This is a genomic window from Stutzerimonas nosocomialis, from assembly GCF_005876855.1.
In the GTDB taxonomy this organism is placed as follows: Bacteria; Pseudomonadota; Gammaproteobacteria; order Pseudomonadales; family Pseudomonadaceae; genus Stutzerimonas; species Stutzerimonas nosocomialis.
The window spans coordinates 172,108-217,231 of sequence record NZ_QLAE01000003.1; the positions used below are offsets into that span (position 1 = coordinate 172,108).

43 protein-coding genes (1 of these 43 cut by a window edge) are annotated in these 45,124 nt (G+C 65.6%); 32 read left to right on the forward strand and 11 right to left on the reverse strand.

Translation table 11 applies throughout. The features are described 5' to 3' along the window. The 4 genes from DN824_RS02920 to DN824_RS02935 form a co-directional block, all read left to right on the forward strand. Positions 1-232, forward strand: partial view of a type VI secretion system Vgr family protein gene (locus DN824_RS02920; RefSeq protein WP_138406900.1) — the end only. Its footprint begins 1,859 nt before the window's first position; 232 of the gene's 2,091 nt are visible here — the last part of the coding sequence; the start codon falls outside the window, past its left edge; its stop codon occupies positions 230-232. Then, a complete protein-coding gene (locus DN824_RS02925; protein WP_138406901.1) occupies positions 229-3,531 on the forward strand; it encodes a hypothetical protein in 3,303 nt (1,100 codons plus the stop codon). Before DN824_RS02920 ends, DN824_RS02925 begins: the two co-directional genes overlap by 4 nt. Before the next feature lie 550 nt (positions 3,532-4,081). Further along, entirely contained in the window at positions 4,082-4,720 is a 639-nt protein-coding gene (locus DN824_RS22845; RefSeq protein WP_138406946.1) for a hypothetical protein, read from the forward strand. A gap of 652 nt (positions 4,721-5,372) precedes the next feature. Next, positions 5,373-5,579, forward strand: a complete 207-nt coding sequence (locus DN824_RS02935) for a hypothetical protein (RefSeq protein WP_138406902.1) — start codon at positions 5,373-5,375, stop codon at positions 5,577-5,579. Positions 5,580-5,669: 90 nt separating this feature from the next. Here DN824_RS02935 and DN824_RS02940 read toward each other — a convergent pair whose 3' ends face one another. Further along, entirely contained in the window at positions 5,670-6,386 is a 717-nt protein-coding gene (locus tag DN824_RS02940; protein ID WP_138406903.1) for a UTRA domain-containing protein, read from the reverse strand. A gap of 342 nt (positions 6,387-6,728) precedes the next feature. On the opposite strand from DN824_RS02940, the gene DN824_RS02945 reads away from it, so the two are divergent. From DN824_RS02945 to DN824_RS02975, 7 genes are all read left to right on the forward strand, one after another. Next, the gene (locus DN824_RS02945; RefSeq protein WP_138406904.1) at positions 6,729-7,787 is read left to right on the forward strand and encodes an ABC transporter substrate-binding protein; all 1,059 of its coding nucleotides are present in this window, start codon (positions 6,729-6,731) and stop codon (positions 7,785-7,787) included. 58 nt (positions 7,788-7,845) lie between these two features. Beyond that, positions 7,846-8,649, forward strand: a complete 804-nt coding sequence (locus tag DN824_RS02950; RefSeq protein WP_138406905.1) for an alkaline phosphatase family protein — start codon at positions 7,846-7,848, stop codon at positions 8,647-8,649. Further along, on the forward strand, positions 8,646-9,554 hold the full coding sequence (locus DN824_RS02955; RefSeq protein WP_138406906.1) for an ABC transporter permease: 909 nt from the start codon (positions 8,646-8,648) through the stop codon (positions 9,552-9,554). The genes DN824_RS02950 and DN824_RS02955 overlap by 4 nt, the downstream gene beginning before the upstream one ends. Continuing rightward, on the forward strand, positions 9,541-10,329 hold the full coding sequence (locus DN824_RS02960; protein WP_138406907.1) for an ABC transporter permease: 789 nt from the start codon (positions 9,541-9,543) through the stop codon (positions 10,327-10,329). The genes DN824_RS02955 and DN824_RS02960 overlap by 14 nt, the downstream gene beginning before the upstream one ends. Positions 10,330-10,348: 19 nt before the next feature. Next, a complete protein-coding gene (locus DN824_RS02965) occupies positions 10,349-11,338 on the forward strand; it encodes an ABC transporter ATP-binding protein (RefSeq protein ID WP_138406908.1) in 990 nt (329 codons plus the stop codon). Next, the gene (locus DN824_RS02970) at positions 11,338-11,991 is read left to right on the forward strand and encodes an HAD family hydrolase (RefSeq protein ID WP_138406909.1); all 654 of its coding nucleotides are present in this window, start codon (positions 11,338-11,340) and stop codon (positions 11,989-11,991) included. Before DN824_RS02965 ends, DN824_RS02970 begins: the two co-directional genes overlap by 1 nt. Before the next feature lie 140 nt (positions 11,992-12,131). Continuing rightward, the gene (locus DN824_RS02975) at positions 12,132-13,922 is read left to right on the forward strand and encodes an SLC13 family permease (protein WP_138406910.1); all 1,791 of its coding nucleotides are present in this window, start codon (positions 12,132-12,134) and stop codon (positions 13,920-13,922) included. Between the two features lie 16 nt (positions 13,923-13,938). Here the strand turns inward: DN824_RS02975 and ptrC are convergent, their stop codons facing one another. Together ptrC and DN824_RS22455 are read right to left on the reverse strand one after the other, a co-directional pair. Further along, positions 13,939-14,136: a type III secretion system co-regulatory protein PtrC gene (gene ptrC / locus DN824_RS02980; RefSeq protein ID WP_138406911.1), complete on the reverse strand. Its 198-nt coding sequence runs from the start codon at positions 14,134-14,136 to the stop codon at positions 13,939-13,941. Then, positions 14,133-14,300, reverse strand: a complete 168-nt coding sequence (locus DN824_RS22455) for a hypothetical protein (RefSeq protein ID WP_158295325.1) — start codon at positions 14,298-14,300, stop codon at positions 14,133-14,135. Before DN824_RS22455 ends, ptrC begins: the two co-directional genes overlap by 4 nt. 182 nt (positions 14,301-14,482) lie before the next feature. Between DN824_RS22455 and trxC the strand changes: the two genes are divergently transcribed. The 20 genes from trxC (at position 14,483) to DN824_RS03080 (ending at position 31,656) form a co-directional block, all read left to right on the forward strand. Beyond that, positions 14,483-14,917 carry a thioredoxin TrxC gene (gene trxC / locus DN824_RS02985; RefSeq protein ID WP_138406912.1) on the forward strand — a complete coding sequence of 145 codons (435 nt, stop codon included), beginning with the start codon at positions 14,483-14,485 and terminating at the stop codon, positions 14,915-14,917. Positions 14,918-15,140: 223 nt separating this feature from the next. Beyond that, entirely contained in the window at positions 15,141-15,890 is a 750-nt protein-coding gene (locus DN824_RS02990; protein WP_138406913.1) for a beta-ketoacyl synthase chain length factor, read from the forward strand. Next, positions 15,866-16,675 (forward strand): lysophospholipid acyltransferase family protein, encoded by an 810-nt coding sequence (locus DN824_RS02995; protein ID WP_138406914.1) that lies wholly within the window; start codon positions 15,866-15,868, stop codon positions 16,673-16,675. Before DN824_RS02990 ends, DN824_RS02995 begins: the two co-directional genes overlap by 25 nt. Then, positions 16,656-16,919: a phosphopantetheine-binding protein gene (locus tag DN824_RS03000; RefSeq protein WP_138406915.1), complete on the forward strand. Its 264-nt coding sequence runs from the start codon at positions 16,656-16,658 to the stop codon at positions 16,917-16,919. The genes DN824_RS02995 and DN824_RS03000 overlap by 20 nt, the downstream gene beginning before the upstream one ends. 13 nt (positions 16,920-16,932) lie before the next feature. Further along, a complete protein-coding gene (locus DN824_RS03005; protein ID WP_138406916.1) occupies positions 16,933-17,190 on the forward strand; it encodes an acyl carrier protein in 258 nt (85 codons plus the stop codon). An 88-nt stretch (positions 17,191-17,278) separates the two neighbouring features. After that, entirely contained in the window at positions 17,279-17,824 is a 546-nt protein-coding gene (locus tag DN824_RS03010) for a COG4648 family protein (RefSeq protein WP_174236463.1), read from the forward strand. Then, positions 17,821-19,500, forward strand: a complete 1,680-nt coding sequence (locus DN824_RS03015) for an ApeI family dehydratase (RefSeq protein WP_138406918.1) — start codon at positions 17,821-17,823, stop codon at positions 19,498-19,500. The genes DN824_RS03010 and DN824_RS03015 overlap by 4 nt, the downstream gene beginning before the upstream one ends. A gap of 41 nt (positions 19,501-19,541) precedes the next feature. Beyond that, positions 19,542-20,333: a glycosyltransferase family 2 protein gene (locus DN824_RS03020; protein WP_138406947.1), complete on the forward strand. Its 792-nt coding sequence runs from the start codon at positions 19,542-19,544 to the stop codon at positions 20,331-20,333. Continuing rightward, positions 20,333-21,268, forward strand: coding sequence for an LpxL/LpxP family acyltransferase (locus DN824_RS03025; protein ID WP_138406919.1), 936 nt, complete (start codon positions 20,333-20,335; stop codon positions 21,266-21,268). The genes DN824_RS03020 and DN824_RS03025 overlap by 1 nt, the downstream gene beginning before the upstream one ends. Further along, entirely contained in the window at positions 21,255-22,790 is a 1,536-nt protein-coding gene (locus DN824_RS03030) for an HAL/PAL/TAL family ammonia-lyase (protein WP_138406920.1), read from the forward strand. The genes DN824_RS03025 and DN824_RS03030 overlap by 14 nt, the downstream gene beginning before the upstream one ends. Further along, a complete protein-coding gene (locus tag DN824_RS03035) occupies positions 22,783-23,211 on the forward strand; it encodes an acyl-CoA thioesterase (protein WP_138406921.1) in 429 nt (142 codons plus the stop codon). Before DN824_RS03030 ends, DN824_RS03035 begins: the two co-directional genes overlap by 8 nt. After that, entirely contained in the window at positions 23,205-23,828 is a 624-nt protein-coding gene (locus DN824_RS03040) for an outer membrane lipoprotein carrier protein LolA (RefSeq protein WP_241666487.1), read from the forward strand. Before DN824_RS03035 ends, DN824_RS03040 begins: the two co-directional genes overlap by 7 nt. Continuing rightward, complete coding sequence (locus tag DN824_RS03045; RefSeq protein WP_138406922.1) at positions 23,812-26,151, forward strand: MMPL family transporter; 2,340 nt, start codon at positions 23,812-23,814, stop codon at positions 26,149-26,151. Before DN824_RS03040 ends, DN824_RS03045 begins: the two co-directional genes overlap by 17 nt. A 124-nt stretch (positions 26,152-26,275) precedes the next feature. After that, positions 26,276-26,830, forward strand: a complete 555-nt coding sequence (locus DN824_RS03050) for a DUF3261 domain-containing protein (protein ID WP_241666488.1) — start codon at positions 26,276-26,278, stop codon at positions 26,828-26,830. Continuing rightward, positions 26,827-28,026: a beta-ketoacyl-[acyl-carrier-protein] synthase family protein gene (locus tag DN824_RS03055; RefSeq protein WP_138406923.1), complete on the forward strand. Its 1,200-nt coding sequence runs from the start codon at positions 26,827-26,829 to the stop codon at positions 28,024-28,026. The genes DN824_RS03050 and DN824_RS03055 overlap by 4 nt, the downstream gene beginning before the upstream one ends. Beyond that, positions 28,023-28,478 carry a hotdog family protein gene (locus tag DN824_RS03060; protein ID WP_138406924.1) on the forward strand — a complete coding sequence of 152 codons (456 nt, stop codon included), beginning with the start codon at positions 28,023-28,025 and terminating at the stop codon, positions 28,476-28,478. The genes DN824_RS03055 and DN824_RS03060 overlap by 4 nt, the downstream gene beginning before the upstream one ends. Then, positions 28,471-29,199, forward strand: a complete 729-nt coding sequence (fabG, locus tag DN824_RS03065) for a 3-oxoacyl-ACP reductase FabG (protein WP_138406925.1) — start codon at positions 28,471-28,473, stop codon at positions 29,197-29,199. The genes DN824_RS03060 and fabG overlap by 8 nt, the downstream gene beginning before the upstream one ends. Next, a complete protein-coding gene (locus DN824_RS03070; RefSeq protein ID WP_138406926.1) occupies positions 29,199-30,431 on the forward strand; it encodes a beta-ketoacyl-ACP synthase in 1,233 nt (410 codons plus the stop codon). Before fabG ends, DN824_RS03070 begins: the two co-directional genes overlap by 1 nt. 22 nt (positions 30,432-30,453) lie before the next feature. After that, complete coding sequence (locus tag DN824_RS03075) at positions 30,454-31,260, forward strand: hypothetical protein (RefSeq protein WP_138406927.1); 807 nt, start codon at positions 30,454-30,456, stop codon at positions 31,258-31,260. Between the two features lie 99 nt (positions 31,261-31,359). Further along, positions 31,360-31,656 (forward strand): hypothetical protein, encoded by a 297-nt coding sequence (locus tag DN824_RS03080; RefSeq protein ID WP_138406928.1) that lies wholly within the window; start codon positions 31,360-31,362, stop codon positions 31,654-31,656. 31 nt (positions 31,657-31,687) lie between these two features. Here the strand turns inward: DN824_RS03080 and hemE are convergent, their stop codons facing one another. The 5 genes from hemE to DN824_RS03105 form a co-directional block, all read right to left on the reverse strand. Continuing rightward, on the reverse strand, positions 31,688-32,755 hold the full coding sequence (hemE, locus tag DN824_RS03085; RefSeq protein WP_138406929.1) for a uroporphyrinogen decarboxylase: 1,068 nt from the start codon (positions 32,753-32,755) through the stop codon (positions 31,688-31,690). 105 nt (positions 32,756-32,860) lie between these two features. Then, positions 32,861-33,301: a cyanase gene (gene cynS, locus DN824_RS03090; RefSeq protein ID WP_138406930.1), complete on the reverse strand. Its 441-nt coding sequence runs from the start codon at positions 33,299-33,301 to the stop codon at positions 32,861-32,863. Further along, on the reverse strand, positions 33,294-34,202 hold the full coding sequence (locus DN824_RS03095; RefSeq protein ID WP_138406931.1) for an ABC transporter ATP-binding protein: 909 nt from the start codon (positions 34,200-34,202) through the stop codon (positions 33,294-33,296). The genes cynS and DN824_RS03095 overlap by 8 nt, the downstream gene beginning before the upstream one ends. Positions 34,203-34,206: 4 nt before the next feature. Continuing rightward, positions 34,207-35,043: a nitrate ABC transporter permease gene (gene ntrB, locus DN824_RS03100; RefSeq protein ID WP_138406932.1), complete on the reverse strand. Its 837-nt coding sequence runs from the start codon at positions 35,041-35,043 to the stop codon at positions 34,207-34,209. Then, positions 35,043-36,410, reverse strand: a complete 1,368-nt coding sequence (locus DN824_RS03105) for a CmpA/NrtA family ABC transporter substrate-binding protein (protein ID WP_138406933.1) — start codon at positions 36,408-36,410, stop codon at positions 35,043-35,045. Before DN824_RS03105 ends, ntrB begins: the two co-directional genes overlap by 1 nt. Positions 36,411-36,679: 269 nt before the next feature. Here DN824_RS03105 and DN824_RS03110 point away from each other — a divergent pair, with 269 nt between their 5' ends. Then, positions 36,680-38,611 (forward strand): sigma 54-interacting transcriptional regulator, encoded by a 1,932-nt coding sequence (locus DN824_RS03110; protein ID WP_138406934.1) that lies wholly within the window; start codon positions 36,680-36,682, stop codon positions 38,609-38,611. On the opposite strand, the gene DN824_RS03115 is transcribed toward DN824_RS03110, so the two are convergent. From DN824_RS03115 to DN824_RS03125, 3 genes are all read right to left on the reverse strand, one after another. After that, the gene (locus DN824_RS03115) at positions 38,596-40,014 is read right to left on the reverse strand and encodes an FAD-dependent oxidoreductase (RefSeq protein WP_138406935.1); all 1,419 of its coding nucleotides are present in this window, start codon (positions 40,012-40,014) and stop codon (positions 38,596-38,598) included. The genes DN824_RS03110 and DN824_RS03115 overlap by 16 nt on opposite strands. 96 nt (positions 40,015-40,110) lie before the next feature. Then, positions 40,111-44,559: a glutamate synthase large subunit gene (gltB, locus tag DN824_RS03120; protein WP_138406936.1), complete on the reverse strand. Its 4,449-nt coding sequence runs from the start codon at positions 44,557-44,559 to the stop codon at positions 40,111-40,113. 178 nt (positions 44,560-44,737) lie between these two features. Beyond that, the coding region (locus tag DN824_RS03125) for an SPOR domain-containing protein (protein ID WP_174236464.1) at positions 44,738-45,124 on the reverse strand (387 nt) is incomplete at its 5' end.

A 45,124-nucleotide genomic window follows, 5' to 3' on the forward strand; every position in this document is an offset into this window, starting at 1 on the left:
CTCGGGTGGAAGTCTGGGGAACGGGTCGGGCGCGGCGCCCATCTCCCCGACATTGCCCAAGCCTGCCGATACCGCACCAGTAGGCGAGAAAACCGGCACTGCCAATCTCAACCAGTTGCCGGCTCCAACTGAAAAAGGGGCCACGGGGCCGCAACAATTGATCGTGGACGTCTGGGGTGACCCAGAACAAGGCGGGCAGGTTGAACTGCTCGACCCAGAGGAGGACGCATGAGCGAGTTGAAGGATCAACCTATCGAGCAAGGTGTTCGCAAGCGCACCCAATACGAAGATGCTCAGCGTAAGCGGCTCGTGCTGAATATCGAGCGAGAGGACGGTGGCAGGCTCACTCTGCCCATCGCTGTGGATATGCGCAGCCACGACGAAGAAGAGAACATCCAACAGAACACCTTCCTGGCCATCATGCCGCTGGCCAGGCTGCCGGGCCATAATGCCTATAACGAAGCGCCTCGCGGAGCACTACCACGCCCTGGTCGCATATACGTATTTCAGAATGGCAAGCTTTGGCGTGAAGTCTTGTGCGACGGCAAAGGCAATATGCAGGATGTCGACCTCGCCCATTGGCGCAAGCAGGCCGATAACGGAGCTGCTGCCGATGACCGGCCATCGGTGGGCAAGCAGCAGCAGGTGGTACTGATTCCCATCCTTGTGCAAGGGCAATCCGTCGCCAACAACTACCTGTTGGCATACAGCGAAAAACCCTGGACTTGGGAATATATCCGCTGGCTCGAAGAGGATCAGAATCGCGTCAAGTGCCGCGCCCAGATCGTCGCTTTCGCCTGGTCGGCGGCCGTCGTGGGGGCGAGCCAATGGCGGCCAACACAGACCATGCCGGCTGTGGTAATCAGCGCTCAGACCGACGGCTTTCGAGCGCGTGATTTGAGCATCGAAAGCCTGCTGAGCGATCCCGCCCTGTTCACTCCCAGCCTCAGCAGCATCCCCTCGAACGAAATGAGCAGCCGCATGCAGCTACGCCTGGAAGAGCTGGCGGCCGCGACCCAAGCGCCACAGCCACTGCCACTGCCAACCGTGGAAGCCGGCACGGATGTGCTGGCCGAACGCAATATGCGTACTTATCCGAGACTGGTGGGGTTGATGCTCGATGACCCACTGTTCGCACTCAGACATGCCTGTGCCCAGGCGCGCCTGGCAGAGTCCTATCTGCTTACCCTCAATGCGCTGGTGCCGCATCGGGCGAATGGACAATATGCCCACGCGCTATACAGTTCAGTGCTGCAAGCCCCCCGAAGCCCCTTGGGCAAGTTCAAGAAACATTTGAATCTCGAACAACTACGGGACACGGTCTTCGAAGGCGAGCGCAAATTGGCCCGCGATCATCTCGCCTCGCAACTCCAGCGCTTGGTCAGCCTGCTATCAGACGTGCCGCTGGCGGCGCTTTTGTGGGATTGGCAATACACCCATGATGAGCGCCTGCTGGAGCCCTATCAGCTACTCAGCGACATATTCAACACGCTCGGGAAACTGCCCGAACACATCGACGCCTTATCCCAGGCAAGCGCCAGCAACCCCTTGCAAGGCTCTATCTTCCAACTGAGCGAGCGACTCCTGAGCGGTCGTCATCCTCTCACCATGCACTTCCTGGCACAGCAGGATGGCAGCCTGCCCGAAGCGGTAACGCGCCTGATCGCTCTGGCCTCGAAAAAACGTGACCCGGACTCGAACCTCATGGGCGTGAGCAGTCTGCTGCATGTTGCCAATATCGATCCCCAAGACACGGACAAAGGGCTGGTCTACAAGAACCTGCACGCGCTGATCGGCGACTTTATGGATACGTTCTCCGTGGCGGTGCTGACCCAGGTTCAGCGACTGCATGCAGCCGATGTCACGGTGGCCATCCATTTCAACCGACTGTTCGGCCCAACACTCGGCGTCCTTGATAAGCTTTCGCCTAGCTGGCGCGGCGTGCAACTGGTAACCAATTCCCAAGCCCAGGCAGCGAACCTGAGAATCATCGGTATCCAGGGTGAAGGGCTGAGTAACGGGCTGACCACTTCAGAGCGCGTAGCGCTGACTCGCAAGAACTATCTATTCGCCAATGTCACGAACGCCGACAAGCAGGTCGTAGCCTCCACCAGCCCTCGCCAGGTGGGCCAGGGGCTACCCAATTATGGTCCTGGCGTTATCTTCGCGGCGCCAGCCGACCATCCTGAGGTCGTCAAATACAGTGCCTGGCGACATGCCGTCGCCAGCAAGATGGACACGGTCGCTCAGTCTCCCTCACTACCTGTGGTTGCTGTGGCCTGTGCCTTATATAACCTGAGTGCGCAGATTGAGGGGATGAGGGCCTTGAAAAGCGAAGCGGGGGATGGGGAGGATCGCTACCGTGCTGGATACCTATCCGCAGCCGCAGATCTTGTGGTTGCTTCAGGAAATCTGTCCAAACTTATTCTTGGTGGTGAAAACCAACTCGTAACTGCTCTAAACAAACCTCGCTTCAATGTCTCCAAACTCTCAACCCGCTGGGCCATGAACTTGGCAGAACAAACGGGCAGCCCGCGCTTACCAATGCTGCGTGCGCTTTCGGGTGGCGCCATGCTTTTTACGACAGCGATTACCGTCTGGGACGCCAAGCGCGCCTGGCACCAGGGCGACCGCGATGCCGCGCTGGCCTATGGCGTGGCAGCGGCAGGCGGAGCAGCCTGGACGGCCTACGCCTTAGGCATGTGTATCAACCCAGTGGTGTTGGTGGCCGGCGCAGTGCTCTTTATCGGCGGCAGCATAGTGGCCGGCTGGCTGGTCGACAGTGATATCGAGGCGTTGCTGAAGAATGGGCCGTTTGGCAAGGATCATGGCCAGACCGGCATGCTCGATAAGGTATTCGGCGACGACCAGCGCTTTGCCCACCTCAGCGATCCGAAGACTGCCTACCAGCAACTGATCGGTATTCTCGGCAGACCCATGATCCAGGCCAGCCGCCTGAGTGATTGGCTCGACCAGGCACCACCCAGCGTGCGCTCTGCTCTTGACACCATCAACAGGCAACGGCCGCCCCTGTACAATGTTCTAGAATGCCGCCGCGTATCCGCACAGCCCTTCGAGCGTGACGACTGGGTAGTACGCATCCATTCGCCGCTGCTGGGCATGTTCGATGCTCAACATTTTCAGTTCTACGCCAGGGAAGAGGTGGCCACCCTCCCCTTCACCGGCGTCTTCAACGTAGAGCACCCAGAACGCCGCCCTATCGACGAACCCAAATTGTCGGCGTACCCGCTGGACAATACTTCTGTGCTCTACATTCTGCCCAAACAATTCCCGGTCATGACGCAAACGCCCCTGCAGCGCCATGCTCAGCGGGTTACCCAACGCCTCAAGGTCTTTGGCCAGTTCCGCCTGGCCAAGCAGGCAGACCGTACCGACGGACTGATACTGCCGCAGCCGAGTCCCAAAACCTGGCAATCTTATCGAGCGGCTTTTGCCCTACCGCCAAAGCCGGACACCCAAACGGACGAAGCGCCTTACTGGCAGATCGAAACCCTGGAATTCAAGGTATGACATGACGACGGAGATCTACGGCCCTGCGGCCTATCGTGGCAGTGCACTACCTGCACTGCCAGCCTCCATTCGCGACAGGCAGGGCTTGTTCGACACAGCCCTGAAATGGGGGCATTACGCCAATCTGGACTCGATAGCCGAGATCGAAGGTCAGTTGATGAGCGAAGCCCATCTGGCCTACGAGCGACAAACAAAGGAGAAACGTAAACAACAAATTTACTGCGATGCTGAGCGTTGGAGTTTTGAAAATAGTGGCAAGTTACTACACTTCTTATTCCTATCAAAAATAATGTGTGTATTTTTTTTCTTCTTGCCATGGACGCTAAAGCTGGCAAATATTTATGATAGCGATTTTCTAGTAACAACATTTGGGCTTGCAATAATGATATTGAGCCTATTTATTTATGGCTCTTCAAAACCTTGGGCAGCTTATATCCTGGGGGCGGTATTAGGAATACTAACTGCAGGAACCATAGCCTGGAATCAAGGCACATTCTGGGGCTACTGGAGTGAACAAACCGCCTTCTGGTTTGGCGCCATTCTACTTTTCATGGCCGTTATCGGCGTTGAATTGCTGATCGGCCTCTATTCCCTGATCTATACCCACGACGGCAGCGGATTCAATCGACGCGACGGCATGGTGCGGATCGGCAGACGTTTCCGCCCCCCCTTCGTTGCGCCCTTCTACGAATTCGACCCCGTAATGCAATTGCAGGTCACCCCCCATGGCGGGCATGACTATGTACTCTGGCTGCACCACCGCTATACCGACAACAAGGTCTGCCTGGGCATGAAGATGCACAGCCTGGGTCTGGACAAGGCCAACCTGTACGCCTTCTGGGATACCCTGCAGCGCTATATGGACGTCGAGCAGCCGCTGCCCGATCTGCCCGTGCTGGAACAGAGCCGTCACCTCGATCCCGTTGCCGCTGCCCACGATGCCGCCATCGGTCGCCCCGAGCGCTACTGGCGCGACCGCACCCTCGAAGGCTGGAAGCGCAGCTCCGCCCCCAAAAGCCTGAGAGAGGAAGTGGCCATCCACCCCTGGCAGCAGCAACCCTGCGCCCTGCGCGCCAGTATCGACCCCAGCCTGAGCATCGAAGACTATTACCGCAGCCAGGAGGCCAAGGGCATTCATGCCACGCCCAAAAGCGATGATTTCGCCAACTCCGGCGTACCGTCGACGTAGAACTCCAAAGCTGTTCCAACCATTGACGGGCGAATATCAAACGGCGGGGCCGGCCTGATGCGTCCTAGCAGCACCAACCGCAAACGCGCGGCGGCCTGGGCCACGCCCGGCCCGCGCTTCATGACGTATATGGCGCGCTTGAGCTCCTTGGGGCTGGCGGCCACCGCGCTACAGATCGTCTGTGAGACGCTATACAACTATCACCACCTCGACGCCCTGCAGCGCTGGATGTTGCACTGTTGCTGGGCGCGGAGGCTACCTGCATTACCGCGTCCCGCTGGACATCGCCATGCGCAGCAAGCCCATCACCGCCACGCACCCCAGCCCGCCGTCCAGCGCTACCCGATTGAGCTGGACGCCTATCACCCCAGAGCATCTACATGGCTGAGGACAAGTACGGACGCCTGCCAAGTGCAGGCGACAGCGAACAGCAACTGGGTTTGAAACCCTGTATCCGGCGCCCAAGCCTGTACCGACTGGCCAGGCGCCTTTTAGCGCCCAGCAGATGCACCGTGACGCAACCCACGCCACGTCAATGGCAGCCCTATACCCCAGGCATGCCTGCCGATCTGGAAACCAGTGATGAAGCCGCTTACTGGCTAATCAGCGAACGAGACCTCGCCGCCCAATCTTCAGGGCTAAGGTGTGGGAAATGACCGAGCGCATTCCGCAGATCGACACCTTCAGCCGTCCCCAACCTGATGGCACGATACGTAAGCTACAGCTAGCTGAACATCGCGCCGAAACCTTCGACCGCTCCGCAATAACGGAGGCCGGATGGTCGAAGTCTGCCGGCCTCCATCTGGAAGCAGCACCTACGGGCTTCAGGCAAGCGTCGATCCCAACCCCGGTATCGTGACCTACTGAGGGGGCCCTGGATGTACAGCCTTCGGGTTGACTTTCAATTGCATGTCCAACCTCGGAGGTAACCACACCTCCCAATGTGCAGCTACTGTGGCACCTCCACCCGCACATGAATCGCATCATGCCGCCAGTACTCCACATCACAATCGATCAGCCGGTCGTGCTGGTCGCGGTTCAGGCGGGTGATGCGCAGGGCGGGGCTGCCGGGGGCGACGCGCAGGGTGGTGGCGGCGTCGCCCTGCAGGGCGGTCGGGACCATGTCGAAGCGCACGCGCCCATAGTGGATGCCGTACCCGCTGGCATACAGCTCGGTCAGCGAGCGGGTCAGGTCGTGTTCGAGGATGCCGGGGAAATAGGCCGGGTTGAGGTAATGCTCGACGTACAGCACCAGGCGTCCGTCGATGCGCCGGGCGCGGCGGATCTGGATGACGCTCGAGAGTGCCGGCAGCTCGAGCAAGGCGCAGATTTCGGCTGAGGCGGGTATAAGGCGCGCCGACAAGACCTGGGTGGCCGGTACCCGGCCCTGTTCGCCGACCATGGCGTGGAAGTGGCTGCGCACCAGCGGGTTATAGGCGATGCGGGGCGGCGAGACGAACCAGCCGCGGCGGTCTTCACGGTAGATCAGCCCCTGCGATTCGAGCTGGCCCAGCGCCTCACGCAGGGTAATGCGGGTGGTATCGAACAGCTCGCTGAGCTGGCGCTCGGCGGGTAGCTTGCCGCCCGCTGGCAACAAACCGCGACCGATCTGCTCCTGCAGGGCGCGGCATATGGCCGTCACCGCCCGGGGTGCCTCATCCCGCATCACGGCTCCTCTTTCTGGACTAGTCCAGCACCAAAAAAGCGCTTCATTGCCTGCTCCGAAAACACCGTCATGACGAGTAAGCCTAGGCGGCGCAGATGAATGCGCCGTGACAACGCTTGTTCGCCCGTCGAATGAGCAGGGCCCGTGCCAATGGCTCGTTGCCCGCAAGCCTTGTCCTGCAAGCACCGGAGCCTGAGCTAGGCTTCTCGTGGGCGCCCTGCCCGCGCGATGAAGCCGTACGCGCCCCCGGCCCGGGGACATGAAACTGTCATTTGCACGCCCTAGATTGGCTTGGGTCTTGCTGACCTAGACCAACCCTGACATCTGCGAAAGGAGCTTCGAATGAAACGGCTGCTGCTGGCTTCACTGCTGGGATCGGCGATCGCCCTGGCGACATCGGCGAACGCTGCGGATACGGATCTGAAGCGCCTCGAAGAGGCCGCGCGCGCAGAAGGCGCCATCAACAGCGTCGGCATGCCGGACAGCTGGGCGAACTGGAAGGACACCTGGGAGGACCTGGCCAAGCAATACGGCCTCAAACACCAGGACACGGACATGAGTTCGGCCCAGGAAATCGCCAAGTTCGCCGCCGAGAAGGAAAACGCCACCGCCGACATCGGCGATGTCGGCGCCGCCTTCGGCCCGATCGCCGTGCAGCAGGGCGTCACCCAGCCGTACAAGCCCACCACCTGGGAGCAGATTCCCGAGTGGGCCAAGGATCAGGACGGCCACTGGATGCTCGCCTACACCGGCTCGATCGCCTTCATCGTCAACAAGCAGCTGGTCAAGGACGTGCCCAGCTCCTGGGCCGAACTCAAGCAAGGCAAGTACAAGGTCGCCATCGGCGACGTCAGCGCGGCGGCACAAGCCGTCAACGGCGTGCTGGCGGCGGCCATCGCCAACGGCGGCGACGAGAAGAACATCCAGCCGGGCCTGGACTACTTCGCCGAGATCGCCAGGCAGGGCCGCCTGTCGCTGTCCAACCCCACCATCCAGACCCTGGAGCGCGGCGAGGTCGAAGTGGGCGTGGTATGGGACTTCAACGGCCTGTCCTACCGCGACCAGATCGATCCGAACCGGTTCGAGGTCCTGATCCCCGCCGACGGCTCGGTGATTTCCGGCTACACGACGATCATCAACAAATGGGCCAGGCACCCGAACGCCGCCAAGCTTGCACGTGAGTACATCCTCTCCGACGCCGGGCAGATCAACCTCGCCAAGGGCAACGCACGGCCGATCCGCGCCGAGCACCTGACCCTGCCGGCCGAGGTCCAGGCCAAGCTGCTGCCCAACGAGCAGTACGCCAAGGTCAAGCCGATCGAGGACAGCGCGGCCTGGGAGGCCACTTCCAAGGCGCTGCCGCAGCAGTGGCAGGAGCACGTGATCATCGAGATGGAATGACCGCCAACGGCGAGCGGCCCGAGCCGCTCGCCGGCGAACGATCAACCGGGAGCGCAGGATGCACAAAGTCATACTCGTGGTGCTCGACGGCCTCAGCCACCAGGTCGCCGAGCATGCAATGGGGCACCTGCAGGCCTATTGCGCGGCCGGACGCGCCGCCCTGTACCGCCTGCAATGCGAGCTGCCCGCACTGTCGCGGCCGCTGTACGAATGCATCCTCACCGGGGTCCGGCCGATCGACAGCGGCATCGTGCACAACGATGTGGTGCGCCTGTCGGGCGAGCGCAGCATCTTCCACTACGCCCGCGACGCCGGGCGCAGCACCGCCGCCGCGGCCTATCACTGGATCAGCGAGCTGTATAACTGCGCGCCCTTCCAGCCGGCGCGCGACCGCCATAGCGACACGCCGGAGCTGCCCATCCAGCGCGGCCATTTCTACTACGCCGATCATTATCCCGACTCGCATCTGTTCGCCGATGCGGAAAGCCTGCGGCTGCGCCACGAGCCGGATTTCCTGCTGGTGCATCCGATGAACATCGACGACGCCGGCCACCGCCACGGCCTGGATTCGGCCGAATACCGCAACGCCGCCCGCCGCGCCGACATCCTGCTGGCCGAGTACCTGCAGCGCTGGCTCGATGACGGCTATCAGGTGCTGGTCACCGCCGACCACGGGATGAACCGCGACCGCTCGCACAACGGGCTGCTGGCCGAAGAGCGCGACGTCCCGCTGTTCGTGCTCGGCTCGGCGTTCAGCCTCTGCGCCAGCGCCGCACCGTCGCAGACCGAACTGTGCGGCACCGTCTGCGAGCTGCTCGGCGTACCCCACGACAAGCCGCTGTGCCGGGAGCTGCTGGGATGAGCGCCCCGCTCGACGAAACGCCCAAGACCGCCGCCGTGGCGCCTGCCGAACCCGTGCGCGCCCGCAGCGCTCCCGGTTCGCGCAAGTGGCTGGCGCTGCTCTGGCTGCTGCCCTTCGCGGCGTTCTTCATCGTCTTCCAGATCGCCCCACTGGTCTGGATCGCCCTCAACAGCCTCAACACGCCGGACGGCTGGGGGCTCGCGCATTTCCAGAAGATCTTCAGTTCGAAGTTTTATCTGCAATCGATCAAACACAGCCTGCAGATCGCCTTCTGGTCGAGCCTGTTCGGCATGCTGATCGCGATCTTCGGCAGCTACTCGCTGCGCCAGGTCGACTCCAGGCTGCGCGACTTCGTCATGGCCTTTTCCAACATGACCAGCAATTTCGCCGGCGTGCCGCTGGCCTTCGCCTTCATCATCCTGCTGGGCTTCAACGGCGCGCTGACCATCCTCCTCAAGCAGGCCGGGATCATCGAGGACTTCAACCTCTACTCGAAAACCGGTCTGATCGTGCTCTACACCTACTTCCAGATTCCCCTGGGCGTGCTGCTGCTCTACCCGGCCTTCGATGCGCTGCGCCAGGACTGGCGCGAGTCTGCGGCGCTGCTCGGCGCCGGGACCTGGCAGTTCTGGCGCCACATCGGCCTGCCGGTACTGACCCCGGCGCTGCTGGGGACCTTCGTCATCCTGCTGGCCAACGCGCTTGGCGCCTACGCGACGGTGTACTACCTCACCACCGGCAACTTTAACGTGATGCCGATCCGCATCGCCGGCCTCGTGGCGGGCGACATCTCGCTGGATCCGAACCTGGCCAGCGCGTTGTCGATGGTGCTGGTGGGGCTGATGGCGGTCATCACCCTGGCCCACCAACTGCTGCTGCGCAGGAGCTACCATGCGGCGCGCTGAGTCGATCTACCACCGCAGCGTGGTGTACCTGTTGTTTGTGATCCTCTTGTTGCCGCTGGCCGCGACGCTGCTGTACTCGCTCGCCAGCAGCTGGTCGGCCTCGGTGCTGCCCGACGGGCTGACGCTCAAGTGGTACGCCGCGCTGTGGAGCGACGCGCGCTTTTTGGCCGCGTTCGGCCAGTCGCTGCTGGTCTGCTTCGGCGCGCTGGCCCTGTCGCTGGTGCTGATCCTGCCGCTGCTGTTCGTGGTGCACTACCACTTCCCCAGGCTCGACGGGCTGATGAACATCCTCATCCTGCTGCCCTTCGCCGTGCCGCCGGTGGTGTCCTCCGTGGGCCTGCTGCAACTCTACGGCTCCGGCCCCCTGGCCATGGTCGGCACGCCGTGGATCCTGATCGGCGCCTACTTCACCATCGCCCTGCCGTTCATGTACCGGGCCATCACCAACAACCTGCAGGCGATCAACCTGCGCGACCTGATGGACGCCGCCCAACTGCTCGGCGCCAGCACCTGGAAGGCGGCCTTCCTGGTGGTGCTGCCGAACCTGCGCAAGGGGCTGATGGTGTCGCTGTTCCTGTCCTTCTCGTTCCTGTTCGGCGAGTTCGTCTTCGCCAATCTGCTGGTCGGCACCCGCTACGAGACGCTGCAGGTCTACCTGAACAACATGCGCAACAGCAGCGGCCACTTCAACAGCGCGCTGGTGATTTCCTATTTCTTCTTCGTGCTGGTGTTCACCTGGGCCGCCAACCGGCTGAACAGGGACCGCCCGGCGTGAGCCGCTACAAGGATCATCCATGAGCTATCTGTCGATTCAGGGTCTGCACAAGCACTACGGCGCGACCTCCGTCTTCAGCGACATCGATTGCGAGATCGCCAAGGGCGAATTCGTCACCCTGCTCGGGCCCTCGGGCTGCGGCAAATCCACCCTGCTGCGCTGCATCGCCGGGCTGACCGAGGTCAACGGCGGGCGCATCCTGCTCGACGGCCAGGACCTGGTGCCGCTGACGCCACAGAAACGCGGCATCGGCATGGTGTTCCAGAGTTACGCGCTGTTTCCCAACATGACCGTGGCGCAGAACGTCGCCTTCGGGCTGCGCATGCAGAAGGTCGCCCGCGACGAAAGCGCCGCTCGCGTTGCCGAGGTGCTGGAACTGGTGGAACTCGCCGAGTTCGCCGCGCGCTATCCCGCGCAGCTGTCCGGCGGGCAATGCCAGCGAGTGGCGCTGGCCCGCTCGCTGGTGACCCGCCCACGCCTGCTGCTGCTCGACGAACCGCTCTCGGCGCTGGACGCGCGCATCCGCAAGCACCTGCGCGAGCAGATCAGGGCCATCCAGCAGGAGGTCGGCCTGACCACGATCTTCGTGACCCACGATCAGGAGGAGGCGCTGGTGATGTCCGATCGCATCCTCCTGATGAACGCCGGGCAGATCGTCCAGGGCGGCGACGCGCAGACGCTCTATACCGCACCGGCCAATGCCTTCGCCGCCGGCTTCATCGGCAACTACAACCTGCTCGAACCCGAGGCGGCCAGCCGTCTGCTGGCGGCACCGGTGAACGCGCGCATCGCGATTCGCCCGGAGTCCATCGGCGTCGCCCGCGAAGGTGCGATCGAGGCGGTGATCAAGAGCCACAGCCTGCTGGGCAACGTGATCCGCTACCGGGTCGAGGCGCGCGGCGTGGAGCTGACGGTGGACGTATTGAACCGCTCGGCCGCCGACCTCTACCCCCACGGCCACCCGGTAGGCCTTACCATCGACGCTTCGGCAATCCACGAGGTAGCCTGATGGCAGTGGCGATTTTCGACCTGGACGAAACCCTGATCGACGGCGACTGCGCCAGCCTCTGGTCCCATGAAATGGCCAAGATCGGCTGGGTCGATGGCGAATCCTTCCTGCGCAAGGACGCCGAACTGATGGCCGAATACGCCTTCGGCCGCCTGGCGATGGAGGACTACATGGCCTTCAGCCTGGCGCCGCTGGTGGGGCGCACCGCCGAAGAAGTGGCCCACGTCGTCACGCCCTTCGTCGAGGATGTGATCGAGCCGCTGATCTACAGCGATGCCATGCGCTGCATCACCGCGCACCGCATGGCCGGCGACCGGATCCTGGTGATTTCCGCCTCGGCGCACTTTCTGGTCAGCGCCATCGCCGAGCGGCTGGGCATCGACGAGGTGCTGGCGATCGACCTCGAGGAGCGGCACGGCTTCTACAGCGGTGCGACCCGCGGCGTGCTGACCTACCGCGAGGGCAAGGTCAGGCGCCTGGAACAATGGCTCGCCGACCAAGGCGAGTCGCTCGCCGGTGCACACTTCTATTCGGACTCCATCAATGACCTGCCGCTGCTGCAGCGGGTCGATTTCGCCCATGTGGTCAATCCCGACCCGATGCTGGCCGAGCAGGCACAGCACGAAGGCTGGCCGGTCCTGCGCTGGTCGTGAAACATTCATAGCTAAAGGGCATATAAACCTGTCCAAACATTCTTAGACTGTCTAAGCGTAGCCCTCTATCGTGCGCACCTTGAGTGGTTTCGCCTTGCGCTGATACCTCACACGAGATTCCAACGCACTTAAGGATGTCCATGTTCGGTGTTTCGCTGCAGCTGCTGTTCGTCTGCGCCCTGCTGATCTGCGTACTGGTGGCCTTCATCCGGGAAACCCGCAGCCCCGACGTGGTCGCCGGTATCGCCGTGGCGGCGCTGCTGGTCAGCCAGCTGCTGACGCCAGCCGAGGTGCTGGGGGTGCTGTCGAACTCGGCGCCCGTCACCATCGCCTGCATGTTCGTGATTTCCGCGGCGCTCGAGCGAACCGGCTGCATCGACGCGCTCGGCAACTGGCTGGGCGACCTGGTGGGCACCAGCCCCACCCGCGTGCTCGCCGGCCTGACCATCACGGCCCTGGCCGTCTCGGCCTTCCTGAACAACACCCCGGTGGTGGCCATCCTCACGCCGGTCGCCATCTCCCTCGCCAAGCGCGCCGGCACCCAGCCCTCGAAACTGCTGATCCCGCTTTCCTACGCCACCATCCTCGGCGGCACCCTGACCATCATCGGCACCTCGACCAACATTCTGGTCGACGGCGTGGCGAGAAAGGCCGGCCTCGAACCCTTCGGCATGTTCGAGCTCACCGGAGCCGGCCTGCTGTTCGCCGCAGCGGGCATGGCCTACATGTTGACGATCGGCAGGCGGCTGCTGCCCGAGCGCGACAGCCTGTCCAAGCAGCTGCGACCGAACCTGGACCGCACCTTCATGACCGAGCTGCTGGTGCCGAACGATTCGCCCATGGTCGGCAAGACCCTGGCCGAGGCCAACCTCAACGGCGGCAGCGGCCTGCAGGTGCTCAAGCTGTTTCGCGATGACCAGCAGATCAGCGAGCCGCCCCACGACACCCTGCTGATGGCCGGCGACCAGTTGGTCATCCACGGCCAGGTCAAGGATGTGGTGGAACTGCGCGGCAGCGGCCAGTTGAGTTTCAACCGCAACGACGCCTTCCAGACCATCAGCAGCCACGACGTGGTGCTCGCCGAGGCCATCGTCGGCCGTAACTCGCGCTACAGCCACCGGCCGATGCGCGACCTCGACCTGACGGCGCGCTATGGCATGGCGGTACTCGCCGTGCACCGCCAGGACGAGAACATCCAGGGCAACCTGGATGACTTCGAACTGCAGTTCGGCGACGTGATGCTGGTCGAGGGCACTCCGCAGCAGATCAAGCGCTTCGCCGACAACGGCGACCTGATCAGCCTCAACACCGTGCAGGAACGCGCCTATCGTCGCGAACAGGCGCCGATCGCCATCGTCATCACCCTGGCCGTGATGCTGCTGGCGGCCTTCAAGGTGATGCCGATCGAGGGCCTGGCGATCATCGGCGCGGTCGCCGTGCTGGCGACCCGCTGCCTGGAGGTGGACGATGCCTACAAGGCGGTGGACTGGAAAATCCTGGCGCTGATCTTCGGCATGCTGGCGATCAGCATCGCGATGGACAAGGTCGGGCTGGTCGCATTGATCGTGCAGAACGTCATGGGCGTGCTGCCCTGGGCGGGACCGCTGCTGATGCTGTCGTTCATCTACCTGCTGACCTCGGTACTGACCGAGCTCCTGTCGAACAACGCGGTGGCGGTACTGGTCACGCCGATCGCCATCGGCCTGGCGCAACACCTGGGGGTGGACCCGCGCGCCTTCGTGGTCGCGGTGATGTTCGCCGCCAGCGCGAGCTTCGCCACGCCGATCGGCTACCAGACCAACACCTTCGTCTACAACGCCGGCGGCTACCGCTTCGCCGACTTCCTCAAGGTGGGCATCCCCCTCAACCTGCTGCTGTGGCTGGTGGGCACGGCCGTCATTCCGCTGTTCTGGCCCCTGACGCCGCTCTGAGCGGCGACCCAGCGCGTCAACATCGATCGCCGCCGCACAGCAGGCGCTGGATCGCCAGGCGCTCATCCAGCCCGGTGGGCATGCGCAGCGTGGTCACCGTGCCGTCCGCCAACTGAACGGCGAGCTCGGATTCGAAGTGAATGCCGCGCTCGTCGATCCGCGCATGGGTGATGCCATAGGCATTGAGATCGGCCAGCCGACGGGCGACCTTCATTTGGCCTGGCGCGAATCGTCAGCGTGGCGGCTGTCCAGTTGCGCGGTGACGGCGGCAGGCGCTTGCGCGGCGCCGGCGGGGGCCTTCTGGTGATGCTCGGCGCTGACCACGCTGGCGAACGCGGAAGCAGTGACGAAGCTGGCGATGGCGGCGAAATGGTTCATGGCGAAGATCCTCTGTCGAAGCGGGCGAACGGCCCGGTGACTCGATAATCCTCGCGCCCCCGCCAGGGCAGAAGTAAAGGCTGGTTATGGTGACTATCGAGATCGCTGATAGAACCGATGCCCGGCCTTGAGATCGGTGCCCGTCATCTCCACATTCACCCCAGCCACCACCGGAGCCCGCCATGAACGATCAGCTCGTCGTCCCCTGCGCCCAGTGCGCGGGGCTCAACCGCATTCCGGCCGCCCGCCTGGACCAGTCGCCACGTTGCGGGCGCTGCAAACAGCCGGTGCTCAGCAGCACGCCCTTCACCCTCGAGCAGTCGAACTTCGCCAGCCAGACCAAGGGCGACCTGCCGCTGCTGGTGGATGTCTGGGCCAGCTGGTGCGGCCCCTGCCGGAGCTTCGCGCCCATCTTCGAGCAGGCCGCAGCTCAGCTGGTCGGGCGCTGTCGCCTGGCCAAGCTCGACAGCGAAGCCAACCCGGCGCTGGCCGGCCAGCTCGGCATCCGCTCGATTCCGAGCCTGATCCTGTTCAGCGACGGGCGCGAGAAGGCACGCCAAAGCGGAGCGATGCCTCTGCCACAGCTGCTCGCCTGGCTGCGCCAGCAGGGCATCTGAGCAGGTGCTGGCCATCCCCAAGAAAAATATCCCGATTTGAGAACCACCTGACCAAATAAGGCCTTGACTGCGGAAAAACAGGCCACTTGACATCATTGACAGTGACCTCTTATCCGGTTATCGCCGCCATCGTTTGCCTGGCCCGGATGCCGGCTGGATAATGCCGACCTTTCCCGGCGGCGATATTTGATGTTACAGGGACGTCAGCGCGCCGTGATTTCAGATGGCTCCCCACGAGCCCGTGAGACGTCGCGTGATTTCATTCAACCTCGAGCAATGGCAGGCCTGGGCGCCCGGGCTGGAAAGTCCGGCTGACTGGGCGCACTGGGCTGCCGCGCCCTGGCAGCCGGATGCCAGCGAGGCCCAGCCCGACGTCGCCTTTCTCCCGCCCATGCAGCGACGCCGCATGAGCCGCCTGGCGCGCATGGTCTTCAGTGTCGCGACGCCGCTCGCCGAGGGCCGCCCGGCGATGCCGCTGGTCTATGCCTCGCGGCATGGGGAGACACCGCGCACCTTCGCCCTGCTCGCCGACCTGGCGCAGCGCGAACCCCTGTCGCCGACCCAGTTCAGCCTCTCGGTACACAACGCGATCATCGGCCTGTGGTCGATCCTGCGCGGCGACCGCAGCGAGATGACCGCCCTGGCAGCCGAGGGCGACGGGCTCGAGCATGCCGTGATGGAAGCCGCCATGCTCCTGGCCGACGGCGCCGACGCGGCACTGGTGGTGATCGCCGAAGATCTCCCGCCGACGTTCTACGAACCCTGGACGGATGACGTCCGTTTTCCCTATGCCCTGGCCCTGCTGCTGACACCCGGCACCGACTGGACGCTGAGCCTGGGCCAGGCGACCGAGAACCGCTCGCTGCCAGCCCTGCCCCATGCCCTGCAGCTGATCCGCCTGCTGTCGGGCGAGCAAACCCATGGCCTGCATCACTGGAAGAAGCGCGTATGGAACTGGCAACGGACTCACTGAAGCCCCGGACTTCCGGCAACTGGTGGTGGCGTCTGTTCGCCACCGCGCTGTCGTTCGCGCTGTTCGGCCTCGGCGGCCTGTGCCTGCGCCTGCTGGTCTTCCCCCTGCTCTCGCTGTTGCCGGGCACGGCCGACGACCATCGTCGTCGCGCGCGCGCCACGATCAGCCGGCTGTTCTGGCTGTTCGTGCGCTTCGTGTACCGCAGCGGCGTGTTCACCTATGAGGTCGAAGGCGCCGAGCGGCTGGGCCGTCCCGGTCAGCTGGTGATCGCCAACCATCCCTCGCTGATCGACGTGGTGGTGCTCATCGCGCTGATTCGCGACGCCAATTGCGTGGTCAAGCAGAGCCTGTGGAACAACCCCTGCACCCGCGGCCCGATCCGCGCCGCGCAGTACATCAGCAACGACGGCAGCGCCGAGATGCTCGACGAGGCGGCCACCGCCCTGCGACAGGGTCAGACCCTGATCATCTTCCCCGAAGGGACGCGCACCGTTCCGGGCCAGGCGCCGACCTTCCATCGCGGCGCGGCAGCCATCGCGCTGCGGGGCGCCCGCTGCGTGACGCCGGTGGTGATCCGCGTGAACCCGACGACCCTGACCAAGGCCGAGCCCTGGTACCGCATTCCGGCACGACGCTTCCATTTTCACCTGCGGGTCGGCGACGACATCGATCCGCAGGCGTTCGCCGCACGGGGAGCGGCGCCCATTGCCTCCCGGCAACTCAACGATCATCTGCACCAACACTACATAAAGGAGCTCGCATTCGATGAGCCAACTCACGCTTGAGATCAAGCACCTGATCATCGACGCCCTGGGCCTGGAAGACATTGCCCCGCACGACATCGCCAGTGATCAGCCGTTGTTCGGCGACGGGCTGGGACTCGACTCGGTCGACGCCCTGGAGCTGGGTCTGGCGATCCAGAAGCGCTTCGGCATCAAGATCGATGCCGACGCCAAGGACACCCGCTCGCACTTCGCCAGCGTGAACAGCCTGGCGTCCTTCATCGAAGCCAACCGCGCCACTGCCTAAGGAGAGGCCTACCGTGAATAGCCGCAACGACATCTTCCTGACCCTGCAAGAGGCTTTGGTAGAGCTCTTCGAGCTGGAACCCGAACGCATCCGCCTCGAAGCCAACCTGTACACGGACCTTGAGATCGACAGCATCGATGCGGTCGACCTGATCGACCACATCAAGCGCAAGACCGGCAAGAAGATCGCCGCCGAAGAGTTCAAGAGCGTGCGCACGGTCGGCGACGTGGTCGAGGCCGTCCATCGCATGATGAACCCCGAGGCGGCCTGAGCGCCGCCGCGACCGACTCCCATTCACCGACATCACGCAGCAGGCTTGCAGTCCGATGGACGCGTCAACCTCTCATCGCAGCCCCGGTATGCCCCGGCTGGTCAGCCTCGCCCTGCTGCTGGCCGGCCTGTGCTACCCGTTCGCCGTGTACTTCGGCATGGAGCACCTGTCGCCGCGCCTGATCGCGCTGCTGCTCGGCGCGCTCTGGCTGCTGCGCCTGCTCGGCGGGCCCCGGAGCGCGATGCTGAGCGGCTCGGCGGCCGTCGCGCTGGGGTTCTGCGTGCTGATCGGCCTTTCCGATGACCAGACGCTGCTGCGCTGGTACCCGGTGCTGATCAACCTCGCCCTGCTCCTGGTCTTCGCCAGCAGCCTGGCCAGCGGACAGCCCGTGGTGGAGCGCCTGGCGCGGCTGCGCGAGCCCGATTTGCCGCCGCGTGCCGTCCGCTACACGCGGACGGTGACCTGGGTATGGGTCGGCTTCTTCATCGTCAACGGCACCATCGCCACCGCCCTGACGCTCTGGGCCCCGCTGGCCTGGTGGACGCTCTACACCGGGCTGATCGCCTACCTGCTGATGGGCGCGCTGTTCGCGGTCGAGTGGCTGGTCAGGCAGCGCGTCAGGAGGCTCGCATGAGCTGGATTCCACTGGCCAGCCTGCTGTGCCGTCACCCAGGTCCGGGCCGGGACGTCGCCCTGGCGCCCACCCTTTCGCTGGCCGAACTGCAGGCACAGGCGCTGCGCCTGGCCGGCGGCCTGCGCGAGCGCGGCGTCGGTCATATCGGGGTGCATCTTGAAGATGCCGGCCAGATGGCGGTGGTGCTGCTCGCCGCCTGGCGCGCGGGCGTATGCGTCTGGCTGCCGGCCGATCTTCAACCGGCCAGTCGCGCGCGCCTGGCCGACCGGGTCGAGTTGTGGCTGAGCGACCAGCCCGAAGACCACCGCTACGACCAGCTCTACGGCGAAGCCCTGGAACCCGCGGCGCTCGACCCGGACAGCTGCCGCCTGGTGCTCTGCACCTCGGGGTCGAGCGGCGAGCCGAAACTGATCGAAAAGCATATGCGTCAGCTGGCCAACGAGGTCGAGGCGCTGGAACGGCTGTGGGGCACCGCACTCGGCGATGCCTGCGTGGTCGCCAGCGTCGCGGCGCAACACATCTACGGCCTGCTGTTCCGGGTGCTCTGGCCGCTCTGCGCGGGCCGCCCGTTCCTGCGCCGCGCCCTGCCCTTCGCCGAAGACCTGCAGCTGGCCAGCCGCGCGCATACGCCGTTCTGCTGGGTCACCAGCCCGGCGCTGCTCAAGCGCATGGGCGACAACCTCGACTGGGACGCCCTGCGCCCGGTACGCAAGGTCTTTTCCTCCGGCGGCGCGCTGCCGGGGCAGGCCGCCGCGCAGCTGCAGGCCCGCCTCGGCCAGTGGCCCACCGAAATCTACGGCAGCTCCGAAACCGGCGGCATCGCCTGGCGCGCCGGCGAAACCGCATGGACCCTCTTTGCCGACGTGCAGCTGAGCCAGCGCGAGGACGGTGCCCTGCAGGTCCGCTCGCCGTACCTGCCACAGGGACAATGCGAACAGACCAGCGACGCCGCCCTGATGAGGGACGACGGCCGCTTCGAACTGCTCGGCCGGGTCGACCGTATCGTCAAGCTGGAAGAGAAACGGGTGTCGCTGCCCATGCTCGAGGCGGCGCTGGCCGAGCATCCCTGGGTCAAGGAAGCCCGCCTGGGGGTGGTCCGCGAGAACCGCGACGCCCTCGGCGCGCTCGTCGCGCTGAGCGGCGCCGGCCTTCATGCGCTGCGCAACAAGGGACGCCGTGCCCTCACCCAGGCACTGCGCACGCATCTGGCCGGCCATTGCGAGCCCCTCGCGCTGCCGCGACGCTGGCGCCTGACCCTGGAACTGCCCTGCAACGCCCAGGGCAAGCTGCCGCAAGCGGAGATCGAACGCTGCCTCGCCGCGCCCCGCGTGCGCTTGCCCGATTCGCTATCGCAACACCAGACCGACGACCACTGGCTCCTCGAACTCGGGGTGCCGGTGGACCTGGCCCATTTCACCGGGCACTTTCCCGGGACCCCGGTGCTGCCGGGCGTCGTACAAATAGACTGGGCCCTGAGCCTGGCGCGCCAACTGATGGACCTGCCGCCGCTGTTCCGTGGAATGGAGGTGCTGAAGTTTCAGCAACTCGCACGGCCTGGGGATCGGCTGCATCTCACCCTGCGCTTCGATCGCGAGCGCAACAAGCTGCATTTTGCCTACCGCAACGGCGACGCACCCTGCTCGTCCGGACGCATTTTACTGGGGGAATACCAATGACCGACCTGAACGAACTGGCGCCCGCGCCCGTCATGCTCGAAATGAGCACGACGGCCACCGCCACTGCCGTGCATAACCCGATCCCGGCGCTCGCCGACGACTGGTTCAAGCCCTGCGCCGTGGTGCCGGTCTACAACCACGAGCGGCAGCTGGCCGAGGTGGTACGGCAGCTGCGGGCCGAAGACCTTCACTGCATCCTGGTCGACGACGGCTCGTCGTCCGAATCGGCCGCCGTCATCGACGAACTGGCCCGGCTGCCGGGCGTCAGCCTGGTGCGTCACGCGCGCAACCAGGGCAAGGGCGCCGCGGTGATCCGTGGCATGCGCGAAGCGGCCCGGCTCGGTTACTCCCACGCCCTGCAGGTCGACGCCGACGGGCAGCATGACCTGGGCGTCGTCGGTCACTTCCTGGACATCGCCAGCCAGGCGCCTGACGCGGTGGTCTGCGGCTATCCGCAGTTCGACGGCAGCGTGCCGAAGGGACGTCTGTACGGGCGCTACCTGAGCCACGTCTGGGTCTGGATCAACACCCTCTCCACCTCGATCCGCGATTCGATGTGCGGGCTGCGCGTCTACCCGCTGGGTCCGACCCTGGCGCTGGCCGATTCGGTGCAACTGGGCAAGCGCATGGAGTTCGACAGCGAAGTGCTGGTGCGCCTGCACTGGCGCGACCAGCCGATGGTCTGGCTGCCGGCGCGGGTCACCTATCCGGCCGACGGCGTCTCGCACTTCCGCCTGTGGCAGGACAACGCACGGATTTCGGCCATGCACGCCCGGCTGTTCTTCGGCATGCTGGTGCGGGCACCGGGACTGCTGCTTCGCCGGTGGCGCTGATGCGCGAGCCGGGCCAGGCGCACTGGGCCGAGCGACGCGAGCAGGGCAGCTACCGGCTGATGAAATTCACCGCGACGGCGGTGCGCCTGCTCGGCCGCCGCGCGATGGCGCCGCTGCTGTACCTGATCGTTCTTTATTACTACCTCTGCGTGCCCAGCGCGCGGCGTAGTGCCCGCGACTACCAGCGACGCCTCGCGGCCTGGAGCGGCCAAGCCGCGCTCGCGCCGACGGCCGGCTCGGTGTTTCGGCAGTTCATGGCCTTCGCCGACGCCATGCTCGACAAGCTCGACGTCTGGAACGGCACCCTGCGCCCCGAGCAGGTGATCATCGACGATCCGGCCGATATCCATGGGCAATTCCACCAGGGCCGTGGCCAGCTGCTGGTCGGCTCGCACCTGGGCAATCTCGAAGTCTGCCGGGCCCTGGCCGAGCGGGGTTCGGCGGTGACCATGAACGTGCTGGTCCACACCCGCCACGCCGAACGCTTCAACCGGCTGCTCGGCGAGTCGGGCGCGAGCCACCTGCGCCTGATCCAGGTGAGCGAACTGGACCCGGCCGTCATGCTGCAGCTTTCCCAGCGCCTGGAGCGTGGCGAATGGCTGGCGATCGCCGGCGACCGGGTGCCGCTGCACGGCGCGCGCGTCAGCGAGGTTCGCTTTCTCGGCGAACCGGCGACCTTCGCCCAGGGGCCCTGGCTGCTGGCCGGATTGCTGGAGTGCCCGGTCAATCTGCTGTTCTGCCTGAAGCAGGGTGACCGCTACCAGGTTCACCTCGAGCCCTTCGCCGAGCGCATCGCCTGGCGCCGCGCCGAACGCGACGCCGTGGTCGGCCAGTGGGCGCAGCGCTATGCCGATCGCCTGGCGGCGCGCTGCCTGGAAGCGCCGCTGCAATGGTTCAATTTCTTCCCGTTCTGGAAACACCATGACCGAAGCTGATCCCGTCGTATTCGGCACGCAACACTTGCGTATCGAGGATCTCCTGGCGGTGGCCGAGCGCCGCGCGCCGACTCGCCTGCAGGCCGACCCCGCCTTTCGCGAAGGCATCGCCAAGGGCGCCGCGTTCCTGGACACCCTGCTCGACCGCGAAGGCGTCATCTATGGCGTGACCACCGGCTACGGCGACTCCTGCGTGGTGCCGGTGCCGCTGCATCAGGTCGAGGCCCTGCCTCGCCACCTGTACACCTTCCATGGCTGCGGCCTGGGCAGGCTGCTCGACGCACCCTCGACCCGCGCCGTGCTCGGTGCCCGGCTGCGCTCCCTGACCCATGGCATGTCCGGGGTGCGCGTCGAGCTGCTGGAACGGCTGCACGCCTTCATCGAGCACGACGTGCTGCCGCTGATTCCCGAAGAGGGCTCGGTGGGCGCCAGCGGCGATCTCACGCCGCTGTCCTACGTCGCCGCGGCCCTCAGCGGCGAGCGCGAGGTGTTCCATCGGGGCGTGCGCCGCAATGCCGCCGAGGTGCATCGCGAACTCGGCTGGACGCCTCTGGTGCTGCGGCCGAAGGAAGCGCTGGCACTGATGAACGGCACGGCGGTGATGACCGGCCTTGCCTGCCTGGCGTTCGCCCGAGCCGAGTACCTGTTGCAGCTGGCGACGCGCATCACCGCGCTCAACGTGGTCGCCCTCGAAGGCAATCCCGAGCATTTCGACGCGCGCCTGTTCGCCGCCAAACCCCATCCCGGACAGGCGCAGGTCGCCGCCTGGCTGCGCAGCGACCTGGCCATCGAAGCGCCGGCCGCCCCGCTGCATCGCCTGCAGGATCGCTATTCGATCCGCTGCGCGCCGCATGTGCTCGGCGTGCTGGCCGACAGCCTGGGCCTGCTGCGCCAGTTCATCGAGACCGAACTCAACAGCGCCAACGACAACCCGATTATCGATGCCGAGAACGAGCGCGTGCTGCACGGCGGGCATTTCTACGGCGGGCACATCGCCTTTGCCATGGACAGCCTGAAGAACCTCGTCGGCAACGTCGCCGACCTGCTCGACCGGCAACTGGCGCTGCTGGTCGACCAACGCTACAACCACGGGCTGCCGAGCAACCTGTCCGGCGCCCCGGCCGCCACGGCGATGATCAACCACGGTTTCAAGGCCGTGCAGATCGGCGCCAGCGCCTGGACCGCCGAGGCATTGAAGAACACCCTGCCTGCCAGCGTGTTCTCCCGCTCCACCGAATGCCACAACCAGGACAAGGTCAGCATGGGCTCCATCGCCGCGCGCGACGCGCTGCGCAGCCTCGAACTGGCCGAGCAGGTCGCCGCCGCCACGCTGCTGGCCGCCAACCAGGGCGTCTGGCTGCGCTGTCGCGAACGCGCCGCGCCGTTGCCGCCCCGTCTGGCGGACATGCATCACGCGCTGCGGGAGGACTTCGCGCCGGTGATCGAAGACCGCGCCCTGGAAGCCGAACTGCGCCTGTGCCTGGAGCGCATCCGCACACGGCACTGGGGGCTCTATGCGTAAGGCGGGCGTGCTGCAGGCCGAACTCGAGCTGCTGGTCCCCTTCTTCGACGTCGACTCCATGGACGTCGTCTGGCACGGGCATTACGTGAAGTACCTGGAACAGGCGCGCTGCGCGCTGCTCGAGCGCATCGGCCACGGCTACGTGCAGATGCGCGAATCGGGCTATGCCTGGCCGATCGTCGACCTGCAGCTGCGCTACCTGCGTCCGGCCCTCTTCAATCAGCGGATCATCGTGCGCGCGGACCTCGTCGAATGGGAACAGCGGCTGAAGATCAACTACCTGATCGTCGACGCCGGCAACGGCGAACGCCTGACCCGCGGCAGCAGCGTCCAGGTGGCGGTCGAGATCGCCACGCGGGAAATGCAGATGGCGTCGCCCCGGGTGCTGGTCGATGCGGTCGAAAGGGCCCTGGCATGCTGAACCGGATCACGCGCGCACTCACACGCCGCCTCGCCATCGCCGCGGCCCTGCTGGCAGGGCTCGCCGCGCCGCCCGTGTGGGCGTTCGAGCTGGAGGACCTCGCGCAGCAGCTGCAGGCCACGGAAGTCGTGCGCGGCCGCTTCGTGCAGGAAAAGCACCTGCGCGCCCTCGCCCAGCCCCTGAGCAGCCAGGGCCGCTTCGTGCTTTCGCGCAGCCATGGCCTGCTCTGGTCGCTCGAGCAGCCTTTGACACAGGATTACCGCATCACCCCGGGTGCCATCGAACGGCGCATCGAAGGCCAGTGGCGGCCGGCCGCACAGGGCCAGGCCGGCCCGCACAGCCAGCTGTTCCTGCAGGTGCTGCGCGGCGATACCCGTGGATTGCAGGAACAGTTCGAACCACAGCTCGACGGCAGCGCCGAGGCCTGGCAGCTGCGGCTGACACCGCGCTCGCGCCTGCTGCAACAGGTGTTCTCCCACATCGCGCTGGCCGGAGGATCACGGGTGGAGCGTATTGAACTGGTCGAAACGCAAGGCGACCGGACCCTGGTGCGGCTGCTCGACCAGCAGACCGACACCGCCCTGAGCGCTGCAGAGCAGCATGAGCTACGCGACTGACACGGCGCCAGCGCATCGGCGCTGGCTGGTCGGCGGCTTCCTGCTGGCGCTGCTGGCGCTCGGCGTCGTCGCGTTCGGCCAGTGGCGCGGCGCCGCGCCGATCGGCACGAGCCTCCTGCAACTGCTGCCGGCCACCGCCGCGGGGGAACTCGAAACCCTGGCCGAGCAGCGCATGCAGGAGCCGCTCAACCGCGACCTGCTGATCCTGGTCCACCATGCCGATGCCGCACGGGCGACGACGCTTGTCCGGCAGCTCGACGAGCAGCTGCGGGCGTCCGGCCTGTTCGAACCGCTGCAGGGCTCGCTGCAGGCCGACCTGCCCGCGGTGCGCCAGCAGCTGCTCGACCAGCGTCTGGCCCTGCTCGGACCCGCCGAACGCCGTCTGCTGATCGACTCGCCACAGGCCTGGGTCGAGCAGCGCCTGCAGCGCCTGTACGACCCGACCGGCAGCGCCGGGCTGATTCCCCTGGAGCAGGACGTCTGGGGGATCGCCGCGATGGCGCAGCAGTATCAGGCGAGCCTGGCGGGCAAGGTTACCGCCGACCTCGACGGCCAGCTGTTCGTCGAACGGGACGGCGAGCGCTGGGCCGTGCTGCACGCCCGCACCCGGGGCGACGCCTTCGACCGCGGCCTGCCGGCACAGGTCGCCGCACAGGTGGACAGCGCTCGCCGGCAGGTGTCGACCGCCGGTGGCGAGTTGCTTGCCGCCAGTGGCCTGCTGCATGCCGCCCATGGCGAAGCCCAGGCACGCCGGGAAACCTCGCTGATCGGCGGCGTCTCGCTGGCGGCGGGTATCGGCTTGCTGTTGCTGCTGTTTCGCAACCTGCGGGTGTTGCTGGTGGTGCTTCCGGTGCTCGTCGGCGCGCTGGCGGGCGCGACCGTCTGCATCGCGGTCTTCGGCAACCTCCATCTGCTGACCCTGGTGCTGGGCGCCAGTCTGGTGGGCGTCAGCCTGGATTTCCCGCTGCACTACCTCTCCAAGAGCTGGGCGCTGCAACCCTGGCGGCCTTGGCAGGGCCTGGGTCTGACGCTGGCCGGGCTGAGCCTGGCGCTGCTGACCAACCTCATCGGTTACCTGGCGCTGGCCTTCACGCCCTTTCCCGCGCTGACCCAGATCGCGGTGTTCTCGGCCAGCGGCCTGCTCGCCGCCTACCTCTGCACGGTCTGCCTGTTGCCGGCGCTGATCGGCGGCTCGCTGCGTCCCGTCGCGACGCCCCTGGCGCTGGCGCAGCGCCTGCTGGCCTGGCGCGAGCGGCTGCTCGCGCGTATCGCCACACCCTGGCTGCTCGCCGCACTGCTGGCTTACTGCGGCGCCGGACTGACGCAGCTCTCGCTCGAGGACGACCTGCGCCAGTGGGTCAGCCGCGCACCGCAACTGACCGAACAGGCCGCGCGCATCGCCGGACTCACCGGCTTCCAGCCCACCAGCCAGTATTTCCTGGTGCGCGGCGATGACGTCGACCAGCTGCTGGAGCGCCAGGCAGCCGTGACGCAGCGCCTCGAGCCCCTGGTCGCCAACGGCGCCCTCGCCGGCTACCGCACCCTGAGCCAGCTCCTGGCATCGGCGGATGAGCAGGCCCGCCTGCGCGATGCGCTAGACGCGCTGGGTCGGCAGGGCGCGCCGCTGCTGGCCCTGGGCTTCGCCCCGCAGGCCCTGGACGACGAACTAAGACAGCTGCGCGAGACGGGTCCGGTAAGCCTGGAACAGGCGTTGGCCGGCCCGCTGGGAGAAGCGTGGCGGCCGCTCTGGCTCGGCGAGCATGACGGCCAGGCGGTCGGCCTGGTCAGCTTGAACGGTCTTGCCGACAGCCAGGTGCTCGCTGGCGTCGCCGCGGGTCTGCCAGGCGTGACGCCGATCGACCGCGTGGGCGAACTCAACGACCGGTTCGCCGCCACCCAGCTCGAGGCGGCCGAACTCAAGGCGCTGGCCTGCGCGCTGATTCTCGCGCTGCTCTGCCTGCCGTTCGGCTTCGCCGGCGCGCTTCGCTGCCTGGCCGTCCCCGTGCTGGCATCCCTGGCGAGCCTCGCCAGCCTGGGCTGGCTGGGCCAGCCGCTGACCCTGTTCAGCCTGTTCGGGCTGCTGCTGGTCAGCGCCATCGGCGTGGATTACGCGATCCTGATGCGCAAGGCCGTCGGCGGCTCGACGGTCAGCCTGCTCGGCACCCTGCTGGCGGCGCTGACCACCTGGCTGTCGTTCGGCCTGCTGATGCTGTCGAGCACGCCGGCGGTCAGCAGTTTCGGACTGGCGGTCAGCCTGGGCCTGCTGTTCAGCTTCCTGTTCGCACCCTGGGCCGCGAGTCCACAGGCCAAGACACAGCCATGACGCCCACCGCTTTCGAGGCGCCGCCAAGGATTGCTAGGATGCGAGCCCAGAACGCCGCACCCGGGCCGCAGCTGCGCCACGCCGGGGGCCTGCGCGGCCTGCTTCCGAAACCCGAGACCCGCACGTGAAACCATTCGCGAACACCCACGCCGCCGCTCGCGGTGCGCGCCTGCCCGGCTGGGCGATCCTGCTGATCGGCCTGCTGCTGACCGCCTGCGCGAGTGCGCCGCCGGCTCCCCAGGGCGTGCCGGAACTGGCGCTGCCCTCGCAGTGGCATGTGCGGGGAGATGACGCGCAGCGCCCGCTCAACGCGATTCTCGTGCTGCAGGCCGAGGGCGACACGCTGCGGGCAGTCCTGCTCGACCCGCTCGGCGTGCCGCTCGCGCGTCAGCGGCTGGGCACCGATGGCTGGGAGGCCGACGGCCTGCTGCCGCCCAACCCGCAGGCCTGGGAGCTGTTCGCCGCGCTGCTGTTCGCCCTGACGCCCGACGACCAGCTCGGCGAGCATTACGGCGAGGCGGACTGGCGCATCGACGAACCGCAGCGCGTGCTGCTGCAACGCGGTGCCGTGCGCTGGCAGGTGCGCTACTCGGAGCAGGGCGCCATGGAGATCGAGATCGCGGCCGAACAGCGGCATTACCGCGTCGAGCCGCTGGCGCCCGTCGAGCGTTCGCCATGACCGCCTACCTGAACGCGCTGGGACTGATCTGCGCCCTTGGCTCGGGCAAGCGGGAGATCGCGGCGCGCCTGTTCGCCGGCGACGGCAGCGGCATCGGGCCCTATCCGAGGGAGGTCGCCGGCCGACAGTTGCCGGTCGGCGCGGTCACCGCGGCGCTGCCGCCACTGCCGGACCACCTGGCCCGCTGCAACACGCGCAACAACCGGCTGCTGCTGGCCGCGGCGCTGGAAATCGAGGCGCCGATCCGTCTGGCCCTCGAGCGCTACGGCGCGGCGCGCATCGGTATCGTCCTCGGCACCAGCACCTCGGGCATCCAGGAGGCGAGCGACGGCATCGCGTCCTACTACCGCGACGGACAGCTGCCCACCCATTACCGCTATGCCCAGCAGGAACTCGCCGCGCCGGCGAGCTTTCTCGAAGACTGGCTGGGCCTGGCCGGCCCCAGCTACTGCATCTCCACGGCCTGCACTTCGGGCGCGCGGGCCCTGCAGAGCGCCCGGCGCCTGCTGGCCATGGGAATCTGCGATGCCGTGCTGTGCGGCGGTGTCGACTCGCTGTGCGACCTGACGCTGCAGGGCTTCAGCGCGCTGGAGGCCACCTCCGGCACCGGCTGCAACCCGTTCTCGGCGAACCGCGACGGGATCGCCATCGGCGAAGCCGCGGCGCTGTTCCTGATGACCCGCGAGCGCGGCGACGACCACGGGATCGCCTTGCTGGGCGCTGGCGCGAGCTCCGACGCCCACCACATCTCGGCGCCCGATCCGTCCGGCCAGGGCGCGGTGCAGGCCATGCGCAGCGCGCTGGTCGATGCCGGCTGCGACGCGCGGCGGATCAGCTACCTGAACCTGCATGGCACCGCGACGGCCCACAACGATGCGATGGAAAGCGTGGCCGTCGCGCAGCTCTTTCCAGACGGTGTCGCCTGCTCGTCGACCAAGCCGATGACCGGCCACACCCTCGGCGCGGCCGGTGCCCTGGAAGCCGCGTTCTGCTGGCTGGCACTCTCCGAGTTCAATACCGACCGGCGCCTGCCGCCTCATCTTTGGGACGGTCAGGCCGATAGCCAGCTGCCGCCACTGAAGCTGGTCGTCCCTGGCGAGGCCATGGCACCGGCAACCGGGCGGCCCTGCACGATGAGCAACTCCTTCGCCTTCGGCGGTAACAACATCAGCCTGATTATCGGAGAGGCCCCGTGATCGCCTGGCCCATTGCCGAACTGCTGCCCCACGCCGGCGACATGATCCTGCTCGACGCGGTCGAATCCTTCGACCAGGAGAGCGTCCGCACCCGGCTGCAGGTCCGGCCCGGTGGGCTGTTCAGCGACACCGACGGCGGCCTGCCCGCCTGGGTGGGCGTCGAGATCATGGCCCAGAGCGTGGCGGCCTTCGCCGGCTGCCAGGCGCGTCAGGCCGGCCTGCCGGTCGAGCTGGGCTTTCTGCTCGGCACCCGCAGCTATCAGTGCAACGTCGCGGCCTTCCCTGCGGGCGTCGAGCTGCGGATCGAGGCGCGCCAATCGCTGCGGGACGACAATGGCATGGGCGTGTTCGAATGCCGCCTCGACGGTCCCGGCATCCTCGCCGAAGCCCGCCTCAACGTGTTCCGGCCTCCCGCTGTGGAGGCGTACCTTCAAGAGTCTTCAGATGAGTGAATCCATTCTGGTCACCGGCTCCAGCCGGGGCATCGGCCGCGCCATCGCCGTGCGCCTGGCGCGTGCCGGCCATGACCTCGTGCTGCACTGCCGTTCGCGCCTGGACGAGGCACTGGCCGTCCAGCAGGAGATCCAGGCGCTGGGCCGCAGCGCCCGCGTGCTGCAATTCGACGTCGCCGACCGGGCCGCCTGCCGCGAACGGCTGGAAGCGGACATGGACGCCCACGGTGCCTACTACGGGGTGGTCTGCAACGCCGGCCTGACCCGCGACGGCGCCTTTCCGGCGCTGACCGACAACGACTGGGACGAGGTGCTGCGCACCAACCTCGACGGCTTCTACAACGTCCTGCAACCGGTGACCATGCCGATGATCCGCCGCCGCAAGCCGGGCCGCATCGTCTGCATCACCTCGGTGTCCGGGCTGATCGGCAACCGCGGCCAGGTCAACTACAGCGCCTCCAAGGCCGGCGTGATCGGCGCGGCGAAAGCCCTGGCGATCGAGCTGGGCAAGCGCCGCATCACCGTCAACTGCGTCGCGCCCGGCCTGATCGATACCGACATGCTCGACGACACCCTGCCCCTGGAGGAGCTGCTGAAGATGATTCCCGCCCAGCGCATGGGAACCCCGGAGGAAGTCGCGGGCGCGGTCAATTTCCTGATGTCCGAGGAAGCCGCCTACATCACCCGCCAGGTGCTGGCAGTCAATGGCGGGCTGTGCTGATGGCCTGCAAACGCGTCGTCGTCACCGGCATGGCCGGCATCACCTCGCTGGGCCAGGACTGGCCCAGCATCGAAGCCCGTTTCAACGCCAATCGCAGCGGCATCCGCCGCATGGACGAATGGGATCGCTTCAGCGAACTCAACACCCGGCTCGCCGGCCCGGTCGATGATTTCGCCGTGCCGAATCACTGGACCCGCAAGCAGTTGCGCAGCATGGGGCGGGTGTCGCGCCTGTCGGTCCGCGCGGCCGAGCAGGCGCTGGCCGACGCCGGCCTGCTGGGCGACGCCCTCATTCGCGACGGACGCATGGGCGTGGCCTGCGGCTCGTCCACCGGCAGCACCGACGAGATCAAGGCGTTCGGCAACATGCTGCTCAACTCGGTCGCCGACGGTCTCAACGCCAACTCCTACATCCGCATGATGCCGCACACCACGGCCGCCAATATCAGCATCTTCTTCGGCCTCACCGGCCGGGTGATCCCCACCTCCAGCGCCTGCACCAGCGGCAGCCAGGGCATCGGCTACGCCTACGAGGCGATCAGGTTCGGCCGCCTGCCGATGATGCTCGCCGGTGGCGCCGAAGAGCTCTGCGCCACCGAAGCGATGGTGTTCGATGCGCTCTACGCCACCAGCCTGAAGAATGATGCACCGCACACCAGCCCCAGGCCCTACGACAGCGATCGCGACGGCCTGGTGATTGGCGAGGGCGCCGGCATGCTGGTCCTGGAAGAACTTGAGCACGCACTGGCGCGCGGCGCGAAGATCCACGCCGAACTGGTCGGCTTCGGCAGCAACGCCGACGGTCAGCACGCGACCAAGCCCGAGCAGGCTACCATGCGTCGCGCCATGGAGCTGGCCCTGGAAGACGCCGAGCTGCCGGCCGCGGCCATCGGTTACGTCAACGGCCACGGCACGGCCACCGAACAGGGCGATATCGCCGAGAGCCACGCGACCCATTCGCTGTTCGGCGCGCGGATGCCGATCAGCTCGCAGAAGAGTTTCCTCGGCCATACGCTCGGAGCCTGCGGCGCCCTGGAGTCCTGGTTCAGCATCGAGATGATGAACCGCGACCGCTATATCCACACCCTGAACCTCGAACGGATCGACCCGCGCTGCGCCGAACTCGACTACCTGATGGACGCGCCCCGGGCGATGCAGCATGAGTACGTGATGAACAACAACTTCGCCTTCGGCGGCATCAACACGTCGTTGATCTTCCGCCGCTGGCCCTGAACACCCACACCGGAGCAAAGGAATGTCCCTTTATCGCACCCTGCTGTTGCCGCTGCTGCTCGCCGCCCTGGTCGGCTGCACCAGCCATCGCGTCTACAACGCCGAAGAGCGTTTTCCCGAGAGCCTGAACCTGACCCAGCAGCAGATGCAGCGGGCCATCGTCACGGCGCTCACCGACCGGCAATGGAAGGTCCAGTCCGTTGAGCCGGCCCTGATCAAGGCGGCCATTACCGTTCGCGGCCGTCATCACGCCGAGGTCGACATTCCCTATTCGGCCACGGCCTTCCAGATCCAGCTGCGCAGCAGCTGGGGTCTGAACGAGAAGAACGGCAAGATCCACCGCAACTACAACCGCTGGGTGAACCGGCTGCGCGACAACATCCTCAGGGAGCTGGACATCGACCCGATCACCGAGTCGGTGGACAACCTGGGCATCATCGCGCAGGCCAGCGGTAACGGCGACGCCGTGCTGATGGATTTCCAGCAGGGCGTACAACGCGGCCTGGACAGCGGCCTGCTCGATGGCAGCGTCAGGTTCTTCCTGGCGGGACAGCCGATCGACGGCGAGGTGCGCACCCTGCGCAGCGTGACCAGCAACCGCAAGACCAACGCCTCGAACAAGAGCGACGAGGAGGCCTGCAGCTGGGTCCTGCAGTCGGTGCTGGCCAGCCTGCAGAATACGGCCAAGCAGGCCGGCGCCAATGCTGTGGTGAACATCGTCAGCTACTACAAGCGCAACGCCTACCAGGACCCCGCCCGCTACGAATGCCATGCCGGCATGGCGATCGCGGGCGTGGCGCTGCGTGGGCAGCTGGCCATGATCGAGTAACGACACAGGCAGCGGCGCGCCGAAGCCAGGTCGGCGCGCCGGAACGAACACGCTGGGGGGCGAGTCAACCGAACATCATCCATCCGCCGAGGAGCGCCCATGTTCGGTTTATCGAAGTCGCACAAGTTCGAGGTGAACTACATCTTTCGCAACGACCCGCGCGTTCAAATCATCGAGTCGGAGCAGGACAGCTTTTCCCAGGCCGACGCGATCCGTCACCTGATCGAACTGCACAACGCCGATGCGGAAAACAACCTGGCGATGCCCGAACCCGGCGCGGACGAGGCCGAGCTGACGAAGCAGGCCGAGGTTCTGGGCATCAGCGACATCCGCGTCACCCGATTGGTCCACGAGCACGAGAAAGGCACCAGCCCGGGCCATTATCAACAGCCCTGAATGAAGAAGGCCGCGTAAGCGGCCTTCCGTGTCACTGATGGTATTGCGCGGACAGCTCGTGCACCGCCTCGATGAAGGCCCCGGCATGGGCCGGATCGACCTCCGGGGTGATGCCGTGTCCGAGGTTGAACACGTGCCCGCTCCCCTGGCCGTACGAGGCGAGGATTCGCGCCACTTCGGCGCGGATGGCCGAGGGCTTGGCGTAGAGCACGGTCGGGTCCATGTTGCCCTGTAGCGCAACGCGCTCACCCACCCGCCGACGGGCCTGGCCGATGTCGCAGGTCCAGTCCAGGCCGAGCGCGTCGGCGCCGGCATCGGCGATGTTCTCCAGCCACAGGCCGCCGTTCTTCGTGAACAGAATCACCGGCACCTTGCGTCCGTCATGCTCGCGAATCAGTCCGGCGACGATCTTGCGCATGTAGGCCAGGGAGAATTCCAGATAGGCCGCCGAGGACAGGTTCCCGCCCCAGGTATCGAAGATCTGCACGGCCTGCGCGCCGGCCTTGATCTGGCCGTTCAGGTAGGCCGTCACCGACTGGGCCAACTTGTCGAGCAGCGCGTGCATGGCCTGCGGGTTGTCATAGAGCATGGCCTTGGACTTGCGGAAGTCCTTCGACGAGCCGCCTTCGACCATATAGGTGGCGAGCGTCCAGGGGCTGCCGGAAAAACCGATCAGCGGGACCCGCCCGTTGAGCTCGCGGCGGATGGTGCGTACCGCGTCCATCACGTAGCCCAGATCCTTGTCCGGATCGGGCACCGGCAGCGCCTCGATGTCGGCGGCCGACTCGACGGTCTTCCTGAAGCGCGGGCCCTCGCCGGTCTCGAAGTACAAGCCCAGGCCCATGGCGTCCGGCACGGTCAGGATGTCGGAGAAGAGAATCGCCGCGTCCAGCGGATAGCGATCCAGAGGCTGGAGGGTGACCTCGCACGCCATCTCCGGATTCATGCACAGCCCCATGAAGTCCCCGGCGCGCGCCCGGCTGGCCCGGTATTCGGGCAGGTAGCGGCCAGCCTGGCGCATCATCCACACGGGCGTGACGTCGACGGGCTGCTTGAGCAGGGCGCGCAGAAAGCGGTCGTTCTTCAGGGTGGAGGTCATGACGGGTTCCAGCAGAAAAAGTGCCGCGCATTGTCGCAAAGCACAAAACAAAAGGCACGGCGAGCGCCGTGCCTTTCGTCCCTCGCGACGATATGCCGCGACGATTCACCAGCTGCGATAGGGCAGGAACTTGCCGTTGAGCACGATCTGCACGCGGTCGCCCTTGGGGTCGGCGACGCGGGAAATGTCCATGCTGAAGTCGATGGCACTCATGATGCCGTCACCGAATTCCTCGTGGATCAGCTCCTTGATGGTCTCACCGTAGACGCTGATCATCTCGTAGAAACGATAGATCAGCGGGTCGGTGGGGATGGCCTTGTCCCAGTGCTTGTGCGGAAAAGCCTGCAGCGCGGTGGAGACCTCCTCCGGCAATTCGAGCATCTCGCACAGGGCGTCGGCCTGCGCCGTGGGCATGCTGTTCATGCCCAGGCAGGCGGATGTCGTCCACACCGGCGACATGCCGATGCCCTGGCCGAGCGCGGCCCAGTCCAGGCCCAGGCGCTCCTTGGCGGCGGCGATGGTAGTGCGCATCTGTTGCTTATCCATGGTGAAACTCCTTCACGGGGGTCAGAGGTACTACCCTGGCGGCAGGTGCCGGCTCGTCCAGGGCAGGGTTGATGTCGGGCGGGAAGCCTTGCTCGTCGGCTACGGTGCGGTCGCGCAGTTCGTGCGAGCGGTTCACCAGAAAGTCCACGAGGTGATTGCGAATGCGGTAGTACGCCGGGTGGTGAATCACCTGGTCGCGCTGGCGCGGCCGTGGCAGGTCGATGCGCACCGATTCGGCAATTCGTGCCTGCGGGCCATTGGTCATCAGCAGGATGCGGTCGGAGAGCAGTATCGCCTCGTCGACGTCATGGGTGATCATGAACACCGTCTGCTTGGTGGCGCTCCAGATCTTGATCAGCTCGTCCTGGATCACCCCTCGGGTCAGCGCATCCAGCGCACCGAAGGGTTCATCGAGCAGGAGTAACTGCGGCTGGGTAGCGAAAGCGCGGGCGATGCTCACACGCTGGCGCATGCCACCGGACAGCTGCGCCGGCTTGCGCGCCTCGGAGCCGCCCAGGCCGACCATTTCCAGGTACTTGCGGCTGTGCGCGCGGCGCTGCTCCTTCGTCCAACCGGGAAAACGCGCACGCACGCCGAACTCGACGTTCTCCAGCGCGCTGAGCCAGGGCAGCAGGCTGTAGTTCTGGAACACCACGCCGCGTTCGAGGCTCGGACCGGCGACTTCCTTGCCGGCCATTTCCAGCGTGCCTTCGCTGAAGCTGTCGAGACCGGCCAGGGCATTGAGGATGGTCGACTTGCCGCAGCCGGAGTGGCCGATGATGCAGACGAATTCGCCCTGGTCGAGGCCGAAGCTGACGTCTTCGAAGACCGTCAGCGGGTCGCTTCCGGGTTGCGGAAAGCGTTTGGCCAGGCGGCGCGCATCGAGAAAATAACGGGACATGGCATCACTCCTGATAGCTGACGAGACGGGCAACGCTGCCCAGCAGAAGGTCGAGCAGCATGCCGACCACACCGATCATCAGGATCGAGAAGATCACGCTGGCCAGGTTCAGGTTGTTCCACTCGTTCCACACGTAGTAACCAATGCCCGTGCCGCCGACGAGCATCTCGGCGGCGACGATCACCAGCCAGGCGATGCCGACCGAGATGCGCATGCCGGTAAGGATGGTCGGCATGGCCGCGGGCAGGATCACGCTGAACGCCGTGCGCAGCGGGCTCAGCTCATGGGTGCGGGCGACGTTGATCCAGTCACGGCGCACGCCCGCCACACCGAAGGCGGTATTGAGCAGCATCGGCCACACCGAGCAGATGAAGATCACGAAGATCGCCGAGGTCTGCGAATCCTTGATCACGAACAGCGCCAGCGGCATCCAGGCCAGCGGCGAGATCGGCCGCAGAATCTGGATGAAGGGGTTGAGCGCGCGGTACATCAGCGGCGACATGCCGATGACGAAGCCAACCGGGATAGCCACCAGCGCCGCCAGCAGATAGCCGGTCAGCACCCGGTACAGCGAATGCGCGAGCTGAATGCCGATGCCCTTGTCATTCGGTCCGTTGTCATAGAACGGCTGGCTCAGCTCGGCGTAGGCATGCGCCAGCACCACCGAGGGCGGCGGCACTCGGGCCTCCTGCTCGGCCTCGCCCATGAGCAGGGCGTATTCGTCATCGGCACTGACTGCCGTGCTGGCCGGTACCCGGCAGAGCACCTCCCAGACCACCAGCAGGAGGACTAGCAGCAGGACGGAAAGGATGGCCGCACGCAAGGAAATGGACGCCTTCATCACGGCCTCCGCATGGCGAAGCTGGCCAGATAACCTTCCGGATCAGCCGGATCGAATGGCTTGCCCATCACGCTGAAGGACTTGTAGGCATCCGTCGGAACCGGCAGGCCGAGCTCATTCATCACCTTGCCGGCGTCAGCCGCGAGGAACACCCGCTCCGCGATGGCGCGGTAGTCGACATCCCCCTGCAGATACCCCCAGCGCTTCATCTGGGTGAGGATCCACACCGCCATCGATTGCCAGGGGAACGGATCGAAGTCGATCCGCTGCGGCTCGTCATGGATGTTGCCCAGACCGTCGGCATATCGCCCGCTGAGCACCTGCTGCACCACCGGCACCGGCTGATTGAGGTAATTGCGGGTGGAGATCGCCTCGGCCACCTCCTTGCGATTCTCGGCCTTGGAGGAGTATTGCGTAGCGTCGATCAGCGCATGCAGCAGCGCGCTGTAGGTATTGGGGTTCTCGCTGGCGAAGCGCTGGCTGCAGGCGAAGGCGCAGCACGGGTGGCCTGGCCACAGTTCCTTGGTCAGCAAATGGATGAAACCGACCTTCTCCCACACCGCGCGCTGGTTGAACGGGTCCGGCGAGAGGAAGCCATCGAGGTTTCCGGCGCGCAGGTTGGCGACCATCTCCGGTGGCGGCACCACACGAATCTGGATGTCGCGATCCGGGTCCAGGCCATGCTCGGCGACGTAATAGCGCAGCAGGAAGTTGTGCATCGAGTATTCGAACGGCACACCGAAGCGCATGCCCTTCCACAGTTTCGGATCACGCTTGTCCTGATGCTGCATGCCAAGCACGATGGCCTGGCCGTTGACGTTTTCCAGCGCCGGCATGACAAAGGGCGTCTGCGTCGAACCCAGCCCCAGGCTGATGGCCAGCGGCATCGGCGAGAGCATGTGCGAGGCGTCGTATTCGCCGGCCAATGATTTATCGCGCGCCACCGCCCAGCCGGCGGTCTTCACCGTTTCCACGTCCAGCCCGTACTTGGCGTAGAAGCCCATCGGCTCGGCCATGATGATCGGCGTGGCGCAGGTGATGGGTACGAAGCCGATCTTCAGCTTGGTCTTTTCCAACGGGCCGAGGCTGTCCTTGACCGCCGCCTTGACCGCATCCAGCGGGATCAGGCTGCCCAGGATAGCCGCCGCGACACCGCCTCCGATCATCCCCATGAAACTGCGCCGGGAGAACTCGTTGTGCCCGAACACACCGCGCACGATGGCATTCTCCACGGCACGATCGAGCATCTCCTCGCTACTGACAGGCAGCGCAGCGGCGCTCGGCGTGCAACGCTGGCAAGCACAGCCGGCGGCATGGGACAGCTCGCTGTCGGGGCTGAATGGATCGTCCAGGCTGTTGACGCTCATCGTGATGACTCCTGCGATGGCCTGCCCCAAATTGGTGAGGCGGGCGCTGACTGGGCTGGGCCGTTACTGGCCGGTTCATGTCAGTTATTGCAGGAGCTGTACCAGCTTTAAAAATTAAATAAGTAACTGAAACTCAAATACTTTTACCTATTTAAAGAAAAACGGAGTCTCGTCATTCGCGATATTTCGTCTGTTCAAAAAACGGTATTTCGTCAAATGGCATGCCCTTTGGATAAACGACGTTAAAGGTCAATCCCGAGAGCCCCGAGATGCCCGATCCGAACGCCGCCAGCCTGTTACTGCTGCAGCACATGCAAAGCGCCAGCCTGGTCATCGACCCCACCCTCGACCGTATCCTGCACGCCAACCCTGCCTGCTGCGCCCTGCTCGGCTGTCCGCTGGAGGAACTGCTCGCACTACGCGCCAGCCGTCTCTGGGCGCATGACCTGGGGGCACTGGTCACCTTCACCGAAGAGGTGCAGTTACGCGGTAATGCCTGGCGCGACAGCCTCGGACTGCTTCGTCGGAATGGCGAGCGTCTGGAAGTTGAAATCGACGGAAGCCGACTTGAGCATGGCGGCGCCACCCTGCTCGGCCTGCTGATCCAGCAGCGCCGCCGCCTCGACGCCCTGCGCGGGCTGGCCGAAGCCGAGCGCTATCAGCGTCAGGGGCTACTCGACTGGCAGGGCGTCGAACGCATCTTCCGCCAGTTCGAGCGGCAGAACCACCTGATCCTCGGCGCAGCTGGCGAGGGCATCTACGGCGTCAACCGCAAGGGTGAAACCACCTTCGTCAATCCAGCCGCCGAGCGCATTCTCGGCTGGCGTGCGGAAGATCTGATCGGCCACAACATTCACGATCTGATTCATCACCACCATCCCGACGGCAGCACGTACGACGGCCATACCTGCCCGATCTACGCCGCCTTCAACGACGGCGAGGTGCATCAGGTTGCCGACGAGGTGTTCTGGAACAAGGATGGCAAGCCGATCCCGGTGGATTACACCAGCACGCCGCTGCGCGACGATGGTGAGCTTGTCGGTGCGGTGGTGGTGTTTCGCGACATCAGAGAGCGCCTGGAAACCGAACGCAGGCTACGTCAGGCGCTGAGCGAGGTGCAGCAACTCAAGCAACGGCTGGAGCTGGAGAATGCCTACTTGCAGGAGGAGATTCGTGGCGAGTACGCCCAGCACGACCTGGTCGGGCGCAGCGCCGCCGTGCAGCAGGTGATCCACCAGATCGAACTGGTCGCCCCCACCGGCGCCAACGTGCTGATCACTGGCGAGTCAGGCACCGGCAAGGAGCTGATTGCCCGCGCCATTCACGACAACAGCGGGCGCAGCCGCCGGCCGCTGATCCGGGTGAACTGCGCTGCGGTGCCGCGCGAACTGTTCGAGAGCGAGTTCTTCGGCCATATCCGCGGCGCCTTCACCGGCGCGCTGAACGACCGCGTCGGGCGCTTCGAACTGGCCGATGGCGGCACGCTGTTTCTCGACGAGGTCGGCGAAATTCCCCTGGAGCTGCAGAGCAAGCTGCTGCGCGTGCTGCAGGAACAGCAACTGGAGCGGGTCGGCGACACCCGCACTCGCCAAGTGGACGTGCGCGTGATCGCCGCTACCAACCGGGACCTGCGCCAGGAAGTGCGCGCCGGCCGCTTCCGCGAAGACCTGTACTTTCGCCTCAACGTCTTCCCCATCGAGTCGGCGCCGTTGCGTCAGCGCCCGGAAGACATTCCGCCCCTGGCCCAGCATTTTCTCAGCCGCGCCTGTCGCCAGCTCAACCGCGCCGAGCCCAGCCTGCGCCTGGCCGATATTCAACGCCTGCAGGCCTATTCCTGGCCGGGCAACATTCGTGAGCTGGAGAACCTGATCGAGCGAGCGGTGATCATTTCGCCCGGCACCAGGCTGCGCCTGGATCTGCCGAACGACAACGTCAACGACGCGCCATCGCAGCAGCCCATCGAACAGGAAATGCGGATTTTTACTCAGGGCGAGCAACGCCGACAGATGCGCGAAAACCTGATCGCGGCACTGACGGCCTGCGCGGGCAGGATATCGGGAAAGGACGGCGCGGCGCGGTTGCTGGAGCTGAAGCCAACGACACTGCGCTCACGCCTGGAGAGCTTCGCCATCGACCCGCGCGACTACCGACCGGGTAGGTCGCAGCCGCGCAGGTACGAGACGAATCAGACGCCCAGGTAGTCGAGGATACCCTCGGCGGCCTGACGGCCTTCGAAGATCGCCGTGACCACCAGATCCGAGCCGCGCACCATGTCGCCGCCAGCGAAGATCTTCGGGTTGCTGGTCTGGTGCTTGAACTCGCCCATTTCCGGCGCGACCACGCGACCCTGGTTGTCCGTCTGGATACCCAGCTGCTCGAACCATGGGGCCGGGCTCGGACGGAAACCGAAGGCGATGACCACCGCATCGGCCGGCAGGATTTCCTCGGAGCCGGGGATCGGCTCGGGGCTGCGACGACCACGGGCATCGGGTTCGCCCAGGCGCGTCTCGACCACTTTCACGCCTTCGACCTTGTCCTCGCCAACGATGGCGATCGGCTGGCGGTTGAAGAGGAACTTGACCCCCTCCTCCTTGGCGTTCTTCACTTCCTTGCGCGAGCCCGGCATGTTGGCCGCGTCACGCCGGTAGGCGCAGGTGACGCTCTTGGCACCCTGGCGGATGGAGGTGCGGTTGCAGTCCATCGCCGTGTCGCCACCGCCGAGCACCACCACCTTCTTGCCCTTCATGTCGATGAAGTCTTCCGGCGTCTTTTCGAAGCCCAGGTTGCGGTTGACGTTGGCGATTAGGAAGTCCAGCGCGTCGTAGACACCCGGCAGGTCTTCGCCCGGGAAACCGCCCTTCATGTAGGTGTAGGTGCCCATGCCCATGAACACCGCATCGTACTCGGCCAGCAGCTGGTCGACGCTGACGTCCTTGCCCACCTCGGTGTTGAGGCGGAACTCGATGCCCATGCCGGTGAAGACCTCGCGGCGGCGGCTCATGACGTTCTTTTCCAGCTTGAACTCCGGGATGCCGAAGGTCAGCAGGCCGCCAATCTCGGGGTTGCGATCGAACACCACCGGGGTCACGCCGTTGCGCACCAGGATGTCGGCGCAGCCCAGGCCTGCTGGCCCGGCACCGATGATCGCGACCTTCTTGCCGGTCGGCTTGACCTTGGACATGTCCGGGCGCCAGCCCATGGCGAAGGCGGTGTCGGCGATGTACTTCTCCACCGAGCCGATGGTGACTGCGCCGAAGCCGTCGTTCAGCGTGCAGGCACCTTCGCAGAGACGGTCCTGCGGGCACACGCGGCCGCAGACTTCCGGCAGGGTATTGGTCTGGTGGGCCAGTTCGGCCGCGGCCAGGATGTTGCCTTCCGACACCAGCTTGAGCCAGTTCGGAATGTAGTTGTGCACCGGGCACTTCCACTCGCAATAGGGGTTGCCGCACCCCAGGCAGCGGTGCGCCTGGTCAGACGCCTGAGCCGGCTTGAAGGGCTCGTAGATCTCGACGAACTCTTTCTTGCGCTGACGCAGCAGCTTCTTCTTGGGGTCCTTGCGGCCGACCTCGATGAACTGGAAGTCGTTGTTCAGACGCTCAGTCATTTGAAACCTCATCAGGTAGCTGGAAGCTCAGAGCTGGAAGCCGGAAGCGATCACGGTTGCTTCCAGCTTCTGGCTTCCGGCTTTTTGCTCAAATTCTTATTGCGGGTTGGCCCGGGTCGTGGATAGCAGGGTCGCCAGACTGGCCGCCTTCGGCTTGACCAGCCAGAAGCGCCGCAGGTAGTCGTCGAGGTTTTCCAGCAGTTCGGCACCCCACTCGCTGGCCGTTTCGGCGACGTACTCGCGCAGGACGTCCTGCAGATGGCTGCGATAGGCCTCCATCGCCTCGCCGGTGATCCGCTGGATGGCCACCAACTCGGTGTTCAGCCGATCGACGAAGCTGTTGTCCATGTCCAGCACATAGGCGAAGCCGCCGGTCATGCCGGAGCCGAAGTTGTGCCCGGTCTTGCCCAGCACGCAGACGAAGCCGCCGGTCATGTATTCGCAGCAGTGATCGCCCGTACCCTCGACGACCGCATGAGCGCCGGAGTTACGCACGGCGAAACGCTCGCCTGCGGTGCCCGCGGCGAACAGCTTGCCGCCGGTGGCGCCGTAGAGGCAGGTGTTGCCGATGATCGCCGAGTCCTGCGAGGCGTACGCCGCGCCCTTCGGCGGCGTGACCACCAGCTTGCCGCCGGTCATGCCCTTGCCGACGTAGTCGTTGGCATCGCCTTCGAGGTAGAGGTTCAGGCCACCGGCGTTCCAGACGCCGAAGCTCTGACCTGCGGTGCCCTTGAAGCGGAAGGTGAGCGGTGCATCGGCCATGCCCTGGTTGCCGTGGATGCGGGCGATCTCGCCGGAGACCCGCGCACCGATCGAGCGGTCGCAGTTGCACACGTCCAGCTCGAACTCGCCGCCGGTCTTGCCGTCGATCGCCGGCTTGGCCAGCTTGACCATTTCCTCGGCGAGCAGGCCCTGGTCGAACGGCGGGTTCTTCTCCACCTCGCAGAACTGCGGTTTGTCGGCCGGAATATGGTCGCTGCCCAGCAGCGGCGTCAGGTCCAGATGCGCCTGCTTGTCGGTTTCACCCGGCAGCACCTCCAGCAGATCGGTACGCCCGATCAGCTCGGCGAGGCTGCGCACGCCCAGGCGCGCCAGCCACTCACGGGTTTCCTCGGCGACGAAGGTGAAGAAGTTCACCACCATGTCGACCGTACCGATGAAGTGATCCTTGCGCAGCTTGTCGTTCTGCGTCGCGACGCCCGTGGCGCAGTTGTTCAGGTGGCAGATGCGCAGGTACTTGCAGCCCAGCGCGATCATCGGCGCGGTGCCGAAGCCGAAGCTCTCGGCGCCGAGAATCGCCGCCTTGATCACGTCCAGGCCGGTCTTCAGGCCGCCGTCGGTCTGCACCCGCACCTTGCCGCGCAGGTCGTTGCCGCGCAGCGTCTGGTGCGTCTCGGCCAGGCCGAGCTCCCAGGGCGAGCCGGCGTAGCGGATCGAGGTCAGCGGCGAGGCGCCGGTGCCACCGTCGTAGCCGGAGATTGTAATCAGGTCGGCATAGGCCTTGGCCACGCCGGCCGCGATGGTACCGACGCCCGGCTCTGCGACGAGCTTGACCGAGACCAGCGCCTGCGGGTTGACCTGCTTGAGGTCGAAGATCAGCTGTGCCAGGTCTTCGATCGAGTAGATGTCGTGATGCGGCGGCGGCGAAATCAGGGTCACGCCCGGCACCGCGTAGCGCAGCCGCGCAATCAGGCCATTGACCTTGCCGCCGGGTAGCTGACCGCCTTCGCCGGGCTTCGCGCCTTGGGCGACCTTGATCTGCAGCACTTCGGCGTTGACCAGGTACTCGGGCGTGACGCCGAAGCGGCCGGTCGCCACCTGCTTGATCTTGGAGCTGCGCTCGGTGCCGTAACGCGCCGGGTCCTCGCCGCCCTCACCGGAGTTGGAGCGCGCGCCGATACGGTTCATCGCCGCGGCGATCGCCTCGTGGGCCTCCGGCGACAAGGCGCCCAGGGAGATACCGGCGGAATCGAAGCGCTTGAGGATCGATTCCAGCGGTTCGACCTCTTCGAGCGCCAGCGGCTGGTCGGCGACCTTGACCTTGAGCAGGTCGCGGATCATCGACACCGGACGCTGATCGACCAGGGCGGTGTATTCCTTGAAGCGGCTGTAGTCGCCCTGCTGAACGGCCACCTGCAGCGCGCTGACCACATCCGGGTTGTAAGCGTGGTATTCGCTGCCGTAGACGAACTTGAGCAGACCGCCCTGCTGGATCGGCCGACGGTTGTTCCAGGCCTCGGCGGCCAGCAGTTTCTGCTCGGCTTCGAGATCGACGAAACGCGCGCCCTTGATCCGACTGGCGACGCCGCGGAACGACATCTCGACGACTTCGTCCGACAGCCCCACGGCTTCGAACAGCTGCGCCCCGCGATAGGACGCGACGGTGGAGATGCCCATTTTCGAGAGGATCTTCAGCAGGCCCTTGGAAATGCCCTTGCGGTAGTGCTTGAACACTTCGTAGAGGTCGCCCAGGACTTCGCCGGTACGGATCAGGTCGCCCAGCACCTCATAGGCGAGGAACGGGTAGACGGCCGTCGCGCCGAAGCCGATCAGCACCGCGAAGTGATGCGGATCGCGCGCGGTGGCGGTCTCGACCAGGATGTTGCAGTCGCACCGCAGACCCTTCTCGGTCAGACGGTGGTGTACCGCACCAACGGCCAGCGAGGCGTGAACCGGCAGGCGTCCGGGGGTGATCGCCCGGTCGCTCAGTACCAGCAGCACCTTGCCGGCGCGCACGGCTTCCTCGGCCTGGTCGGCGATGTTGCGCACCGCCGCTTCGAGGCCCATCGCCTCGTCGTAATTCAGATCGATGACCTGCCGATCGAACCCCGGGCGTTCCAGGGTCATGATGGTGCGCCACTTGGCCGGGGAGATCACCGGACTGGTGAGAATCGCCCGGTTGGCGTGATCGGCGGTCTCTTCGAAGACGTTGCGCTCGGCACCGAGGCAGGTCTCCAGGGACATCACGATCGACTCGCGCAGCGGGTCGATCGGCGGGTTGGTCACCTGGGCGAACTGCTGGCGGAAATAATCGTACGGCGAGCGGATGCGGCGCGAGAGCACGGCCATGGGGGTGTCGTCACCCATCGAGCCGACCGCTTCCTGGCCCTGCTCGGCCAGCGGGCGCAGCACCTGGTCACGCTCTTCGAACGTCACCTGGAACATCTTCATGTACTGCTTGAGCTGGTCGGCCTCGTAGAACGGCGAACCGTGGTCCTTGTCCTCCAGCGTGGCCTGGATGCGCAGGGCGTTCTGCCGCAGCCACTTCTTGTAGGGGTGCTGACTCTTGAGGCGATTGTCGATATCGCTGGTATGCAGGACCTGGCCGGTATGGGTGTCGACCGCCAGGATCTGACCCGGGCCGACCCGCCCTTTGGCGATGACGTCCTCGGGCTGGTAGTCCCAGACACCGACTTCCGAAGCCAGGGTGATGTAACCATTGGTCGTGGTGACCCAGCGCGCCGGGCGCAGGCCGTTGCGATCGAGCAGGCAGACCGCGTGGCGACCGTCGGTCAGGACCACGCCGGCCGGACCGTCCCAGGGCTCCATGTGCATGGAGTTGTATTCGTAGAAGGCACGCAGATCCGGATCCATCGTCTCGACGTTCTGCCAGGCCGGCGGAATGATCATGCGCAGGCCGCGGAACAGATCCATCCCGCCGGTGACCAACAACTCGAGCATGTTGTCCATGCTGGAGGAATCAGAACCGGTGCGGTTGACCAGCGGATCCAGGGCTTCGAGTCCCGGCAGCAGTTCGTTGACGAACTTGGTACGGCGCGCCTGGGCCCAGTTGCGGTTACCGGTGATGGTGTTGATCTCGCCGTTGTGGGCGAGGAAGCGGAACGGCTGGGCAAGCGGCCATTTCGGCAGGGTATTGGTGGAGAAACGCTGATGGAAGACGCAGATGGCTGTCGCCAGGCGCTCGTCGCCGAGGTCGGGGTAGAACTGCGCGAGGTCCGCGGGCATCATCAGGCCCTTGTAGACAATGTCCTTGTCCGAAAGGCTGCAGACATAGAACTCCTCGTCGCCCTTGAGCGCCACTTCGGCACGGCGGCGGACAAAGAACAGCTTGATTGCGAAGTCTTTCTCCGACAGCCCTTCACCGCTGACGTAGACTTGCTCGATGCGCGGCAGGCGGTCGAGTGCAAGCTTGCCGAGCACGCTGGTGTCGACCGGGACTTCACGCCAACCCACCAGGGTCAGGCCCTGCTCGACGATTTCCTGATTGAGGCGCTCACGCGCCGCCTGCGCCTTGGCGGCGTCCTGGCTCAGGAAGATCATGCCGACGGCGTAGTTGTCGGACAGCTCGGTGCCGAACTGCTCCCGCGCCATGGCACGCAGGAAGGCGTCGGGCTTCTGCATCAGCAGGCCGCAACCGTCGCCGGTCTTGCCGTCGGCATTGATCCCGCCTCGGTGGGTCATGCAGGTCAGCGATTGAATAGCGGTCTGCAACAAGTGATGGCTGGCATCACCCTGCATATGGGCAATCAGACCGAAGCCGCAGTTATCCCTGAATTCTTCAGGACGAAACAGACCTGCTTTCATAGGCACTCCACCAGCTAATTCTTTTGCAATCAACCCCTTACCGGCGAAGCAAGGCAAAGCCCTGCCTTTTGCGCGGGCAAAAGGGTGAGCAGTTTACATAGCGGACCGGAGATAAAACAAATCTTTTCGGGACGGGCTGTCCAGCCGCCTGCAAACGGCCGGCACAGCCCGGAAGAAATCAGCGCGCCTGGATTTCCTGCTGCACGCTGCTGAAGGTGCGCGGCCAGGGCTTGCCGGCCTGCAGCGCCGAGGGCAGAGAAGCGATGGCGCTCTGCGCTGCCGCACGATTGGCGAAGCTGCCGTAGGTCACGACATAAAGCGGTCGCCCTTCATGCTGCTTGGTGAAGTAGCGATAGCCACTGCCGTGCTCCTGCACGACGGCCTGGGCGCTCTTCTCCGAACGCGTCCCCAACACCTGGAGCAGATAGTTAGATCCAGGCTGAGCGGCATACCAACTGGCCGATCCGCCAGCCGCCGCAGGGGTCGAGGCCTGCGCTGGCGCCGGGGCTGCAGCGGGCGCGGGCGATGGGGCAGCAGCCGGCCGCTGTGGGGCCTGCGCTTGCGG

Excerpts from the sequence above, each read along its gene's own strand:
- DN824_RS02925 (WP_138406901.1), top strand. The coding sequence starts at position 229 with ATGAGCGAGTTGAAGGATCAACCTATCGAGCAAGGTGTTCGCAAGCGC.
- cynS (WP_138406930.1), bottom strand. The coding sequence starts at position 33,301 with ATGGATAAGCAACAGATGCGCACTACCATCGCCGCCGCCAAGGAGCGC.
- DN824_RS02975 (WP_138406910.1), top strand. The coding sequence starts at position 12,132 with ATGTTCGGTGTTTCGCTGCAGCTGCTGTTCGTCTGCGCCCTGCTGATC.
- DN824_RS03035 (WP_138406921.1), top strand. The coding sequence starts at position 22,783 with ATGCGTAAGGCGGGCGTGCTGCAGGCCGAACTCGAGCTGCTGGTCCCC.
- DN824_RS03015 (WP_138406918.1), top strand. The coding sequence starts at position 17,821 with ATGAGCTGGATTCCACTGGCCAGCCTGCTGTGCCGTCACCCAGGTCCG.
- DN824_RS02970 (WP_138406909.1), top strand. The coding sequence starts at position 11,338 with ATGGCAGTGGCGATTTTCGACCTGGACGAAACCCTGATCGACGGCGAC.
- DN824_RS22845 (WP_138406946.1), top strand. The coding sequence starts at position 4,082 with ATGGCCGTTATCGGCGTTGAATTGCTGATCGGCCTCTATTCCCTGATC.
- DN824_RS03095 (WP_138406931.1), bottom strand. The coding sequence starts at position 34,202 with ATGTCCCGTTATTTTCTCGATGCGCGCCGCCTGGCCAAACGCTTTCCG.
- DN824_RS02940 (WP_138406903.1), bottom strand. The coding sequence starts at position 6,386 with ATGCGGGATGAGGCACCCCGGGCGGTGACGGCCATATGCCGCGCCCTG.
- hemE (WP_138406929.1), bottom strand. The coding sequence starts at position 32,755 with ATGACCTCCACCCTGAAGAACGACCGCTTTCTGCGCGCCCTGCTCAAG.
- fabG (WP_138406925.1), top strand. The coding sequence starts at position 28,471 with ATGAGTGAATCCATTCTGGTCACCGGCTCCAGCCGGGGCATCGGCCGC.
- DN824_RS02965 (WP_138406908.1), top strand. The coding sequence starts at position 10,349 with ATGAGCTATCTGTCGATTCAGGGTCTGCACAAGCACTACGGCGCGACC.
- DN824_RS03070 (WP_138406926.1), top strand. The coding sequence starts at position 29,199 with ATGGCCTGCAAACGCGTCGTCGTCACCGGCATGGCCGGCATCACCTCG.
- DN824_RS03110 (WP_138406934.1), top strand. The coding sequence starts at position 36,680 with ATGCCCGATCCGAACGCCGCCAGCCTGTTACTGCTGCAGCACATGCAA.
- DN824_RS02960 (WP_138406907.1), top strand. The coding sequence starts at position 9,541 with ATGCGGCGCGCTGAGTCGATCTACCACCGCAGCGTGGTGTACCTGTTG.
- DN824_RS03025 (WP_138406919.1), top strand. The coding sequence starts at position 20,333 with ATGCGCGAGCCGGGCCAGGCGCACTGGGCCGAGCGACGCGAGCAGGGC.
- trxC (WP_138406912.1), top strand. The coding sequence starts at position 14,483 with ATGAACGATCAGCTCGTCGTCCCCTGCGCCCAGTGCGCGGGGCTCAAC.
- DN824_RS03010 (WP_174236463.1), top strand. The coding sequence starts at position 17,279 with ATGCCCCGGCTGGTCAGCCTCGCCCTGCTGCTGGCCGGCCTGTGCTAC.
- ptrC (WP_138406911.1), bottom strand. The coding sequence starts at position 14,136 with ATGAAGGTCGCCCGTCGGCTGGCCGATCTCAATGCCTATGGCATCACC.
- DN824_RS03045 (WP_138406922.1), top strand. The coding sequence starts at position 23,812 with ATGAGCTACGCGACTGACACGGCGCCAGCGCATCGGCGCTGGCTGGTC.
- DN824_RS02935 (WP_138406902.1), top strand. The coding sequence starts at position 5,373 with ATGACCGAGCGCATTCCGCAGATCGACACCTTCAGCCGTCCCCAACCT.
- ntrB (WP_138406932.1), bottom strand. The coding sequence starts at position 35,043 with ATGAAGGCGTCCATTTCCTTGCGTGCGGCCATCCTTTCCGTCCTGCTG.
- DN824_RS02945 (WP_138406904.1), top strand. The coding sequence starts at position 6,729 with ATGAAACGGCTGCTGCTGGCTTCACTGCTGGGATCGGCGATCGCCCTG.
- gltB (WP_138406936.1), bottom strand. The coding sequence starts at position 44,559 with ATGAAAGCAGGTCTGTTTCGTCCTGAAGAATTCAGGGATAACTGCGGC.
- DN824_RS03055 (WP_138406923.1), top strand. The coding sequence starts at position 26,827 with ATGACCGCCTACCTGAACGCGCTGGGACTGATCTGCGCCCTTGGCTCG.
- DN824_RS02950 (WP_138406905.1), top strand. The coding sequence starts at position 7,846 with ATGCACAAAGTCATACTCGTGGTGCTCGACGGCCTCAGCCACCAGGTC.
- DN824_RS02995 (WP_138406914.1), top strand. The coding sequence starts at position 15,866 with ATGGAACTGGCAACGGACTCACTGAAGCCCCGGACTTCCGGCAACTGG.
- DN824_RS02955 (WP_138406906.1), top strand. The coding sequence starts at position 8,646 with ATGAGCGCCCCGCTCGACGAAACGCCCAAGACCGCCGCCGTGGCGCCT.
- DN824_RS03105 (WP_138406933.1), bottom strand. The coding sequence starts at position 36,410 with ATGAGCGTCAACAGCCTGGACGATCCATTCAGCCCCGACAGCGAGCTG.
- DN824_RS03080 (WP_138406928.1), top strand. The coding sequence starts at position 31,360 with ATGTTCGGTTTATCGAAGTCGCACAAGTTCGAGGTGAACTACATCTTT.
- DN824_RS03030 (WP_138406920.1), top strand. The coding sequence starts at position 21,255 with ATGACCGAAGCTGATCCCGTCGTATTCGGCACGCAACACTTGCGTATC.
- DN824_RS22455 (WP_158295325.1), bottom strand. The coding sequence starts at position 14,300 with ATGAACCATTTCGCCGCCATCGCCAGCTTCGTCACTGCTTCCGCGTTC.
- DN824_RS03075 (WP_138406927.1), top strand. The coding sequence starts at position 30,454 with ATGTCCCTTTATCGCACCCTGCTGTTGCCGCTGCTGCTCGCCGCCCTG.
- DN824_RS03115 (WP_138406935.1), bottom strand. The coding sequence starts at position 40,014 with ATGACTGAGCGTCTGAACAACGACTTCCAGTTCATCGAGGTCGGCCGC.
- DN824_RS03020 (WP_138406947.1), top strand. The coding sequence starts at position 19,542 with ATGAGCACGACGGCCACCGCCACTGCCGTGCATAACCCGATCCCGGCG.
- DN824_RS02990 (WP_138406913.1), top strand. The coding sequence starts at position 15,141 with ATGGCTCCCCACGAGCCCGTGAGACGTCGCGTGATTTCATTCAACCTC.
- DN824_RS03000 (WP_138406915.1), top strand. The coding sequence starts at position 16,656 with ATGAGCCAACTCACGCTTGAGATCAAGCACCTGATCATCGACGCCCTG.
- DN824_RS03040 (WP_241666487.1), top strand. The coding sequence starts at position 23,205 with ATGCTGAACCGGATCACGCGCGCACTCACACGCCGCCTCGCCATCGCC.